This is a genomic window from Gemella sp. 27098_8_149, assembly GCF_041433745.1.
Lineage (GTDB): Bacteria > Bacillota > Bacilli > Staphylococcales > Gemellaceae > Gemella.
The window spans coordinates 1-57,671 of the sequence record NZ_JAPWCB010000008.1 but is presented as its reverse complement, the minus strand read 5'-3'; the positions used below and the strand labels follow the sequence as shown (position 1 = coordinate 57,671).

At 31.0% G+C, this 57,671-nt stretch carries 43 protein-coding genes and 1 pseudogene (1 of these 44 running past the window's edge); 7 read left to right on the top strand and 37 right to left on the bottom strand.

What is annotated here, in order from left to right:
• The 7 genes from O3801_RS05065 to O3801_RS05035 all read right to left on the bottom strand — a co-directional run.
• Positions 1-1,489 carry the 5' portion of a LicD family protein gene (locus tag O3801_RS05065; RefSeq protein ID WP_371454284.1) on the bottom strand. 629 nt of this gene lie to the left of the window's left edge, so the window shows 1,489 of its 2,118 coding nt (coding positions 1-1,489); the start codon lies at positions 1,487-1,489; its stop codon lies beyond the left edge, outside the window.
• A gap of 46 nt (positions 1,490-1,535) precedes the next feature.
• Entirely contained in the window at positions 1,536-2,498 is a 963-nt protein-coding gene (locus O3801_RS05060; RefSeq protein ID WP_371454283.1) for a glycosyltransferase family 2 protein, read from the bottom strand.
• Positions 2,482-3,327, bottom strand: a complete 846-nt coding sequence (locus O3801_RS05055) for a LicD family protein (protein WP_371454282.1) — start codon at positions 3,325-3,327, stop codon at positions 2,482-2,484. The genes O3801_RS05060 and O3801_RS05055 overlap by 17 nt, the downstream gene beginning before the upstream one ends.
• A complete protein-coding gene (locus tag O3801_RS05050) occupies positions 3,320-4,537 on the bottom strand; it encodes a DegT/DnrJ/EryC1/StrS family aminotransferase (RefSeq protein ID WP_371454281.1) in 1,218 nt (405 codons plus the stop codon). The genes O3801_RS05055 and O3801_RS05050 overlap by 8 nt, the downstream gene beginning before the upstream one ends.
• Positions 4,538-4,570: 33 nt before the next feature.
• Positions 4,571-5,251 (bottom strand): sugar transferase, encoded by a 681-nt coding sequence (locus O3801_RS05045; protein ID WP_294683697.1) that lies wholly within the window; start codon positions 5,249-5,251, stop codon positions 4,571-4,573.
• Positions 5,252-5,372: 121 nt separating this feature from the next.
• On the bottom strand, positions 5,373-6,383 hold the full coding sequence (locus O3801_RS05040; RefSeq protein WP_294681690.1) for an acyltransferase family protein: 1,011 nt from the start codon (positions 6,381-6,383) through the stop codon (positions 5,373-5,375).
• A complete protein-coding gene (locus O3801_RS05035) occupies positions 6,383-7,981 on the bottom strand; it encodes a hypothetical protein (RefSeq protein ID WP_294681691.1) in 1,599 nt (532 codons plus the stop codon). The genes O3801_RS05040 and O3801_RS05035 overlap by 1 nt, the downstream gene beginning before the upstream one ends.
• A gap of 420 nt (positions 7,982-8,401) precedes the next feature.
• Here O3801_RS05035 and O3801_RS05030 point away from each other — a divergent pair, with 420 nt between their 5' ends.
• From O3801_RS05030 to O3801_RS05020, 3 genes and pseudogenes are all read left to right on the top strand, one after another.
• Positions 8,402-8,644, top strand: coding sequence for a helix-turn-helix domain-containing protein (locus O3801_RS05030; RefSeq protein ID WP_367249601.1), 243 nt, complete (start codon positions 8,402-8,404; stop codon positions 8,642-8,644).
• Positions 8,645-9,033: 389 nt separating this feature from the next.
• On the top strand, positions 9,034-9,744 hold the full coding sequence (locus tag O3801_RS05025) for a hypothetical protein (RefSeq protein ID WP_371454280.1): 711 nt from the start codon (positions 9,034-9,036) through the stop codon (positions 9,742-9,744).
• Between the two features lie 181 nt (positions 9,745-9,925).
• Positions 9,926-10,147: pseudogene (locus O3801_RS05020) on the top strand (IS481 family transposase); the annotation flags it as partial.
• A 653-nt stretch (positions 10,148-10,800) separates the two neighbouring features.
• Here O3801_RS05020 and O3801_RS05015 read toward each other — a convergent pair.
• Positions 10,801-12,855, bottom strand: coding sequence for a heavy metal translocating P-type ATPase (locus O3801_RS05015; RefSeq protein WP_371454279.1), 2,055 nt, complete (start codon positions 12,853-12,855; stop codon positions 10,801-10,803).
• A 1-nt stretch (position 12,856) separates the two neighbouring features.
• Complete coding sequence (locus tag O3801_RS05010; protein WP_294681694.1) at positions 12,857-13,138, bottom strand: DUF6110 family protein; 282 nt, start codon at positions 13,136-13,138, stop codon at positions 12,857-12,859.
• Between the two features lie 588 nt (positions 13,139-13,726).
• On the opposite strand from O3801_RS05010, the gene O3801_RS05005 reads away from it, so the two are divergent.
• From O3801_RS05005 to O3801_RS04995, 3 genes are read left to right on the top strand one after another with little or no spacing between them, the layout of a single operon-like run.
• Positions 13,727-14,656 carry an SAM-dependent methyltransferase gene (locus tag O3801_RS05005; RefSeq protein ID WP_371454278.1) on the top strand — a complete coding sequence of 310 codons (930 nt, stop codon included), beginning with the start codon at positions 13,727-13,729 and terminating at the stop codon, positions 14,654-14,656.
• Positions 14,657-14,677: 21 nt separating this feature from the next.
• Positions 14,678-15,247 carry a tRNA 5-(aminomethyl)-2-thiouridylate-methyltransferase MnmM gene (gene mnmM / locus O3801_RS05000; RefSeq protein ID WP_371454277.1) on the top strand — a complete coding sequence of 190 codons (570 nt, stop codon included), beginning with the start codon at positions 14,678-14,680 and terminating at the stop codon, positions 15,245-15,247.
• On the top strand, positions 15,235-15,807 hold the full coding sequence (locus O3801_RS04995; protein WP_371454276.1) for a CYTH domain-containing protein: 573 nt from the start codon (positions 15,235-15,237) through the stop codon (positions 15,805-15,807). Before mnmM ends, O3801_RS04995 begins: the two co-directional genes overlap by 13 nt.
• A 772-nt stretch (positions 15,808-16,579) precedes the next feature.
• Here the strand turns inward: O3801_RS04995 and O3801_RS04990 are convergent.
• From O3801_RS04990 to O3801_RS04860, 27 genes are all read right to left on the bottom strand, one after another.
• Positions 16,580-17,611, bottom strand: a complete 1,032-nt coding sequence (locus tag O3801_RS04990; RefSeq protein ID WP_371454275.1) for a hypothetical protein — start codon at positions 17,609-17,611, stop codon at positions 16,580-16,582.
• The gene (locus O3801_RS04985) at positions 17,605-18,756 is read right to left on the bottom strand and encodes a hypothetical protein (protein ID WP_371454274.1); all 1,152 of its coding nucleotides are present in this window, start codon (positions 18,754-18,756) and stop codon (positions 17,605-17,607) included. The genes O3801_RS04990 and O3801_RS04985 overlap by 7 nt, the downstream gene beginning before the upstream one ends.
• 1,229 nt (positions 18,757-19,985) lie before the next feature.
• Complete coding sequence (gene rfbB, locus O3801_RS04980; protein WP_371454273.1) at positions 19,986-21,014, bottom strand: dTDP-glucose 4,6-dehydratase; 1,029 nt, start codon at positions 21,012-21,014, stop codon at positions 19,986-19,988.
• Positions 21,015-21,082: 68 nt separating this feature from the next.
• Positions 21,083-21,655: a dTDP-4-dehydrorhamnose 3,5-epimerase gene (gene rfbC, locus O3801_RS04975; RefSeq protein WP_371454272.1), complete on the bottom strand. Its 573-nt coding sequence runs from the start codon at positions 21,653-21,655 to the stop codon at positions 21,083-21,085.
• Positions 21,656-21,836: 181 nt separating this feature from the next.
• Complete coding sequence (locus O3801_RS04970; RefSeq protein ID WP_371454271.1) at positions 21,837-23,246, bottom strand: oligosaccharide flippase family protein; 1,410 nt, start codon at positions 23,244-23,246, stop codon at positions 21,837-21,839.
• Positions 23,247-23,366: 120 nt separating this feature from the next.
• Positions 23,367-24,464, bottom strand: a complete 1,098-nt coding sequence (gene glf / locus O3801_RS04965; RefSeq protein ID WP_371452869.1) for a UDP-galactopyranose mutase — start codon at positions 24,462-24,464, stop codon at positions 23,367-23,369.
• A 17-nt stretch (positions 24,465-24,481) separates the two neighbouring features.
• Entirely contained in the window at positions 24,482-25,708 is a 1,227-nt protein-coding gene (locus tag O3801_RS04960) for a cytidylyltransferase domain-containing protein (protein WP_371454270.1), read from the bottom strand.
• Between the two features lie 33 nt (positions 25,709-25,741).
• Positions 25,742-27,139, bottom strand: a complete 1,398-nt coding sequence (locus tag O3801_RS04955) for a lipopolysaccharide biosynthesis protein (RefSeq protein WP_371454269.1) — start codon at positions 27,137-27,139, stop codon at positions 25,742-25,744.
• Positions 27,139-28,149 (bottom strand): glycosyltransferase family 52, encoded by a 1,011-nt coding sequence (locus O3801_RS04950; RefSeq protein WP_371454268.1) that lies wholly within the window; start codon positions 28,147-28,149, stop codon positions 27,139-27,141. Before O3801_RS04950 ends, O3801_RS04955 begins: the two co-directional genes overlap by 1 nt.
• 36 nt (positions 28,150-28,185) lie before the next feature.
• Positions 28,186-29,304: a glycosyltransferase gene (locus O3801_RS04945; RefSeq protein WP_371454267.1), complete on the bottom strand. Its 1,119-nt coding sequence runs from the start codon at positions 29,302-29,304 to the stop codon at positions 28,186-28,188.
• 24 nt (positions 29,305-29,328) lie between these two features.
• On the bottom strand, positions 29,329-30,267 hold the full coding sequence (locus O3801_RS04940; RefSeq protein WP_371454266.1) for a beta-1,6-N-acetylglucosaminyltransferase: 939 nt from the start codon (positions 30,265-30,267) through the stop codon (positions 29,329-29,331).
• 10 nt (positions 30,268-30,277) lie between these two features.
• A complete protein-coding gene (locus tag O3801_RS04935; protein ID WP_371454265.1) occupies positions 30,278-31,507 on the bottom strand; it encodes an EpsG family protein in 1,230 nt (409 codons plus the stop codon).
• 1 nt (position 31,508) lies between these two features.
• Positions 31,509-32,498: a glycosyltransferase family 2 protein gene (locus O3801_RS04930; protein WP_371454264.1), complete on the bottom strand. Its 990-nt coding sequence runs from the start codon at positions 32,496-32,498 to the stop codon at positions 31,509-31,511.
• A complete protein-coding gene (locus O3801_RS04925; RefSeq protein ID WP_371454263.1) occupies positions 32,488-33,492 on the bottom strand; it encodes a glycosyltransferase in 1,005 nt (334 codons plus the stop codon). Before O3801_RS04925 ends, O3801_RS04930 begins: the two co-directional genes overlap by 11 nt.
• A 17-nt stretch (positions 33,493-33,509) precedes the next feature.
• Positions 33,510-34,541: a glycosyltransferase family 4 protein gene (locus O3801_RS04920; RefSeq protein ID WP_371454262.1), complete on the bottom strand. Its 1,032-nt coding sequence runs from the start codon at positions 34,539-34,541 to the stop codon at positions 33,510-33,512.
• A gap of 3 nt (positions 34,542-34,544) precedes the next feature.
• Entirely contained in the window at positions 34,545-35,330 is a 786-nt protein-coding gene (locus O3801_RS04915) for a DUF4422 domain-containing protein (RefSeq protein ID WP_371454261.1), read from the bottom strand.
• Positions 35,331-35,460: 130 nt separating this feature from the next.
• On the bottom strand, positions 35,461-36,123 hold the full coding sequence (locus O3801_RS04910; RefSeq protein WP_371454260.1) for a sugar transferase: 663 nt from the start codon (positions 36,121-36,123) through the stop codon (positions 35,461-35,463).
• Positions 36,124-36,144: 21 nt separating this feature from the next.
• On the bottom strand, positions 36,145-36,843 hold the full coding sequence (locus O3801_RS04905; RefSeq protein ID WP_371454259.1) for a polysaccharide biosynthesis tyrosine autokinase: 699 nt from the start codon (positions 36,841-36,843) through the stop codon (positions 36,145-36,147).
• An 11-nt stretch (positions 36,844-36,854) separates the two neighbouring features.
• Complete coding sequence (locus O3801_RS04900; RefSeq protein ID WP_371454258.1) at positions 36,855-37,553, bottom strand: YveK family protein; 699 nt, start codon at positions 37,551-37,553, stop codon at positions 36,855-36,857.
• A gap of 20 nt (positions 37,554-37,573) precedes the next feature.
• Positions 37,574-38,317, bottom strand: coding sequence for a CpsB/CapC family capsule biosynthesis tyrosine phosphatase (locus tag O3801_RS04895; RefSeq protein WP_371454257.1), 744 nt, complete (start codon positions 38,315-38,317; stop codon positions 37,574-37,576).
• On the bottom strand, positions 38,318-39,787 hold the full coding sequence (gene cpsA, locus O3801_RS04890; protein ID WP_371454256.1) for an LCP family glycopolymer transferase CpsA: 1,470 nt from the start codon (positions 39,785-39,787) through the stop codon (positions 38,318-38,320).
• Positions 39,780-40,643 (bottom strand): diacylglycerol/lipid kinase family protein, encoded by an 864-nt coding sequence (locus tag O3801_RS04885; RefSeq protein WP_371454255.1) that lies wholly within the window; start codon positions 40,641-40,643, stop codon positions 39,780-39,782. Before O3801_RS04885 ends, cpsA begins: the two co-directional genes overlap by 8 nt.
• Before the next feature lie 583 nt (positions 40,644-41,226).
• A complete protein-coding gene (locus O3801_RS04880) occupies positions 41,227-41,730 on the bottom strand; it encodes a DUF4064 domain-containing protein (RefSeq protein ID WP_371454254.1) in 504 nt (167 codons plus the stop codon).
• Positions 41,731-41,792: 62 nt separating this feature from the next.
• Complete coding sequence (locus tag O3801_RS04875) at positions 41,793-42,209, bottom strand: hypothetical protein (RefSeq protein ID WP_371454253.1); 417 nt, start codon at positions 42,207-42,209, stop codon at positions 41,793-41,795.
• A gap of 571 nt (positions 42,210-42,780) precedes the next feature.
• Entirely contained in the window at positions 42,781-43,461 is a 681-nt protein-coding gene (locus O3801_RS04870; protein WP_371454252.1) for a hypothetical protein, read from the bottom strand.
• A gap of 447 nt (positions 43,462-43,908) precedes the next feature.
• A complete protein-coding gene (locus O3801_RS04865; RefSeq protein ID WP_371454251.1) occupies positions 43,909-44,187 on the bottom strand; it encodes a hypothetical protein in 279 nt (92 codons plus the stop codon).
• Positions 44,188-45,099: 912 nt separating this feature from the next.
• Positions 45,100-53,817: a YSIRK-type signal peptide-containing protein gene (locus tag O3801_RS04860; protein ID WP_371454250.1), complete on the bottom strand. Its 8,718-nt coding sequence runs from the start codon at positions 53,815-53,817 to the stop codon at positions 45,100-45,102.
• A gap of 1,662 nt (positions 53,818-55,479) precedes the next feature.
• Here O3801_RS04860 and O3801_RS04855 point away from each other — a divergent pair.
• Entirely contained in the window at positions 55,480-56,007 is a 528-nt protein-coding gene (locus O3801_RS04855; protein ID WP_371454249.1) for a sigma-70 RNA polymerase sigma factor region 4 domain-containing protein, read from the top strand.
• A 412-nt stretch (positions 56,008-56,419) separates the two neighbouring features.
• Here O3801_RS04855 and O3801_RS04850 read toward each other — a convergent pair.
• The coding region (locus O3801_RS04850; protein ID WP_371454248.1) for a MiiA motif-containing surface protein at positions 56,420-57,671 on the bottom strand (1,252 nt) is incomplete at its 5' end.

The following is a 57,671-nucleotide window of genomic DNA, read 5'->3' as shown; positions in this document are numbered from 1 at the left end:
AAGCAATATCCAAATCATCATCCCATGGAATAAATCCTCTATGTCTTACTGCACCTAACAAGCTTCCATAAGCTAATGAATAATTAATACCTTTTTCTCTACAAATATTATGAATATAATCCATAACTCCTAATTCTACTTCTTTAATTTCATCAATATCTAATTTTTTAAAATTACTTTTGTCTGTACTCACTATAGAATAGAAATAACCTGCCATTAAGAATAAGATGATACCTAACAATGAAATTCCATAAAATGTAGAACTTAAGAATAGATTAGACACTAGAATTACCATTAATATCATAATCATTGATAATAAATCTTTATTTACTAAATCTTCTTTTTTATCTCTAAATATTCGTTTTACCATTGATATAAAGAATGATAAGACAAAGATTCCCATTGAAATAAATCCTACCAATCCATTATAGAATAAAATTTCTAAATATCCATTATGAGTAAGATAATGTTCTTTTATTATATACTCATCTGGATTCATCTTTTTACCTATCTCATACCAGTTTCCACCTGAATACCCAAAAATAGGTTTTTTAGGTACGAAAGATGCTGTAGATTTCCAAATTGCAAATCTATTATTGGAAATATTTTCTTCACTTGTATCTGTTCTTTCAAGAGAAAGATTATTATCTTTATTTTCTAATTTTTTATCTTGAACTTCTAATCTCTCTTTGTTATATTTTAAATACTGCTCACTAGTGAAATTAACAGCTTTATAACTGAATAACACAACAACAATTGCCAGTGCTACTTTTAATAGCGATTTAACATTCCCTTTTTGATAAAACATCACTATTGAATATATAACAGCCGCTATCATCATACAGATAAACGCAGTTCTTGAACCTGATAACACTATATAAATAAAATTCAATACAATAGCGACTATACTAATATATCTATATACTTTCTCAAAACTACATACTTTAAGAACTAAAAATATAATCACTATTAACGAAATTAAAGAAAGATAGTTAGGACTTGCTAAAATACCAAATAGTCTAGACTCTACAAATCCTTGTCTAATATATAATCCTTTATAGTCATGTACTCTATAACCTTTCAATAATACGAATTGAATTAATGACACTAATACTCCAAAAGTATTAAGTACAGTAACTGTATAGAAAAAGTAATCATATATTTTTTTACCTTCTTCTCTAGTAATTCCTGTGAATATAGGGAATACAGTTAAGAAATAAATATAAAATATTAATGCATTTTTTATATTTGTAGAATAACCATAAGATATCACTAGCATACTAGTAATAATATTAAAAGCAAAAAATAGTAATAGGTATTCTATTGTTTTTATTTTTAGATAGACCTTCTTAATAACTAAGTTGTACGTTGCTAAAAGAATTCCAAATAATGTCATTCCCCCTGCAACAATCTTGTTAGCTGAAATAAATTGTAGTGGCACTATTAGACCACACATACAATAAACAGCAACTATTAAAATAAATGCCATATTTATTTTAAAATAATTTTTTTCTATTAGTTTTAACATACTCTAATTAATATCCTCTCTTCTCTATTATTTTTCTATATAGATTTCTATTCAATAATAAGGCAACAAATCCAATTTTTCTACCTTTTGTAAATAATGAATCTGTTAAAATATCCTTACTATGATCTTTTAAATACGATATTAACTTATTTTCTAATTTTTTATCATTATATTCTTTATCTAACAATAACCTATCTAGTACATAAAAGTACGCCCAATTCATTCTCATCTGAGCTACCTCTTTTAGTTCAGGGTATTTTTCTAAAATAATCTCTTTATTCTGTTCATAAGCTTCTATAACATTTAAAAACTTAAGAGAAAATTTTTGGGTAGTAATACTATTTTCTCTATGTACATAGTAATATTTTTTCTCATTGGTTGCTACTATTTTATTACACTTATCTAATAACTTTATCATAATAAATGCATCTTCAGCGATTTTCCCGATTTCAAATTTGAACTCTGAAAATAAACTCTTTTTATATAATTTATTAACCGCTGTAACAGATAGTATCTTAGCTTCCATTACCATCTTAATAGCTTCTCGAGGACTAAGTTCCCATGTTTTCTTTTCAGTTACTTGCGCCTCAGGAACATCATTATAGACATCATAGTGCCCACACATAGATAAATCTGCGTTTGCTCTTTTTAAATTAGTTATCAGCACTTCATACATATCTTCATCTATATAATCATCACTATCTATAAATCCAATTAACTCAGCTTCCGCTTCATTTATCCCAACATTCCTCGCATCAGATAATCCACCATTCTCCTTATGAATCACCCTTATTCTATTATCTTTCTTAGCCAGTTCATCACAAAGATGTCCACTATTATCAGTAGATCCATCATTGACTAGAATAATTTCTAGATTTTTATAGGTTTGATTGATTATTGAATCAACACAACGCTCTAAATATTGTTCTACATTGTATACCGGTACTATTACACTAATTTTTTCGTCCATAATATTCCCCTTTATACTTAAGATAACTATTTTCCATATCCGTTATAACTGCATCATGATGCGGAACCTGTTTTTCTTTTGGTGGAGGTGTCATATAATCACCAAATGCTGTTTTCAAATAGATATCATATCCTACGGGTATCGGCATTTTAGTATTTTCAAAATCTATAAAAATGTTATCCGCAAATGCTTCGATCGGATATTTCTTCTTCATATATCCAGGACCTGTACAAAGTTCTGTTATTCCATCGCTTTCTTCAAGCTTATATTTCGTCATTTCTTTTTCAGCTTTTTTCCAGATTTTATAACGTAATTTACTCGGTGTTAAACTTAACAGAATAGTACTACCCCATTTCATTATAGCTCCATGTTTTTCAGGGATAGTTTGAGCACAGAATAGTGAATAAATCAATGCCCAACGAACTTGTTTTTTTCTATCCGCTTCATTTTTAGGATAATAATCCAAAGGAATAACATCTAAAGCTAAACCATGCGGCATATCTAAATCTTGTTGATATGGTTTTATACAAGTTGTTTCTTTATCACGAATTGTGATAAATAAGTTTCTATCAACGAAATTGCTATCACTTTTTGATAAGAAATATTGTTCTTTGGCGTATTTTCTCCAAAGTTCTGGAAGCTTTTCATAATCTTTTCTAGGCATGAAAAAATCTAAATCATCATCCCAAGGGATAAAGCCTTTATTACGAAGTCCACCAATAGCTCCACCACCACAAAGATAACAAAGTAAGTTATGTTCTTTACAAAATTCTACAAAATATTCAGCCATTTCTAAACTTTTATTTTGTATTTCTTTTAAACTACTCACCTACTACCTCCTCAACTATTTCCTTGAAGTTTTCAATAATTATAGCTACATCTTCATCACTAAGTCTAGTGTGTAAAGGTAATGTTATTTCTTTTACATAATAATTATACGCATTAGGATAGTTTTCAATATCAAATCCTAAATTCTTATACGCAGTTAGTAATGGTAGTGGTTTATAGTGAACATTACAGCTAATTCCACGCTCTGCCATTTTTACAATTATTTCACCACGTTGTTCAAATGTAGTACCTTCAACATGAGTTATATAAAGGTGTCCACAAGATTTATAATCTTCTGAACTATGACTTAGAGCTTTAATTCTTGTTCCTTCAAATCCTTTATTATACTGACTAATAATATCATCACGTCGTTCTAAAAGTTTCGGATAACGGTCTAATTGAACTAATCCTATAGATGCTGCAATATCAGTTAAGTTACATTTATATCCAGGAATAACAATATCATATTCCCATGATCCTGCTTTAGTTTTAGCTAAAGCATCTTTTGTCTGACCATGAAGAGAATATATTTGGTATTCTCTATATAACTCTTCGTTATCAAAGTTTTTATTTTCTTTCCAAGTTACACTTCCACCTTCAGCTGTAGTGAAGTTCTTCACAGCGTGGAATGAGAATGTCGTAAAATCAGCTACAGAACCAATTTTATTACCTTTATAAGTACTTCCTAAAGCATGCGCTCCATCTGCTACTACAGCTACTCTACCAAGTTTCTCTTGATATTCACTATTAGCTTTGAATAAGTGTTTTTTACTTTCGACTACTTCGAAAATTCTGTCATAATCACATGGAATACCTGCCAAATCAACAGGAATAACAGCTTTAGTATTCTCAGTAATCGCATTAGCTAAAGCAACATAATCCATCTCATGACTATCTTCAGATATATCAACGATGACAGCTTTCGCTCCAACGTGATAAATCACACTACAAGAAGCCGTGTATGTCATCGCAGGAACGATAACCTCATCACCTTCACCAATACCTAAAACACGTAATGTTAACTCTAACGCTGCTGTTGCAGAATTAAGACAAACAGTTTTAGGTGTATTCGTAAATTCAGATAATCTTCTTTCTAATTCTTTTGTCTTCGGTCCAGTTGTAATCCAACCAGATTTTAAAGTGTCTATTACTTCGTTAATTTCTCCATCACTAATGTCTGGTGGAGAGAATGGTATATTATATTTTTTCATCTCAAACTCCTAATTATTAAAAATCTTCTAACTTTATTTAACAACCGCAATAGCAGTTCTTATCATTATTTTAATATCATTTATAACACCGAATTCTTCAATGTACTTTAAGTTATATTTCATCTTATCTGGAAGAATTTCCTCCACATAGATTTCATCTACACTACGTCCACTGTCTTTGAATTTCTCAATAACTTCGTCTTCATCTTTGTACTCAATACTCGCTGGAGAAGTTATCCCAGCAGGAAGAAGTAATGTCGCATTCATTTCATCAGTGTATTTATCTACATATTTAGCTACTTCAGGTCTTACTCCAACAAAACTCATATCACCTACAAGTACGTTGATAAGCTGAGGTAGTTCATCAAGGCGAAGTTTACGCAGCTTATGACCTACCTTACTTATTCGAGGATCATTTTGCTGAGTAACAGCTGTTCCAAGCTTATCAGCATCTTTAACCATAGTTCTAAACTTAAAGATTCTAAATGTTCGACCATAGGTTGTAATGCGCTCTTGCCTATAGAACACAGGCCCCTCACTATCAAGTTTTATCCAGATAGCTATTCCTAAAATTATCGGCGATAAAGGAATAAGCAAAATCAATGCAAGTACCTTATCAAAAAGCAACTTCAGAAATAACGATATCTTCTTCTTTTCAATCGAAGCTCTATACTTTTTTACCGCTTCTGTGTCAAATCTATTATCAATGTTCATCTTTCACCTTACTTAATTTAACTGAATATTTATAAACAGTTTCTCAAATTTATTCCATCCCTTTATTATAACATATTTCTAGTTATAACAGAAGAAACGGAAGTAAAAAAAGACAACCAAATTAGGTTGTCTTAAATGATTTTCCAATAATAAATGGGAAAGTATTATTAATTATCTTAGCAATCAATTCACACAATATTATCGCTAAAAATAGTTCTACAATGGCTATTATATAATTACTAACGAATATTCCCGTATACTTACCAGCAAGTTGCTCCATAATAATATCTAAAATGTATAGGACTATTGGTGAATGATATGCATAATATATCAGCGTGTTACCACCAATTCTCTCTAGTATTGGTATATTTGGTATATTTTTGAATAATATAAAGCTTGCCCAGATACCAAAGAAAGCAGCAATAAAATACAAGGAAATTGAATTAATCTGTTGATAATATAGATCTACTCTCGTGTTATAAACTCCACATATGATACTTACTACCGTAACCGGTAAAAAATATACTTTTCTGAAATATCTTTGTAGCGTAGCTAGATTCTTTCTCAATACATATCCAGACAAAATAAATATTGATGCATATGGTACAAGATCAAAACTCCAAATTAACCAAAATTCCATCTCATATAGTTTTTTTCCTAAACTACCAGATAATATAAGTACAATATATACAATTATATATTTATATAATGTATCACTATATTTTATCGCAAAATAACAAACCAGTTCTGCTAAGAATAACACATTTAAAAACCACAATTGATAATAAATATGCATTCTATCAGCCACTATCATAGCTTTTATAAAATGTATAATATCTATTTTCAATATAAATTGCGGTTGTAAGATAAATGATTTAATAGAAAATATAGAAATATTCATTAAAAAACAAGGTATAACTATAGTTTTAAACTTTCTAACAAAGAATTCAAAGAACGATGTATACTTAGCTACGTTTAAAGTCATCCCGGATAAAAAGAAAAATAAAGGTATATGGAATATATATAATAATAATTTCACTTTGGCTGGAGTATATCCCATATGACCAGCTATTACTAAGATTATACAAAAAGCCTTTAACATATCAATATATTTAATTCTCTTACTGCTCACTACTTATCACTCCTTAATTTATATATATTCATATCATTTGAAATATCACTTTCTTTTACAAAGTAAACATCTTTATCATAATTTTCTTTAAACAGTACTCTGATTTTATCGAAAACACTAGAGTCTTTAGGCAAAATAAATTTAATATTATCACTATTTACCGCACTAGAAAGTATATTATTCGTATCTTTCACTCCAAATCCTTTTAATTTACTATGATATTCAGGCGAAAATGTTTGCCATGTTCCAAAAGTTATTATATTTTTTGTTAATTTATCTTTTTCAACAAAAACCTTACTTACATTCGGTTGAGAGCTAACTAAGTTTCCGTATCCTGAGATAATATATAAATTATCTTTATTATTGATTAGTACATTGTTATAATCCTTATTAATATCATGAGAATGATAATTAAACCAATACAATTCATTTTTTCCATAGCTCCATATATTATCCATTAATAGTATGCATAAAATTGTAAAGATAACACCTTCTAGATTATTCACTAATTTATAGTTTCTTTTTATAAACAACTCATTACCATATACAATAAAAATAAATAAAGCTAGAATAATGATAGGTATATAGACTCTCTCTACTACTCTTTGTCTAACTATTAGGGCTGCTAGCAGAGCTAAAGGACTCAAAAATAGCAGATATCCATAATAACTTTTAGATTTGTAAAATATAAAAACAAGAATTACAAAAAATGTAAACAACTTATAAAATTCATTAGAAAAGTACTCAAGTATTATCTTTTTAATCGAAAAATTATATTTTTCTGATACTGATCGTACTTTATCAAGATTATCTAATAGTTCATTACTAAAGATTTGTTTTTCTGAGAGTATCCAAGAATTATGACTTACTAATGTATTTTCAGTAATACCAATCTTATCTAGACTTTCTTTTTTTTCAGAATAATCAATAGCAGGATAGTCTCTAATCAAAGTACTCTTTTCATTCCATTCTATATAAGATTTTTCTACATCGTTACTTTGTATAAATAACCAATTGGTTAAACTTACAACAAAAATTGTACTAATTAATATAGCTGTTCGTTTTACCTTTTTATTCCTAATTAGTTCAAATATGATTATCGCCAAACATAATGCCAAAAGACTTGATATTATTTGAACTCTAAGAGAGATACCGATAAATATAAGCATAATAGGAAAAACTATGTTTTCTTCTTTATAAAGTAAAAATATTCCCGAGATAGACAACAAATAAGCAACCACGGAGTATGTAAAATATTTTAATAAAGCAAACTCTATTACTAAAACTATTATCCATAGAACCATTTTATATTTTCTATCTCTCAGCAGATAAAGCAAACATGAAAAACTTATACTATACGCTGATACTAAAAAAACGAAGAAGATATTAATATTTGAAAATAAACTCTGTAATATTACTAATATCTTGGTTAATATTATTCCCATGTAGGGAAGTAACATATATTCTTTATTTAAAATCGAATAATTAATTGTAACATCATCAACAGCATGATAAATATATCCATATAAATATCTATACAATACTACAATAAACAATGGTATAGCAATTGAAATTATTATCGATGTGTTTCTCTTCACTACTTACTCCCCCCTTTCCTTAAAATATAATATTCAAAATTCAATAACACTAGTATAATACTATAATTAAGCATTTATTTCAACTTCAACTAATATAAGTTCTTCAACTTACTACTACAAAAAAGTTTTAGCTTCCCTGTTTTACTTTGGATGTCTTGACAACTACTAACAAGGGATAACAGTCATTAATTTAAGGTTTTGTAAAATCTTTCTTCCTGTATTTTACTGTAGAATTTTAAAAAACATTGTCAAAAATATATTCAATTATCTATCATATATAAAAGAGATTAAATAATGTAAAATAAAAGAACTAGTTTAATTTTAAGCTAGCTCAATATTTTAATTTTTTTCATTAAAAGGTTTATTCTTTTAAAAAGTCTTTATTTTTTTATAAAGAGTAGTTTATAATTAAATTATAATATTTTTAATGAGCTAGTAGCTCAGAGAAAATTAAAAATAACTAGAATTTCTAATAATATTGGTATAAGTAGATCTACATTAAATTCATTAACAAGAAATGATAGAAAAGGAATTCAATATGATACTTTAAATAAATTATGTAACTATTTTAATGTAACTCTTTCTGAATTTTTCAGTTACATTCCTTATGATATTAGTTTTAACTTTGAAATAATGGATGAAAAAGGAGAAGTTATAAACTAAGTTGATAAGATAGAGTATACTGAAAAAAAGCGAGCATTACTTTTATTAATGTATTTGACAATAAAGGAGTAAAAAACATGCTTTCGAGATATTATATTGTATTCTAACAACGTTTAATACAACTGGTTATGTATATGAAGGGGGGAGTTTTTTAGGAAGTAAAAGGTAATTTTTCAAATGTTCTATTAGATTGAGAAAAATTTAAAAATGTGAAAAACAAATTTATAGCATTTTTGAAACAACTTGAGGTTCAATGGTAAACAAAAATAATTGAGGATATAATGTATTATCTTTCTAATAATATAAATGAGAAAGTTTATAAAAATTTTATCTCTTTTTTAGAATCAGACATTAATAGATATATATAATAGTAAGTAAGGAGATTTTAAATGGAAAACTTAGATTTTGATTATATGTATAATGAAGCAACTAAAATTTTCACTTTTATATTTATGTTGATTATATCAATTTCTTTAGTGGTAATTATTGCTTTTTTAATATATTCATTTTGTAAAATACTAAAATTCATGTGGGATGAAAATAATTATAAAAATGGAAAATTAGACAAAGTGGATCGTATAAAAAGCTGTATTATGTTTATGGGTGTCAATATGCCAGTTCGACTTTCAGTAGATGAAATGGTAAATTTAGCTAGTCAAGTAGATCCTATTAAAATAGTTAATATTTTAAAGAATCAGGAGATTAGTAGATTAAAAAAAGTACATAATGCATTAAAGAACGAGAAAAAAGAATCTAGTGAAAAAGTGAAGTTTAGTGAAGTGGTAAAAAATTTTTATTCATATTTAGGTGGAGTAATCACTACATATTTCATCGGAAAAGATGAAATAAAGAAAATACTTGATGGAACTATATTTAACTTGAAAGATAATTTGGAAACCAACAAGAAAATAATTATTATAAGTATATTAGTGATATTGTTTATTATTATGATTATATTTGTTTCTATATTTATTATAATTTATTTCAAAAGAAAACTTGGATGGGTAAAAAACGATTATGATTTTTTAATAAATATGATCGATGATGAGATAAAGTCAAGAGAAAAAGCACTGGTGAAAAATACTAGTGCTGAAAAATAATAAACAAGTTTGATATTATTGTAACTCTATTATGTCATATAAATGTTGTAATAACAATGTTTATATGCTTACTGATATAGTAAAATTGCAGTGTTATAATTGATGTGAGACAAAGATAAAAAAAGAAGAGCAAATCCTGTATAATGAAATTACGACTAATCAAAAAAAGGAATTTACTCTTATGAAAACTATTATAACAGAAAACTTACAAAATACACAACGATATATACCTCATCCTTTAGAAACAAGACTAGCCGCTGTAAAAATATATCGAAATAATAACTCTATTAACTTTATCTGTAGCCGTTACAAAGTTTCTAAAGCATCTTTAATACGTTGGAATAGAAAATATAATGGAGCCAAAGAATCACTTATGGATAAGTCTCAAAAACCACATTCTCCCTAACTGGTGGTGGTACTATAGGCCACTCATATACTATATGATTGGAGTAGCTTTCTCTTACAATAAAAATGTCCTGAAAGATTTGATCTATAACTCAAAAATTTTATTTTTGATAACTCTTATAATTAGTACACTGTCATATAATTTTTTTGATATACATTTAGAATCTATGCTACATGTTAATATCTTCATTGTAGTTATCACAACATGCATCTTTTCATGGTTGCTTAATCTAGATATTAATGTGAATTCAAAACTTAGACCTGCCATCATTTTCGTATCAAATAACACTTTATTAGCCTACCTACTTTCATATATTATAGATAATATTACATATCCTTTTGTAAATCAGATTACTAATATGAATATGAGGTTCAGTCTGTTTCCAGTCGTCGTAGTCCTGAACTTCATACTGACTATAATCCTTGTTATAATTGTAAGAATTATCTTATCAACCCTTTCGAAATCTATAAAACTTGTAAAAAGATAGTTTCACATTATTGTGAGACTATCTTTTTACTATTTCTTCCAATATTAAAACAAAAACTCGAATCTAGATTTCCCTAGATCCGAGTTTTATTATTTAGTTTACATATTCAAAAGAAGAGTCACCTTCTTCCTAACATAATCAGCTCATCACCTTTTGATCTTTTCTACTTAATATTAAAATTCTTAAGTACGATACTAAATGTTGTTAGATTGTGCAGTAATGCTAGTAAGTTCGATGGTAATACATTTATTAATCCTAAGAATATCAGTGAACTATTAATCGATACGGTACTCTTAACATTGTTGCTCATTTGTGCACGTAGTGTTTTTGAAACATCTGATAATAGTAATAATGAGTTTAGTGAATCTGATTTTAGGACAACATCACTAATTTGTTTTGAAAGATCAGCACTTTCACTCATAACAATACTTACGTCACTTTCTGATAATGCTGCTGAGTCATTCAGACCATCACCTATCATTAGGACGCGTCTTCCTTGTTCTTTTTCACTCTTAATATATTCAAATTTCGTAACTGGTGTCATACTTGTATGTACTTCATCAAAAGTTACATCTTTTAAAATTTTCTTAGTTCTAATTTCATTATCTCCTGTTAGAAGAACTACCTTTTTACCTCTATTTCTAAGTTCAGTTAATACTGCACTAGCTTCATCTCTTAATGGGATATCTACACAGAAAATTGAGATTAATTTTCCTTTATACCCTAAGAATAATAGATTATATTGTTCTTGTTTTTCGGCTATAATTTGTTCTTGCTCAGCAGTAACAACTACATCTTCGTCTTTTAGCAATTGTCTACTTCCGATAACTACTTTCTCTCCGTCGATATGAGATACTATCCCTTTTGAAGCAATGTGATATAGCTCTGTATGCATCTCTTCATGCTCGATTCCATCTTCTTCCGCCTTACTTACAACGGCACTGGCAATCGGATGATAGATATGTTCCTCTAAACACGCTCCAATTCTAAGAACTTCTTCATAAGAATATTCATAAAATGGTAGCACTTCCTGAATATACGGTTTAGATACTGTGATTGTTCCTGTTTTATCAAAAACAAATGTATCTATATCCTCATATTTATCAAGGGTTACTGAATTTTTCACCACAATTTTTTGATCAATTAGGTTTTTTATAGTAGTTAGATATGCTACAGGCGTTGATAATTTCAATGCACATGAGTAATCTACTAGTAAGAACGACATCGCCTTCGCGAATGATCTTGTAAATAAATATGTTAGTCCCATCGCTAGGAAATTATATTTTACTATACTGTCAGCTAATTTGATATATTTGTAATGATATGTATCCTCTCTACTTTCAGAATCTTTCATCAGTTGAATTAAATGTTGGATACGACCATTAACTTGTGGATTTTCTACTTTTAGCTTAATCTCACCGTTAACAACTATCGTGTTAGAATAAACTTCATCTCCAATATTCTTCACAATTGGGAAACTCTCTCCTGTCAATGAACTTTCATCAACACTAGCTCCCCCACTCATCACAATACCATCAAATAAGATTTCATTTCCTTCTGAAACTAGAATTATATCGCCTTTTTTCACCTCTGCACAAGTTATTTTTCTATTACCTTCTTCTTCAACAAGCCAGATTTCTCTATCCATAGAAGTTAGACTTTGTTCTAGTACTTTTACAGATTTTTTCTCAGACCAATTGTTTAAAGCTTCTCCTAATTCCAGGATGAACATAATAGAACTTGCCGTTTCACGAGCACCTGTTGCTAATGAAACTAAGATTGCTGCAGAGTCCAGAGTTTCCATAGTAATTTGCTTGCGTCCTAATAATTTCAACGTATCTTTTAAATATCCTGATGCTTTCCACCATGTATGAATAGCTCTTAGTGGTAACGGCACAAATAATTTAGACATTGCACGCCAAAACATGGCATCTACAATTATTGAATAAGGACTTTCTTCAGCTACTACTACTGGATTTTCATAACAGTCTCTTACTTTTTCTTTATCTACTAACTTAAAGAATTCTTGTAAACAACTACCATGTCCCTCTTTAAATATAACAACAAAAGTGTACTCATCTTGATAAAAGTTCACTTTTTGTATATTCTCGATTTTTGATGCCTGTTCTTTAAAATATACTTTTACATCTGGTGTTAAGCGAAAATTAGCTCTAACTCTCGCTCTTGCACTTGAAAGATGTAGTATTTTAAAATCCATTTTATTTTTCCTCTAATTCTTGAAGATTGCTTTCTCTTTTTTCTTTTTCGTATAAGTCTTTAGCATCCGCTACAACATCATCAGCATGTTGCTTGATGTTTGATACTGTTCCTTCTACTCCATCTTTTGCTTTATATAATTTTGATAAAACAACTGAGTAACCTTTCTTCGCATCCTTACTTGCTAAAAGTTTAAGACCTAAAGTTCCGAATGCTACTCCTCCTGCGAATACTCCTGGTGTTTTAAGTGCAGCTTTTGCTACTTTTAATGCTTTGATTGACATATTTAATTCCTCCTTATATACTTTGTATTTATATTATTATATCACTTTAGAAATTATATGTAAATCCTAATATATCAAGCTTTATCTAATATTCTTTGGTATTCTAAAGACTTCATATTCTGAAAATATTTTTACTTCATAAATCGTTTGTATAGACAAAAATTTAATATTTTATTCTAACTAAACTATTTTTTAAAATCGTATTATCTTAAAGTTTTAACAATATATTTCACCTATATTTCATAATAATTTAACTCTAAAAACACCATATCTCATAAATCTTCACAAGGGAAACATAAATTTCCAAGGAAATATTTCTTCTCTTTACTGTAGTGAACAATCTTGTTTATTAATATAAGATTTATCATTATTTTTTACACAATCGGCAGTTATACTAGATTGAATATTTGAACAATGAATTAATAATATTGAAATAAGTATTTTTATCAACTCACAACTTAATTTATGTTATAATAGCTATGTTATAGAAAGAGGTTGACTCGACAAAATTAGTTTCCCTCGAAATCACAATTTTTGAGTCACGATATTTAAGATTAAATAGACTAAGTACACAATAAGGAGAACCCCATGATTTATATTATTGGACTTGGACCGAATGATAGTTCAAACATTAAAGAAAATATTAAACAACTTTTATTAGATAACACTAATGCTAAGGTTATTGCGCGTACTAAGGAGCATCCTGCGATTTCTTTCTTGGAAGAGAATAATATCACATTTGAAACTTGTGATAGATTTTATACAGAAAGTGAAAATTTCGAAAATACATATAACGGTATTGCGAATTATATTCTTAAAGTTGCTGAGAATAACGATGTAATGTATCTTGTTCCTGGGCATCCTATGGTCGCTGAGTTGACTACTCAACTGCTTATAAACAGTGATAAAGACGTGAAAATCGTTGGTGGAGAGAGCTTTTTAGATTCTTGTTTTAACACGGCTAAGTTCGATCCTGTGGAAGGATTCTCTCTTGTTGATGCTACTGCACTTGAGACGTTAAGACAGGTTAATCCGTTGCAACACCTACTTATTACTCAATGTTATGATGATTTAACTGCGGCTAATGTCTCTGACGAACTTATGTCATTCTATCCTTATGATCATGAGGTTACAGTTATTGAGCAAGCTGGTGCAGAAGACGAGAAAATTTATACAGCACCTCTACATGAACTATCAGCTGCGGTTGGTGAGGATGTAAATAATCTACGCGCTTTATATATCGCACCATTAAAAGATGGACTTAGCTTTAATATCAAAGACTACACTAAAGAATTCGATGAAAATGATGAAACTACAGAGGCTGATTTAGTAGAAAAATTAGAAAAACTTGTCGCAGGTCTTAAAGCAAACCTAAACCATAAAGAAGACTATACAAGTGGTAATTCGAAATTACTAGCTGAGATTATTAATACATCACTTGACTTTACAATAGCTAGCGACAACTACTACGAACTTAGCGATATTCTTTCTGAAATGAAAGCAGACAGACAAAAATAATTTTATAATAAGGACAATAATATGGATAAGGTATTAGCTTTTAGCAAAAAATTATTAAAAGAAGTTATTGATAAAAATTCAGTCGTTGTTGATGCTACTGCTGGAAATGGGAATGATACATTGTTTCTAGCGAAGACTTCAGCTAAAAAAGTCTATGCGTTTGATATCCAACAATTGGCAATAGAAAACACTAAAAAACTAATCGAAGAAACTGAGCTGACGGATAAATGCGAGATTGTTCTTGATTCACACTTTGATTTTGATAAGTATATAGATGAAAAAATCCGTGCGGTTGTCTTTAATCTGGGATACCTACCAAATGCAGATCATGAGATAACTACTCTAGCCGAGACAACACTTGCAACGATTAAAAAATTCTTATTCCACCTAGAAATTGGTGGGAGAATTGTAATAGTTGTCTATTGGGGACATGAGAACGGTAAGGTAGAAAAAGAAGCATTGTTAAATGAACTTCAAAATCTTGATCAAAAAGAAGCCGAAGTATTGGTTTATCAATTTATTAATCAGAAAAACAACGCGCCATTTATTATTGCGATTGAAAAAAGAAAGGAAATTTCATGCGAGAAATAGAAATAGAATTTAAAAATTTACTAACAAAAGATCAATATGATATACTATTTGAAAAATATGACTTAAAAAATTCTGAAGAAATAATAAACAAAAATTTCTACTATGATGATGCAGATGAAAGTTTCAAGAAAATCGGGGCTGCGCTGAGAATTCGCTATACAAATAAAAAAACAGAGATGACTCTAAAGGTAAAAGGTGAAACTCAGAATATTGAGATAAACGTGCCTCTTGATGAAAGGTATCCAAAAGAGCCAACGATACTGCCAATTTTACCGAACGAAATTATCGCTGAACTAGAGCGAATGAATGTGAAGATCAAAACTCCTATGCTGATTCAAAAAATCGAGACATTAAGACACGAAGTTGCTTTAAAAGAGGGCTTATTGGTACTTGATGAGACAACATTTATCAACGATATCATCGATTATGAATTAGAATTCGAGACAAAAGATTATAAAACAGGATTAGTCGCATTTGAGAAATTATTAGAAGAAAACAATATCGACAAGAACCCTGCAAAACCAAAAATAGCAAGAGCTGTAGAGTATTCAAAAAGATAAAACTAAATAGAAATTTAAAAGCCTCCCATATACAGGTTGGGCATGATTCGACAAAATCTTGTTTCTCTGAAATCACGATTTCGAATCACTTCCAGCAATATGGGAGATTTTTTGTTATAACTTATTACGGGTGTGAGGGAGCACTTCCCCCTGATTCCAAAATGGAAATTTTGACCTTTTTTTCCATTTTGAACTTACTTTTTCTTTCCAAAATGGAAATTTTGACCCTTTTTTCCAGTTTGAACTATTTTTCCAATCTCAAATTGGAAATTTTGACACTTTTTTCCATTTTGAACTCTCTTTTTCTTCCCAAATTGGAAATTTTGATTCTTTTTTCCATTTTGATTAATAAAAAAATCTGGGAAACTACGAGTCGGGGCTGACAAAAAGGTCCTAAACTTAAACAAAGTGTATATGAAAGTTCATAGACGCAGTGGTTTATTGATATCTAAATTCACTTTATAAAAGCTTTTTAGATATCTAATAAACTGTGCGGGGGTGACTCGACAAAACCGATTTCTACGAAATCATGATTTTTGAGTCACTCCCACTCCTTCTTCCCAGATCTTTATTTTTTGTATATACAAATATCCCGAATATTGAACCACAGCTTCTTTTTATCTGTATATACAAAAATACACCACATACCCTTTTTCCGGTTATTTGTATAGACAAATTCTCGCGTATTGATTTTATATATACTACCAAGTTAGACAACTACGTTTCCTATGCTATATTTGTATATACATATCCCTCGAAAGATAAATCTATCCTATTCTTCTTTGAACTTAACGCCATTATCTTTTAGTTTCTTGATAATGCCTATTCCGATACCATCTAGTTTTTTCAGTTCTTTTTCTGTATAACATTCGATAATTTCTTTATTATACAATTCTACATCGATGAATTTGTTCAATTGTTTTTCCATACCTTTAAAAACAGGATCTTCTTTCATATCTTCTTTAGACACAGACTTACGTCCTTCAACAATCAGTCTTTGTTTTTTCTCTATATCTTCTCTATAGAATTTCTCTAACAATTCATAATGATATTTATTAGTTAAATATTCTTTAGCGATATCAGCTGCAAAGTGCATTTCAAAAGCTTTTTCCTTATTATCATCTTTCGCATTACCAGAAGCTCCTACTATATAATCTAAAACTTTATTGAATCCACCTTTAAATATATTACCTACATACTTATTAAGTTTTTTAAGTTTGGTCATATAATAATGTGCTTCATCAAATCTTTCTTGATTTATACCAAAGATACTTAACAATAGCAATGTAGCTTCTGATTCTTCATAATCGAAACAATCGATATGATCCACTAATGAATTCTCTCTATCTAGTCGAACATACATAAGCGTCAAGAGATCAATAACCTCATGGAAATCACTTGGATTCGCCATCAGCATAAGTTCATAGAGTTTCGCAGCTTCTTCATTCATTCCAGCCTTACTATAATATTCAGCCAAAACATCCGCTATTATCATCTGTTCAGAATCTTCATCATTATCTGAATACATGATATCCTCTTCTAACTCTACAGCTCTCTCAATAGCGTCTTTATTTTCCTCGTGAAGTTCACGTAAGGCACTAATTTTATCAACAACACTCATGTCCCCTTCGTCAATCGCATCAACATAATCACTAAGAGAAGCATCTATCTCATAACCTTCTCCGACTAAATTGTAAATACGCTCAAATACCTCGGTAGCCTCTTCCTTACTAGAAAAATGCTTCCCTTCAGTTTTCAAAAACTCTTTAAGCAATATTTCGAATTCTCTATCATGTTTTACCATAAGTCATCCTCCATAAGATCCATCTGGATATCAAACTCACTATCATCGGCGAACATTACACCGTTTAAATGTAGGTTCCTGATAGTCCCCTTACCTAAACCTTTTATTTTAAGAAATTCTGACTTCGTGATTTTCAAGAAATCCTCTTTCGTTAATAAAAAGTTCTCGTGCATAATTTTTAATTCCGTATCTCTAATTGCCATAAACGATTTATCACGTTTCATATCAGCAACTGTTATTTCTTTACGATCTGCATACTTATCCAGCTCGTCTCCAATTACATATTCACTTTCTCTTACATGCATAAGGAAGTCGAAATAATACTCTTTATTTATGAAATAATCAAATTTTATAACCGTATTAAGCGCATCTAGATATTTACAATCATCATCCGTACTGAACTCTATCAGTTTAGGATTAGCAATTCTATCTAACACATCCGAAATGTATTTATTATTTTTTATCAATTTTTTGTAAAATGCGACAGCCTCTTTCTCCTCACCTTGCATCAAGTGATAGAAGACTTTCGATAATAAAACTACATCATCATTTTTACCGCGCTTGTTCATAAGTTTATAGTAATGGTTAAGCATTGTAAAATCATTTAATATCAGGCTAGCTACGATAAAATTATGATACATCGGCACTAAAATTTCATCAGCCATATCTAAAGCCATATAAAAAGGTTTATATGCATCCCAAACTTTGCTATATAGCTTATTCCCTAAATAAAATTCCGCAAGATGGTGGCAAACTATTAAATGAAGATAGTTAATCGGAAATAGTTTACCCTCGACATAACCTTCTTCAAAGGTGTATACTTCATCTTTTAGGCGTAGTAATGCTAATTCTATTTCATATTCTGTACAGTCTTTACTAACAATTTTCCAGACTCTAGCATCCACATTATACTTACATAAAGCTATTGCATCTTCAATATACATCGCATAATTAGGATCATCAATATTCTCAATAAATTCAGTAAAAAGTCTCATCGATTCCTTAAAATCAGATTCAATCTCTTCAGATGAGAATTTAATCCTACTATAGCCATGATTAAGCTCGAAGTCTCTATACGTTTTGTTCCTAATTCCTGTATATCCTTTTTTATTGACAGGAAATTCTATAATTTTTTTATTATTCATGTCTGCCCCCCCTTTTTTTCTTGAGTAAATCTATAAAAATTACAGAGATTTTATCAATCAACTTTTGTATGAAAATTTTTATAAAATTCACCCTTCCTTCAACTTTATTCTACACTATATTTTAATATAATACAAACTTAACAACTAGTAAAACATCAAATATGAAGAATAAAAAATAATTTATAGTTGTTAACAGAAATAAAAAAACTTATCTCGTACTTAACAAGATAAGTTTCCCTATAACTTCACGTAATGACCTATAATGATAAAACAAGGGAAATAGATAGTCGTTCTAGCTCACGACGCACATATTTCACTTGTGTGTGAATATTAAATATTAATATAAAAAGCCAATTGAAATAGCAGTTCAATTGGCTTTCGTGATGAAATTTGATAGACATCATTCACTTCTTATAGTCTATCCCATGTCTTAGCTATTAACTCAGCGTAAATCATCTTCACTTATGTCTAATATAAATTGATACCTTGCCTGAAATGAGGTGGTTATATGAATACTAGTATTTTGCAAATTCTTGTTAATATATTATCAGGAATACTAATCCTAATATATAATATTATCCTCTTAATTTATATCAACTTACTTTTAGACACAGCTCATAAATTCCACTCTATACGTGATTTTCACCACTAATCTGATTAAAATCAAAATTAAGGCTTATATTAAAAAGTATTATTACTTCCTATTCACTTGTCTATACTTTATCACATATTTCTAGATCATGTCAAACAATTTTCATTTAAAATCACTGTTCTTTTTTCTTGACAACCACCTTTTTTATTTTCTGTTTACATAATCTTAAAAATGCAATTTTAATCTCAATATCAATAAGAAAACCTTTTCCAACATGACTTCTAGTGCTATAATAAAGATAGGCTACTAGCTCCAAAAGGAGGTGATGAAATGAAGATAGACATTACCCAAATCCTTGTGAATTTGTTATCAGGAGTTATACTTCTTTTAATAGAATACTATCTGCTAAAAGATAATCACGGGAAGAAGTAGCCATTTTAGCTCACGACGCACATACTTCACTTGTGTGTGAATATTAAATATTAATATAAAAAGCCAATTGAACTAGACCTTCAATTGGCTTTCGTGATGAAATTTGATAGACATTTCCCATTCACTTTCCTATATTTTAACACATACCTTTTCTTATTGTCAATTAATTCGAAGATCTCCTCCATCATCACTCTGCCGACTCTTATTACTGTCCATTTTTAGCGTAATTAGCTTCTACTGCTTCTTTTTGCTCTTTCCACCAAGATTCATTTTCTTCATACCAACGGATAGTATCAGCTAATCCTTGACGGAAGTTTGTGAATTGTGGGTTCCATCCTAATTCATCGCGTAATTTGGATGCATCTATTGCATAACGTAGGTCATGTCCTGCACGGTCATTTACATGTTCATAAGCATTCTTATCTTTCCCCATTAACTCAAGAATTAACTCAATAACAGTCTTGTTGTCCTCTTCTCCATCTGCACCGATTAAGTAAGTTTCTCCTATTCTACCTTTTGTCAGGATAGTCCATACTGCTGATGAATGATCTTCTGTGTGAATCCAGTCTCTTACATTCTTACCTTCACCATATAGCTTAGGTGTGATTCCAGATAGTATATTAGTTATTTGTCTTGGAATGAATTTCTCGATATGTTGATATGGGCCGTAGTTATTTGAACAATTAGAAATAGTCGCCTTAAGCCCAAAAGAGCGCACCCACGCTTTTACAAGTAGGTCTGATCCTGCTTTTGTTGATGAATATGGGCTTGATGGATTATAAGGTGTTTCAGCTGTAAATTTCTCTCCTACTCCTTCACCTTTTCCTGGTAAATCTTCACGTAAAGGAAGGTCCCCATATACTTCATCTGTAGATACGTGGTGATATCTAACATCATACTTGCGACAAGCTTCTATTAGAGTATATGTCCCAATAATATTCGTATGTAAGAATGGATAAGGATCTTTTAGTGAGTTATCATTATGAGATTCAGCTGCATAATGAACTACTGCATCAGTCTTACTGACAAGTTTGTCGACTAATTCAGCATCCGCAATATCACCAACAACTAGTTCAAATCTATCCTCTGGAAGACCAGTAAGATTTGCTCTATTTCCCGCATAAGTCAATTTATCCAGAACAGTCACATGAATATCTGGATGATTATTTATAACATAATGTACAAAGTTAGAACCGATAAATCCAGCCCCACCTGTTACTATAATATTCTTCATCTTTTTTACCTTTTTAAAAATATTTAACACAAGATTACTGATAATTTCTAAAGCAATCTACTCTTCTTTTACACTTCCCCATACACAAAATCATTGCTCTTCTCAAATTCTTCGAATGTAGGAAGGTTTCTATCTTTATCTGAAATAATCGCTTTTGATAAATCAATCTGCCAGTCAATTCCAAGCTCTTTATCATCGAATGCAATACCTGCATCAGCTTCTGCATTATAATAATTATCACACTTATACATGAAGTTAACATTAGGTGTTAATGTCGCAAAACCATGAGCAAAACCTCTAGGAACTAAAAGTTGCCTTCCGTTATGTTCTGAAAGTATAAAACTCTCCCGCTGACCGTATGTTGGGCTGCCTTTTCTAAGATCCACGACCACATCTAATACTTCCCCAGTCACTACACGAATAAGCTTTGTTTGTGCAGCATCTCCTCTTTGGAAATGTAAACCACGAACGATACCTGCTTCAGCTGATAATGAGTGATTGTCTTGAACAAAGTTAAAATCTATACCTAGTTTTTTATACTTCTCTACAGAATAACTCTCCATAAAGAAACCACGCTTATCTTCAAAAACATCAGGCTCTATTATTTTCACATCTTTTAATTTTGCATCAAAAACCTTCATCCCAAACTACTCCTATTTCATGATTAGACAAATTCTTTTCATTCTTAATTATACTGTATTTAGTGGTTTTTTTCTAATGGAAATTTCTTTAGATTTCAACAAATAAATAATAAAAAACCAACCGAGATTAAACTCAATTGGTTTTCTATAAAATATATAATTATCTTCCTGAATTAAGCCTCTACTTAAGCATTGCTTTCATCTCTCTGATATTAACAGTTTTTAGTAAGAATATCATTCCTAGATAGCTGATACCTCCAACTGCAAGGTAAATTACTAATCCAATAATTCCGTCTAATCCTAATGTCATTTTACACAACATCACGGCCCCAAACATTACAAGAGATGACAATATGATTTTTGCTAAATCTTTATTAAACAATAATTTCTTGTTAATAATATTACGGCTATAATACCACTGAATAGCGAATACTAGTATTTCAACAACTACAGATGTTATACTCGCTCCAATATATCCGAAAAACGGAATAACAGCAATATTAACAGCCACACTGATAAATGCAGGAATCGTGGTTGATAACATGTACTCCTTGTTTTTATTTCTAACTACCAATACTTGGAAACCTAGAATATTCGTCCACCCTACAAGCATAATGTTAAATGCAATAATGTACAGCATATACTTTACATCTTGGAAGTTCTCCCCTAAGAATAATTTAACGAATACCTCATTTACCGCAATAAGTCCAAAAATCATTGGAAAAATTATAAGATTATACAAAATAAATGAGAATTTCACCATATTTTGTGCTTCTTTCTCTTTTCTTTCTGAAAGAAGATTCGCAACTCTCGGTAACATAACAGCTCCCAATGAGTTAACTACTGTAAGAAGTATACTTATTAACTTTTGCCCTTGTTCATAAATCCCAACATCTGAGTATGATCCTAAAAATCCAAGTAAAGTTCTATCTAATACAACATAAAGTGATATCGCCACTTGCGGTAGAAATAACAGTATGGTAGGACGTAAGTTTTCCTTTATGCTCTCTAAATTAAAAATTGGTCGCCTTAAAAACTGCTTTGCAGGTATCCACATTACAAATTGCCCTAAAAAATCAAAGACTACAATTAAAAACACATAGAGATATAGATCTTCACTACTTTTTATAAAAGTAAAGATACTTATTACTCCTGTCACTTTAACAACAGTATTTCTCAGTGTAATTTTTTTAAAATCTTCTTTCCCTGAAAATAACCATGATATATCTAGCATCTTCGTAAGTAGCACAACTCCTAAAATTAATGAAATTGTTGTACTCATTTGTGAAATACTGAATACCGCTATTAAGTAGACAGACAGCGCTAATAAACTTGCGACAAACTGAATTGCATAGATATTCCAAAATGTACTATTCACATCACTTGCAGCAGCTATTTGCTTCGTACCATATATACCAATCCCTAACATCGCAAATAATGAAAAATAACTCACAATAGAATTATAAAATCCATAGTTCCCTAGATCCTCACTCGTAAAAATTCTAGTTACATATGGAACTGTTATTATTGGTAAAATAATAGTTAATATTTGATACGAAAGATTATATAAATAATTTTTTATTATTTTCATTATATTTCCTCAGCATATGTAATAAACTCTAAAAATATAGAGTAACCACACTTCATAAAATACCAACTACTATACACTAAACTATAACAGTTGGTATTAGAATAGAGTACTTATTCCCTCTTATTTATTTAATTCCTCTCTTACTACGTTAAGAGCTCTTTCGATTACTACATGCATATCATAATATTTATAGTCTGCAAGACGACCACAGAAGATAACATCTTTACCTTTTGCTTCTTCTAAATATTTTTGATACATTTCATTATTTTTAGCGTCGTTGATTGGATAATATGGTTCATCTCCACGTTTCCAATCTACTGAGTACTCACGTGTAATAACTGTTTTTTCTTGAGTACCTTTTTCAAAGTGTTTGTGCTCGATAATACGAGTATAAGGAACTTCACGCTCTGTGTAGTTCACCACAGCGTTACCTTGGTAGTTTTCTTCATCAAGTACTTCGTGTTCAAAACGAAGACTTCTGTATTCTAATTCTCCGTGTTTGTAATCGAAGTATTGATCGATCATTCCTGTAAATACTACTTTCTTCGCACTTGCTTCTAACTCTTCGCGGTTTTCGAAGAAGTCTACATTTAATTCTACTTCAATACCTTTTAGCATGTTTTCGATAATAACATTGTATCCACCGATTGGGATACCTTGGTATCTATCGTTGAAGTAGTTGTTATCGAATGTAAAACGTACTGGAAGACGTTTAATGATAAATGGTGGCAGTTCAGTTGCACTACGTCCCCATTGTTTTTCTGTATAACCTTTAATTAAAGTTTCATATACGTCTGTTCCAATAAGTTTGATAGCTTGTTCTTCTAAGTTCTTAGGTTCACTATCCTGCAGATGAGCTGTTTGTTCAGCGATTTTAGCTTTTACTTCTGCAGGAGTCTTAGTTCCCCATAAACCGTAGAAAGTATTCATATTGAAAGGTAGATTGTATAATTTACCTTTGTAGTTTGCTACTGGTGAGTTAATGTAGTTGTTAAACTCAGCAAACTGATTCACATAATCCCAAACTTCTTTATTAGAAGTATGGAAAATATGCGCACCATATTTGTGAACGTTGATTCCTTCAACGTTCTCACAATAGATGTTCCCACCAATGTGGTCACGTTTATCTATTACTTTTACTTTTTTCCCTTGTTTTGTTGCTTCATGAGCAAAGATTGCACCTGACAATCCTGCTCCTACTATTAAATAATCGTACATAAGTTCCTCCTGATATTCTATTTTAAATTATTAAATAATATATTTTCACCCTTACAATTATAATGTAAACCATCATTTGTATATTCATACTTCAAATGATAATCTTCTGAAAGTTCTTTGTTTATATCGATTAACTTTATTTTGTTCTCTCTTGTAAAGTTTTCTAACCATTCATTTAACTCTCTTACTATTTCATTATCTACACTGTCTCTAAATAGTGCATATCCGATTGTTGTTAAAGTTAATTCTATATTCCTTTTATTTGTTTCTAAAAGTAATTTCTTATAATTTTCTTTTATTATCTCTTTATTATAATTTGATATTATATCATTAACACCTAACGATACTAACATCTTCTTAATTGATACATCATTATACTGCTCTAGGTTTTCTAATAGAGTAGCTAATGTTACACCTCCTAAACTTAAGTTGCTGTATCCTTCTAGCTCTATATTAACTAATCTCGAATCACCAAAAATTATATTTTCTTTTAATTCAGTATTTTTGAATTCTTTATATTTTTCCTTATAAAAATTCTTGTTTCTTTGTTCTCTTAGTTCATAGTTAAAGTATCTACTCCCTATTGCTCCTATAAAATCACTTCTATCGTCAATATCATATGAACTTTCTTTATCCATTATATAAGCTTTTGTTTTAGGTGTTAAATAGCTTATATTTTTTTCGTAAAAATATTTAGTAGTTATATATATGGCTCCATTGGTTCTGTATAATTTCTTCTCATCTTGTCTTCTATACCCTCTATCTGCGGCGAAGCTTTCTTGGATATAATTATTATCATCTAAGCTTGTAAATAGCCTTGGAGATTTATCTAATTCTACATAACTTACTACATTCTCCACACCTTCTTCTCTTGACTCTTCAAATAGTTTCATCGCTTCTTGAATCTGTTTTGCACTTCTAAGTGGTGATGTTAGTTGTAGTAGTACGTACACTACATCTTCATCAAATCTACTTAGAAAATCTAGTCCTACTGAGTTTGAAGGTGTTGTATCTTTTGATAGCTCTGGATCTCTTAATATTGTACTTATTCCTCTTGTTTTACATATATCTAAGTATAGTTGTGAATCTGAACTTACATATATGTCTTCTTTGGCAAAACACCCTGATTCTATTGCAGCATCTATTGTATGAAATATTAATGGTTTTCCATCAAAAAATAACATATTTTTATTTTTTAATCCTTTTGATCCACTTCGTGCTGGTATTAAACATACTGGCCTCATTACTATTCTCCTTTTAAATTTTTACAAAAATTTCTACTTTTTAATTTTTCTTAATATCTCTACTATATCCTTCCTATAGTATAAAATTAATACTATAAATACAACTAAACATCCACCCCATCTTATTAATAGATTATCTATAAATATATTTGCAAATATACCATAAATACTTACTACTCCTGTAAGTATTATATATTGGATAAAACTTATTTCATTATATTTGTATTTTATCCTAGCTATTAGATGATGAAATACCAATAATAATACGTATGATGCTACTGTAGCTATCGCAGCTCCATATATACCACTTTTGGGAATTAATATATAGTTTAATACATAGTTTATACCAGCAGCTAGAAGAGTACCTATTGGTATAAACTTCGTGTTCTCATAATAAAATTGAATATTTACTGGGAATGTATATAAAAATACTATAAAACAACTTACCACTATCAATACCACAAAATCTCTACTACTCTTATAATCCGCACTACCCATTATTGAAACTAATTCCGGAAAGACAGATAGGAATCCTATTGTTAAAAATACCCCTATTAACAGATATCTTTCCTTATATTTACTAATCAAATCAATATTTCCTTTTTTCTTTTCTTCAAAAAACCATGGAATCCAGGCAGTATTCATACTCATTAACGCTATCGACACTATGCTCCCAAGTGAATACCCGAAACTATATATCGCAACTTCTTTGGCCGACATATAGCTTCCTATCATTATTCTATCTAATTGACTTAGTAAGTTATGCCCTAGAATATGAAATACTAAAGGAATTGAGGTTATCAATATAAATCTAACATATTTCCTATCTAGTATCACACTACTATTCTTATAAATGAATATTAAGAAAATTATACCTACTATTATCCCAGGTATTATTCCTCCTAGTATTCTAGCTAGGAAATCATTTTTTAATGTGAATAAAAATAATAATGATAGTACAACATTACCAAATGACATAAAGAATGATAATATAAGTTGTTTTTTTGTTTCTTGTGTTTGAATATAATATTGTGATAAACTCCCTTGTAAATGACTGAAGTATCCTTGGATTAAGATAAATAGTAATATTCCTGTTGAAAATCCTAATATTTTTTCTAAATATGTACTAAATATTAAACAAACTGTTGAAAATAATATGAAAAATATTGTCGCTACACTTGTACTTGTGGCTATATACTCCTTAAATCTATTTTCATATTTTATCTTTGCTATACTAAAACTTCCTGTTATTTGAAGTCCAATGAATATAGAAAATATTCCAACCCATGATCCATATAAATTATAATTACCATAGTCTTCTTGAGTCATTACTCTCGTATATATTGGAAGTGTTATAAAACTTAATCCTTGTATTAATAAATTACCTATTGTATAGGCCAAACTAGAGCTTAATAGTTTGTTTTTCTTCATTATAGATCATCCTTATTTATATTGTATTTTTCTAATAATTTTTCATTATACTCTCTCGTATTAAAATCATAAAATACTTCTTTTTCTTCACCACATGTTAGAAAGTTTATCGCAGTTGATGAGTGTGTTATTATTCGTTCAAATTTAACATCACTCACCATCTCAATTAATTCCATTGGAACAGTCTGTGCAATTAGTTTCACTCCATTCATTTCCTCATAAGTAATAGTATCTCTTGGATGTGGTTTTAAGTACACTTCATATCCTTTATATAAATATTTATCACAAATTCTCTTATAAAATCCATATTGTTTATCATCACCGTTCAAAAGACCATCTATACTAAGTGGTTGTGTTAAAATTAATATAGATTTGTCTTGTACTCCAGAAAGTTCTTCTACTCCAAAGACTCGCAATATTAATTGTTTTCTTTGTTCACTTACATTCTCAAACAATTCTTTTCTTGGTACTTCTTTAAACTTATGATATCTTTCATCTTTCGGAACTACTGACATGTCATTTACTTCTATTGATTGGCAATATTTACTAAAACCAGGACCCTTTGTTCTTCTAAGAATAAACATATGTTTTATAAGATTCTTGTAGTCTGATAATTTTACTCTTTTTGAGAATATATCATCCCTAAAATCCTTATATTCATAGGAGAAGAAATTATATCCATCTTCTATTACATGATAAGGTATCTTTTTCTTATGCAATACCCAAGATATAGGAATATGATCATTGTAAATATATATATTTTCTACATCATTTAACTCTAATAGTAATCTATCCGTTTCTTTTCTTATAGTGTTTCGATTTTTGCTATTATATATAAAAAAATCTAATCTTACTATCCTATTAAAAATTTTTTCTTTTTTCAGATTCGTGGTAATCACATCAAATTCGCTCGAGTTAGGTACAAATAAATTTACTTTACTTTTAAAATCTATTTTTAGTAGAGTTATCAAAATATGATAGTTTGTTGCACATATATATGTTGTATTCATCATGTTCTCCTAACATTAAATAAAATTATAAAGATTTTATTTTTTCATTAAAATATTCTCTAAAATTTTTGCTTCTTGGTTTATTTCAAATCCTCTTTCAAAAAAATTTTTCTCAATAACTTCTCTATCTACTCTCGATCCATTTTCTATAATATTTTCCAATTTTTTTGCCCAAAAACTAGCCTTTAGTGTTAACGAATACATTTCTAAGTTATTATTAATGATAACCTGTTTACTAATTTCACTTGAGGTTAAAATTGGTATACCATTAGCTTGTGCTTCTAACAAAGTAACTGGTAAACCCTCATAATTTGAAGGGAAAAAGAATACATCAAAGACACTATAATAATCTTTTACATTATTCTTCAATCCTAAAAATCTTATATTATCTTTTATTCCATAATCACTAGCAAGTTTCTTTAATTCTGAATCATCTCCACCACCAATTAATAGTAATTTATCATTAGAACGTCTTTTTAACAATTCTCTAAAGACTAATAATATAAACTTTTGATTTTTTTGATAACTAATTCTACCAATATGCCCAATAACACATTCTTCATTAGAAATCCCTAATTCTTCCCTCAATAACTCTCTCTTTTTAAAATCAAAGAAATACTCTTTAACATCGATTGCGTTTTTAATCATCTTTACTCTGTTGCTAACTTTGTTTGGAAACATCCACTTTTCAGCTTCATCGCTACATGCCCAAAAATCTGTAGCGAATTTGTCTATTTTATTTTTATTAATACAATGTAATATCTTCTTGAGTCCCTTACTATCATCATTTCCATTATGCGAATGAATAATTCTTTTTTTTATTCCATATTTTTTGGCTTTTTTTAAATACTCAATATTTGAAAGTTGACAAAGATTAACCCATACTGCATCGTACTCTTTAGCATGTTCCTTAAAAAATAAATCTAATTTTTTTTTAAATAAAATTGGATTCCTTCCTGGTTTAGGTAAAGTATAATAATTTATGGGCCTAACAGTTATTTCTTCAAACTTTTCATAAAATCCTACTTTCTTATCATCTAAACAAAGGAAATCTACACCAAATTTTTTTCTATCCATCGAATTATAATAATTCAATACTACTTTTTCTATGCCTCCTAGATTTGAGGTTAATCCACAAACTAATATTTTATACATAGCTCCTCCTAACAATATACAGTTTTATTCATAATTTATTATTTCAATTATCTTATTTTTTGTATCTGGATACTTATCAAAATCAAATTTTCTAGAAAACAAATGCCCTTCTCTTTTGGCATATATCAACTGTTCTATGTCATTTTCAGAAGTAGTCCAAGTATACGGCTCACCATCCCACCAATTAATATAACGTAGATTCCCCTGAAAATCCGTTGGTTGATCATTTGTAGGTTTTAATGAATATACACTCTTCAATAAATTATTTTTTTCCAATATTGTTGGAATAAACAATTCATCATTAACTATTGTTTGTTTAAAAACTTTTTCTATAAATTTTCGTTCTTCTACTAATACTTGAACTGCTTTATTATTTAACGAACACCAGTTTGAAGCATATTTTAAATCTAGATTGAATTTTCTAAAAACGTCAACTTTCAGTCTCCTCTGAATACCAATTTCAAATTTTCTATAAATACTTACTATCTTTCTAAGGATTTTATTATTAACACTTCTACTAGATAAGTAAGGTACTAGATATTTAAAAGCTACTCGCTCATATACCTTATTATTCTTATACAATTCTTCAGATACCATTGTTAAAAAATTATACTCTTTTCTTTCATCAAAAAATTTATAGATATTTTCTGCAGTATCTAGTGGTAAATCTACACCTGATAACAAATGATACATACTATAGGCATTATTCTTCATAGCAGATGTAATTAATTCTAATTCAGCTTCTACTAATGAATAATCTCCCCAGTATATAGGTATCTCTTTTGTAAAATATATAGTAGATTTCTTTACAACACTCTCTATTTGACTTTTCTCATCTTCAGTAACTCTAGATTTCTTATCAAATAAAATATAAATATCATGTTTTTCATAATCTAATAAAGATACTAAAAATTTTAATTGTTCTATTTTGTTGTGTGCAATAATTAAATATGCTTGTTTCATAGAATACCTCCTATCTATATACCGGCAAATCGCTAAAATATTCAATAAAATTATTAGTGAAAATTCTAGTATATGTATAATCTGTAAGTTCTACTAATTCTAAAAAGTTCTTATTATAAAATATTCCCGTAATAACAAGTCCTATTAAAATCACAATGATTATAACATATACACCAGTATCTTTTGCATACTTAATATCAGTAATTAAAAACATTAAGAATGATATTAGTATCATAGGTAATAGTAAAAATATATGTCTATCTATTATGTTTTGATACGTAGCCATACTTATACTTAATAAAGACATATAAAATGTCAAGATATGAAATCCGTAAAATCTATCATCTTTTCTTTTAGCGCTAAATAAAAGATACAATAATATATAAACCAATGATACAAAAATACCTACATATATTCTTGCAGTTAATGTTGTCTGAAAGAACTCCGCATAAGCATCATTCTCTTTATATACTGCCAATTTATTTACAATCATATCTCCATATCCACCTATATTCCCTAAAAGCAAGGGTAAAACGTATAGTAAAAATGGATAAATGCTGACTGTTATTAATAATTTCAATAAAGTCACTTTTTTTAAAATAAATATTAATAGTCTTAGAACGATATAGATAGCAATAGCAGGATGTATCATCACTGGTATTAAATATAAAAATAAATATTTACCATATTTAAAATCATGTTTACTCTCAAGATAAAATAAATATGTCATAATACCAACAGCCAAACAGTATCTCATTCCGCTAGTTGTATATCTGTAATTATTTAATAACAAAATTCCTAAAAAGCCTAATAAAAATAATCCTTTTGTTAATCTATATCTTTTGTCAATATCTAAGATTATAGTTCCATACAAATAAAATGTAATAAAACAAACTGTAAAACTTATTAATGAATAGGTATGTGTACCACTAAAAATATACAATAACAATGCATAAATAGGAAAATTTTGATAATCATATGTAGAATTTAATTCACCATTCATTAGATCTATAAACCATGTAAATACATTTGTATATGTAGAAAAATGATATGCAGCCCCATAATGATAAGCACCATCATCTGTTGGGAAAGGTATATATCTTAGCGAAATTATTGATATTCCAATAATAAAAATAATATAATATATATTCCTATATCTTGCCCTACGAACGATAGGGACGAGTAAAAATGGTGTGGTCAAAACAGGGAATAGTAAAAATGAAATTATAAATAACAACATATTATTTTCTCCCCTTTATAAGTAAGTTCTTAGTTCCATAAAAAATTCTTGGTGAAAATAGCAACATACAGTACTTCACTTTAAATATCAAACTTATATTTTTATTTTTTAGTATATCAAGGAAATTTTTTGATATTATTTTTCTAATAATATTTACATCCTCTTTACTTGATTGATGAGCATTAGACAGTATATTGAATACACCCATTTTCTCTTTTGCATTTATAGCACTAACCAAACTTTTATTATTATCAAAATACATACTTATGATCTTTTTATTATTATCAATTGCTTCAAAAAAATCATATTGTTTTTTCGAAAATTTAGAATTTACTATACTACCTTGCCTTTGATAATAATTATATGTTTCAAGAGGTGTTATCACGATTTTACTCATGTCTTTCAGTAATTCTGCTATCATATACAAGTCTTCATATATTTTACCTTTAGGGAAGGGATTAGCCAGTAAAAACTCTTTCTTTACCAATTTAGCACAGGCTGATACTGTTGCAGTTTGATTATAATACATCAATTCTAATGCCTTTATATTGTCATATATATATATATCAGCATCATCTATAGTATAATATTTCTTTATTCTACTTTCCTTTTTATAATCCTCATAATCATAAACATCTCTCATTTTTGTACAAACTGCGTCTGCACTATATTTTTTTTGTAAAGTATACATTAGTTCTAATGCATATTCATCTAAAAAATCATCTGGATCTAAAAATGTAATAAAATCTCCACTACTTTTTTGTACTCCAAAATTTCTAGCATCTGAAAGTCCACCATTCGATTTATGATAAACTTTGATATTATCGTATTCCTCTGAATATTTGTCACATAATTTTCCTGAACCGTCAGTGCTCCCATCGTTTACTAAGATAACTTCAAAATTCTTATATGTCTGTCTATTTAAACTTTCTATCGCATAATGTAAGTATTCTTCAACATTATAAATAGGTATAACCACACTAATTAACATAGCTTTCACCTAATTCTTTTTGTTTTCTATTAACTATAGGATTAACAATAAAATTAAATAGATTATTAGATTTATAGTTTAAATACATTAAAGTTGTTATTTTCTTATCCATATCTATTTCCCATCTATAGTTTTGTTTTTCACACATTTCAAATATACTGTTTATATCTTTTTTATTATTTTTAGCTAATAACAATAATACTTGTGTATTTAGCAAATATTTTAATGTATTTTTTACAATATGTTCTAATTTCTTATCTCCCCTTATTTCATTATATAATTCTAAAATCTTCGATAACACTCTTAAATGATGATCAGATTTTTCCTTCATTATATTAACATTCATACTTTGATCTGGTCTACCTAAGAAATACTGATATATATTTAAATTTAAATAAATATAATTGTTAACATACTTTAAAGGTAATAAAGTGTATTCCATATCTACATAAAATGTTTTCTCACTTATATTTATATTATTTGATTTCAATATATTTGTTCTATAAGTTAACGCATGCATCGGGATTCTCTCATTCGGAATACTCTCGATTATTACGTTTTCTTGATATTTACCAGAAAAATCTATAGTTTTTGTAGTTTCATTGTAGATATGTTGTTCAGTATAATTTGTAATCACCATATCTACATCAATTTCTTTTAATTTTGATAAAAATGTTTCAAAATTATGTACATCTATCCAATCGTCTCCGTCTACAACCTTCAGATATTTACCTTTAGCTTCTCTAATACCTGTATTTATAGTTGATCCATGCCCACCATTTTCTTTATTAATAATTATAATGTCTAAATCACTATCTTTGGCTAATGACTCAACTAATTGCAATGAATTATCTGTACTTCCATCGTTTACAACAATCAACTCAAAATCTTTGTAAAATTGTGAACTTACATTTTTGAAAGAGTTTATACATGTTCCAATATATTTATCTATATTATATGTTGGTATCACAACTGTTAATAATTTACTTTCCATTCAAAATATCCTTTCTTTTAGATTAATTTCTTTATAACTTCAAAAATCTCAGCTTGTATTTTTTCATTAGAGTATTTTCTCTTTAATTCTTCTATTTTAAACTCTAATTCTCCTAATTTGTTAGACGTATCTAGAATTTCATTTTTAATTAACATAGGTGTATTATTATTTATTTCTGACAATAATTTTGTAGTATTTTTATTAATAACTTCAGAAATAACACCCACATCACTAACTATTATATATGCACCGTTAGCCATTGCTTCCAACATACTAATCGGTAAAGCCTCATCTTTGGAAGGTAAGATAAAATAATGCATTTTTTCTAATAAAGTTTTTTTCTCATCACAATATACTCCGTCTATATAAGTAACATTATGTAAGTTTTTAATTTTTTTCTTGAATTCATCTTCTAGTGATATATCAAAAAATTTTCCCGAGAAATAAAATTTATACCTATCATCTAACTTCATTTTTTCTGCAACATCTAGAACTATCTTATAACCTTTTTCTTCCAACATATTACTAAAATAAACAATATTAATGTCCGGACTTAAAAATTTTTCCTTAAGCTTATCTTTTTCTATAAATAAATAATTATCTATACCATTTCTAATAACAACAAATCTATTCTCCGGTATATTTAGTGAAGTAAACATAGCTTTTGATTTTTCTCCTAAAACTATGATTTTATCCACTTTAGAATATAAATATTTATTGACTATTTTTATAAATACATTACTATTTATCACTTTTCCAAAAGCACTATTGTGGAAATGAGTTACAATTTTTTTTCGTTTTGTAATCATAAAAAACAAATAAATAGAATCTCTAATATTACCCCCAAATGAACCTGATGGGGTAAAATAAAAAACGTCTGTATCACTAGTAATAATTTTTTTTATTACATTGAAAAATAATTTATTATTTGTAATATCTATTTCTGTAATTTTACTATTTTTCTCAATAATATATTTTATAACATCATTAATCGCTTTTCCAAGCCCTGTTTTCTTATTTTTTATTTGACCTATTACAGTAACTTTCATACTCTAAAAACTCTCTTTATATTTCTTTTTTAAAAATTTTGCTTTTAAGAACGCTCCACCTTTTTTAATCCAATCCACTTCAAAGGCATCAAAAAATGGGATTTCCTTAACTTTATATTTTTTCTGTTCTAACCAAACATTAAATAGCAGTTCACTTACCCTACCAAATAATCTTGCTTCAAAAGCTGTAAGATTAGAAACATCTATTCTATTTTGCAGTTCAAATAAAATCGGGAATAACCATGAACAGTATTCATCGAGTAATTCTTTTTTCATTATGAACATATTAAACATATGTCCACTAGATTGTTTCATCACTTTATCAAAGGCCTCAATATACTCAGGTGTCATCTCCAAAATAATATCTCTTGTTTTATCAAGATGACTACCATCTAGTGTATTTGCATAATGATTATAAAGTGTTTCAATATAATATTTTCTTAATTTCGGAACTAATATGTCCGCTTCTTTTAAGTATTGTTCTGTACTTTTCTTATCTAAAACTACTTCACTTATGTCCATACCATCTTTATATTTTACTTTTTTAGTACTAAAATATCTACGATAGTGATCTAATCCAATATACTCCGCATCTAAATTTTTCCATGCCCAATATACACCTGTTAATTCACAAAAGTACGGATTTAAACACGATATGTTTTCACCAATATTATCTTTTTGATAACCAAGTTCTCCTTTACCTTCAGCACCAACATGAATTGGTAGATAAATCTCATCTTTAGGAGGAGTAAACTCTCTATGTGTTGCTATTAATATTCTAATTTTCATCGTTAAATTTAATCCTCTCACTTCCATTTTTTCTATTTTTATGTTAATATGTCTATATTCACTTATATAAGTCTGTGTTTTAGTTTGGCGACGAAACACAGTCTTTTTTTATTTAACTACTTAATCAACGTTAATACGCAGCATCCCTTGTTATTATTCTTTTTAATTCCAAGAAAAATATTTTTACATCTAATTTCAATGAACAATTATCCACATAATACAATTCTACATCACATCTTTCTGGATAACCTACTTCACTTCTTCCACTAACTTGCCACCACCCTGTTGCTCCAGGTTTAACAGATAAAAATTTTGTTGCTCTTTCTCCATATTGAAGTAACTCTTCTGCTATAACAGGCCTAGGTCCTATAAAACTCATGTCTCCTTTTAGGATATTAATAAATTGTGGAATTTCATCAATACTATGTTTTCTTATAAATCTACCTAATCTAGTCATCCTTGGATCTTCTTCTGGTAAAAGTTTATAACTATTTTCTATATATTTTTTATAAAGTTTCGGATCTCTTTTCAAAATTTCTTGAGCATTTTCTACCATTGATCTATATTTATAAATTTTAAATCTTTTACCATTCAAACCTATTCTTTCCTGAGAAAAAAATATTTTCCCTTTATTTTTTCCAAAACTGTAAAAGATAGCTAGGATGATAGTAACTATTACTAACACTATCATCCCTACCAATGCTATAGATATATCAAATAATCTCTTGAAAAATAAATAACTGGTTTTACTTCTTACTCCCTCGAACTGACTATTAACTAAGTTCTTTTCCATTTTATTTATTTTCCTTCCTTACTACTTTTTTTTCCCTTTTATTCCATAACTACCATAATGACCGTAATAACCACCATAACCTAGTTCATTTGAGTTAACTTTGTTTAAGATTACGCCTAAGAACTCAGCTCCACCTTTTTCTAGTTGTTCCTTGGCTTTTTCTATACTTTTCTTCTTAACGCGGTTTGCTTCTACTAGAAGTATTATCCCATCAGTCTTTGGAGCTACGATAGCCGCATCTATTACCTGTCCAATCGGCGGCGTATCGATAATTACATAATCATAATACTCTCTAAATACTTCAATCATAATGTTGAAATTTTTATTTTGTAATAATCCTGTTGGGTTTGGTGGTACTTGACCAGCTGGAATAACATTAAGATGCTCTACGTCAGTCTCATAAATAACATCTTCAATAGGTGAAACTCCTGATAGATAGTTTGATAACCCACTAATCTTGTGTTTAAACTTGAAACGACCTGCCATTACAGATTTACGTGTATCAGCATCAACTAGAATAGTTTTAAGACCTAGTTTCGCTAATGAAATAGCTAGGTTAATCGATACTGTACTTTTCCCTTCGTTTTCAGAAGCCGATGTAATTGCGATTACTTTTTTATCTTTCCCTAAAAATTGGATATTCGTACGTAAGGCGTTGTAATATTCATCATTTTTAGGATCAACTATTTTTTGATTTGTTAGTAAATTAATTTGTGCCATGTTTTCTTATCCTATCTCTTTCCTGTTTTTGTATCTGGAACTACACCTAAAAGTACTAATCCCATTGTTTCTTCAATATCTTCTGCCCTCTTAACTCTATCATCAAGTAGCTCGAATAATACTACTCCCGCTACAGCTAAGATAAATCCTAATGCTGTTGCTAGAATACCATTTCTAGGAATATTTGGAGAACTTGGAGCAGTAGCTGCTTTTGCTTCTTCTAGTGTTGTTACATCATCAATTTTTGTTACTTCTTTGATTTGATCTGCTGAGATTTCTTTTACAGTATTTGCTAAGTCACTAGCTACTTGTGGATCTTTATCTTGAACAGTGATTGAGATAATACGTGTATCTTTCGGTGCATCTACACTAACTTTCCCTGCTAATTGCTTAGCTGTGATTCCTGTTCCACTTTTCTCTGCCGCGTCTTCCATAACCTTGTTAGAAAGAATTATCTCTTTATAGTCTTTTACTAATAGCGAACCTAATTGAACATCTTGTGTTGTGATTGCTTTATCATCTTTCTTTTGGTTAACTACGTATACTTTCGTAGTAGATGAGTATTGCGGTGTAGCTAGAAAAATACTATAAGCAAGTGATGCTGCAGTGAATAGTAATGTTACTAATACTATTAATACCTTCTTCTCCCAAATTCTTCTTAACAGTAGCATAATATCTAACTGTATTAAATCTTTTTCTTGATTATCCATTATAATTATTTATCCTCTCTTTATATTATTTTATTCATTAATAATTTTTCTTGATTTTTTTCGAATAGTTCATAGGCAATCGTCGGCCCGTATTTCTTCTCAATAATGTCATATGCTTCTTTCATATACGTTCTTCGAGAATCCATATTGTGCATGTCACTCGCGATAAAGTGAACTAACTCTTCATCTAAGTACTTTTTAGCACGTTTTTTGTAGTGTTTGTGTTTATCACCGATAAGCTTCGGTTTTAGAACACTAGCTGCATTAACCTGGATGTATGCACCCATGTTAATTAATTCTTGAACACCTTTTTCATCTACATCGTTATATCTTTCAACATGCGCTACGACTGGAGTTAGTCCAAGCAATATAACTTTATTCAGTGCTCTGTGGATTTCTTTATAACGCATTTCATATGGAAACTCTACAAGTACGTAGTCCGTTTCCGCTAATCTTGGATATACTCCACTTTCGATTTTTTCGATTTCTCCTTCTTTGTAGTAGACTTCACTACCTAAGTATACTCTTAGGTCTTCTGCTACTTCAGTGGCGATTTCTTCTACTCGTTTGAAGTTTTCTCTAATTATTTCTATATCTGTTTCGAACATCCCGCGTCTTCTGTGAGGTGTTGCGATAACAGTTCTAACACCTTGTCTATAACTTTCTTCTAGTAAATCACGAGTATCTTTTTCAGTTTTTGCACCGTCATCTACTCCGAAGACTACATGGGAATGTATGTCTATCATTCTAATTCCGTCTTTCATCTACTTACCTTCTAATACTTCTTTAATATTTTCTGTAACTTCTGTTAAACTTTGTTCACTTATTTGTGTCATATATAATGTAGCTCCAGGCATTGCATACGAAGGTAACCCCATACTTCCTGTTCCAGTTAATGCTTGTGATGTTACATTATAATCTTTGCCTGCGCTAAGCTGCTCATTCGCAAGTCCCATAGCTGTCTCAAGCGGCATATTTGTTTGAATTGATTCACTTAGTTCTTTAATAACACTTTGGTAATTTGATAATCCTTGTTTTGAAGTAATTTTCTTAATTATCGCAGTAATAACTTTTTCTTGGTTTTTACCACGGTCGTTGTCTCCACCAGTTAAACCATATCTTTCTCGTACAAATGAAAGAGCAGTATCTGAGTCCATGTGTAGTAGTCCCGGTTGAAAATTTTTCCCTCCAATATGAGATACAAACGCCTGATCATTATACACATCTACCCCTCCAACTACATCAATTAGTTTTAGGAATGATGTAAAGTTAAGTCTAGCGTAGTAATCTATTTTAATACCATAAAGATTTTCTAGCGTATGAATTGAAGAATCTACACCGTACAGTCCTGCGTGTGTAAGTTTGTCATATTGGTTATTTCCACCATCGGCGATTTTCACATAAGAGTCACGTGGGGTTGTCGTTAATAAGATTTTTCCAGTTTTTTTGTTAACTGTCATAATAATATTAACATCTGAACGACTGACACTAGATACTGGTCCATATGTATCGATACCACTTATATAGACATTGAAAGCATCACCCGCGTTTTGTTTTGCTTTCGCATTTACTGATTTTGTTATTTTGTATTCATAGATTTTTTTCGTTTTATCTCTGAAATCTGCATGTTGACTAGTAATAAGATCTTCGAATGAACTATTAAGAATCATCGCTCTGCTAGTTCCTGCGGCTAATTCCTCATAAGCTGAGATGTAGTTTTTAGATTCTGTAAGATTTAGACTTTGTTTTTCTTTATCGCGAATCTCTTTCATCAGCTTATTAATGTTTTCACCGTCTGCAGATACTGGAGCTGCCACTGCCTCTCCTTTTAAGTCTGCAAGTTTTTCAGCTACATCGTTTTTCATAACAACGACGCTCATAGTATACTCACTTACTGCTGCATTACTGTTTAAGTTATCGAATAAGCTGATTGCTGTTCTAAACTGCATGTAAGAAAAGACCAAGGCAATATTCATAACGATTAACATTATCGCATTGAATATTCTCGCTTTTTTCTTAATTACAAGGAATATTGCTAGTATTATCGCTAAGATTATTACTCCGATTATTCCGTAGTTAATCCCTCTAAAATTTAGAAAGTCATACTTCAGCATCGTCCAGCTAACTAGACCTCCGAGTATAATTAGTAAAACTGTCAATACTCCATTGACGATTTCAAAAGCTCCTATACCAGATTCGGCCCTAGAGTTACGGTTATTTGAATTTCTACTCATTTTTTTCCATCCTTTTTAATTTATAAAATTTACTAATACAGCTAAGTTTCAAGATTTCTTCGCTGTTTACTAATTCTCCATCAATCTGGAAGTATTCTTGGTTTGTTTTTATTGTTAGTTTATCTGTTTTTATGCATCGTACCTTCTTTAACCTGTTGTGTTGTTTTAAAAGTAGGCATAAATAATTATAAATAAAGGTTATTAAAGACATATTTTCCATAATCATTATGTGAAGTTTTCCATCTTGACCTGTCGCATTCGGGGCGAATTTTATCCCGCCACCTTCATAAGGTTGAATCATCGCATTAAGCAAATACAGCTTGTCGGTCGTGATTTCTCCATCATCCCATGAAATTTTCGCTTTATATTTTTTCAGCATTAAAATACCTATTACTCCTTGAAGAAGATAGATATACTTGCCTATATATTTCTTTAACTTTGAGCCATTAGCTCTTTTTATGATGTCAGCATTAAAACCGATATCAAATCCCGAACAGAATTTTCTATCGTTAACAACACCTACATCATATTCAATAAACCTTTTCGATTCTAATAATCGACTTATTTCAACATCTTTTTTGAACTCTATAGACCGCGCAAGATCATTACCCGAACCGTATGCAAGATAGATAATTTCTTTACCGTGATAATTATTTATCACTTCGTTAATAGTTCCATCGCCACCGATCACTATCAACTCACCCCCGTGAATCTCGTTCATAAGGTCTCCTGCATTCTTGTTTTTAGAGGTTTTTAGCACTCTATAAGGTAACTTCTTTTCGTTTAAAACTCGCTCTATTTTTTCTAGTTCAATAAGACTTTTTTTACTCCTAGAATTTACAATTATTTCAATCATATTACGAACCTATATAAAAATACTTCATCCTAATAATTATACTATAAAACCTACTATTTATCAAAGATTTATCTATTTTAAATCCATTAAAACAATAGATTTTTACGCTTTTTTAAGACGTATTCTATTATTACAATTTGTCAGTAAAATATGTCTATAAAAAATTATTTTTTATATTTAGATAATCTCAATATTAAATTTTATTTTCTAAGTAAAAGGGCTTTTGGGAATCACTTATTTAGCAACATGTGCAGCCATTACAAAAAACTATTTTATCAGAGTTGGCCTGAAGATGATTTTAATCTTAAATAAAGCTACTAAAAAAACAATTCTATCGATGTCAGCCTGAAAATGATTTTAACCTTATGTAAAGCTAATACAAAAACAAAAAACTATTTTATCAATGTCGACTCGAAAAGGAGATTTCGAGAATCGCTTACTAATCAGCAAAGAAAACTATTATTAAAACAAAAAAACTATTTTATCTATATCGAGCTGAAGATGATTTTAATCTTCGATAATGCTCAATCGATAAAATAGTTTATAAATTTCTCAAATACTTTTACTAATTAGCGGTACTTTCTTACATGTACTCTACTCTGTCGATTTCCACTTTGTCAGAAGTTGCTTGTGTAAAGTCTGAGTTGTCAGTGTTTTTAGGTGGTCTTCTTACAAATAGCATAACTGCCACTATGAAGTATAGTAGGTATACAGGAAGTAGTATCCCGACTGTCATTACTCCGATAACTATCGCTGAAAGTAGGAATAAGATTCCTGATACGATTCTCGCTTTCATAGTAACTGACGCAATTAGCGCTAATACTAAAGCTACAATCGCAACTACTGCATAAATTTTCACCAATAATACAAGTAATGATACGATGTCTAGATCAGTGCTTTTTAACAATGATGCTACTCCAGGATCTTGTAATAAGTTATAAAGAATCGGTTCAAATTCTTGTTGTTTGAATGCTGTTACTAACTGACTAGAAAATGCTCCAAGAGATAGCAATCCTGTAACAAGTATCATAATAACATTCGCGATCCACGCTAAGATTTTTTCTATTTTTCTGCTAAATGGTTTCATAATATTCTCCTTTTTTAATATATTATTATATTATATCACAAAACACCTCAAACTAGTATTATTTAGCCTTTTTTAGCAAATAACATGATTGCGACAATAAAATACAATAAGTAAACAGGCACTGCAACTCCTGACGTTATTCCAGCAAGCATAATAGCCAAGAATAAAAATAGTACACCCGAAAAAATTCTATGTTTCATCGTGAAAGTCGCTAATAACGCTAAAAGCGCTATTAGTAAGGCTGATAATTTAATAATTATTATAAAAAATTCAATCAGACTATAGCTATCAATTTTTGTGTAAAGAAAAAAAGTATCTGCAAAACTAGAAAGCGAAAATCTTACAAATTCAGGAGTTAAAAATATTGCTTCCAGCTGCCTCTTGAAAAATCCTGTGTACATTAAAATCACCACTGAAATTAAAATTATATTCGCTATCCAAGCTAAAGTTTTTTCTATTTTTCTGTTGGTTGATTTCATAAACTCTCCCTCTTTTTCAATTATTAACTAAATTATATCATAAACCACTAAGAATTTATCTCGATTTAACTGCTTTTACAGGAAAATTAACAGGCGGCTTGTATTAATTATACGAGAGAAGTTTCAGCTACGTTTCCCACTTCTTTAAATTTTTTATTATAGATATCCAGCTCAATATTCTTTCTTGTTTCGAATTTACTTAGTTGATACACTGCTTAAATTTATTAATACCGTGAACAATTCCATATAAAAAAAACTAAGTAGCAAATTACGATATGCAATCTCCTACTACTCTGTCTAGTAGGGACCCTATATCTCTGCTACTTAGGTTTTATTAATATTTCACTCGTGCCCCGGAATTGGCTGTGAGCCTGGTAAATTGCACTCCCATTTGGCAGCTGCAATATAATCTGTCTGTAAGCTAGGTTAATGTGAGCCTAGTTGACTTAGCGCTAATTTTATACGCGCCATGTTATATGTAAACTAGTTTAGCCACAAGATAATTTCGTTACGTGTTGATTTAACTTTAAACTAACCTAGCTACTTTCCTAAAATTTTTAACCTTTAAATACTATCTTCCACGACGTTTCGCTTGTGGAGCAGCTTTTCTTACAGGTTTGTGGTTTTGTTGAACAACAGGTCTGTGTACTACTGGTTTTTGAGCTACTGCTGTTGGTCTTTGAGCAGCTGGTTTGTGTGCCACTGGTCTGTGTGCTACTGCAGTAGGTCTTTGAGCTGGTTTATGTGTAGTTACTACTGTAGGTTTGTGGTTTGTCACTACTGTGTGGTTTGTAGTAGAAGAGTGACTTACAGAACCTGAAGCAACTAGTTGTTTATGAACTTGAGTTGTAGCTACTACGTGTGCTTGTGTTTGAGTAGTTACGTAAGTGTAAGTTTGAGTGTATGGTCTACTAATTTGGCTCTCAGGCTTTTTAGTGAAGTACACTTGGTATACTAATTCTTGATCATAGATCTTGTTAGCTGCGATTTGACCTTTACTTTCATTAGAAAAATCACGTTTTGAAATATTGTATTCATTAGCTAAGTTTTGAGGGAGAGAGATTGTCGCAAATACATTCTCGTCTCCTGATAATTTTGCACTTTCTGCTAATTTTTTGTTAGTTCCTTCTTCTAGGTAATCAACTCTTACGTTGATTTTTTTGTTTGCAGCTTCTACTTTTGCATCATTTACGTTAGCAAATGAGAAAAGGAATAAAGCTGGTAATGCTGCTTTTAATAGTTTTTTAAACATAGTTTCTCCTTAATGTATATTTTTCTTGGATTGATATCTTAATATAATTACGTATCTTTACCGGAATTAATAATATCACAAATGAAAATTTACGTCAATCATTTTCCGAAGAAATTTTATTATTTTACAAAAATTTATTCAGTTGAGATACAACCCAATACCTACAGCCTTAATTGAACTTAAAATATACTTAAAACTCAATTAAAATAGTGCTAATTATTAGCGAAAGAAGATCTTGATTTTTAATTTATATAGCAACTATATACTACTTTTAACTATCTCTAAAATAAAATAAATGATATATTTTTAATATAAATATGTTGATCAGATTTTAATTTATTCTCAAAATAATTCTACTAAATTTCCACCCTTATTCTACCCAAATACAAAACATAGAGAAAACCCCTGAAATCAGATTTTCTCCCGATTTCAGAGGTGAATTATTTTCTATAGATGTTTTTCTAATTCTTGAACAGACACTCCTAATTCCTCACATGCTTCCTCTTTTGTTATGATTCCTTTTTTAATTAAGTTTACTACTGTTCCTAATCTTCCTTGTTCAATTCCTTCTTCTCGCCCTTGTTGAAGTCCTTGTTGAAGTCCTCGTTGAAGTCCTTCTTCTCTTCCTTGTTGGAGTCCTTCCGCTATTGCCTGTTCCTTTTCTTCTTTAACATAGGCTAGGTGAGCATAATATCCATCAAAGTCTCTTCTTCTCTCATCAAACATACTCTTCTCCTCCTTAGTTCATTGTTATCAACTCAACAATTTCATTTATCTCCCTCAATATCTCGATATATAATCAGATTTATCAAAAACAAATAATTAGTATACTATATCAAAACCTTTGATTTCTTTCTTCATATATGATAGAATATAAATATGAAAAAGAGAGCCGTTTTAAAGACGGTAGCTCTGATAATATTAGTTAAAAATAACTATCTTACCCTGTGCTAAAGTGTAAAGATGGTTATTTTTTATTGTCTTTTTTTAACGCTACAATACATGCACTAACCACAGAAACAATCAATAGATTTATTCCAATAATCGTCTGTACAATTTCGTAAGCTGACAACCTGCTACTCCTTTCATCCAGATTTTAGTGTATGCGAGCATAGCACCATCCCCTTTCATATTGAAGTAGCCACAGCAGTGAGAACTAGAAAAAGAAGATGCTGATTTCCATCAACTTCTTTTTAAGTTCCTGTTGCATACGCTATTCGTAATATTTTTCTTCAATCTTCGATTTTGAAAAATAAACGACTATCCCAATCTTTATCGGAAGTTTTATACCCCCTAACTTCTCTCTCCATTTTTGATTATATCAAATTAAATTATGATAATCAACTATTTATAAACACTAATATTTCAAGCTTTTCAGTAAACAGTTATACTTTTTTTATTTTACTATTTTTCCATCCTTCATACTATTACCGAATATAATACCCTCCCCTAAATACAGACTTCTTCTAAATAATGAGCGAACCTATCTAAGTAAATCTTTATCCATATCATACTATACAAAACCGAAAATACATAATATTGCATCTTCATCTGTCCTAGAAATCTTCTATTCAACTAAAAAAATCACCCTCGAAATATATCGAGGGTGATTCTGTATTTTAGACTTCCGATTAAATCTTAGTCTTCTTTTCTACGTTTTCTGATTGCTGCTGCAATTCCTGCAAGTAATACACCGAATCCTGCTGCCGCTGTGTTAGATGTTTCGCTACCTGTGTTAGCTAGACGTTTAACTTGTGCTTTAGGAGTAGCTGCAGTTACTTTTCTGAAGATGTGACGGATGTTTCCATTTTCGTCTACTACAGTTCTTACGAACTCGTATCCTTCAAATGTTCCTTCACCTTTAGCTCCTTTTTCAGATGGTCTTAATGGGTTTCCATTTTCATCTGTCCATGTTGTAGTTTTTTCTACTACTGGAGTTGGTGTTGGCGGTGTTACTTTCTTGAAGATGTGACGTACATTTCCTTTTTCATCTTTTTCTGTTTTTACGAACTCATATCCTGGAACTTTTCCTGGGTCTTTAGTTCCTTTTTCTGTTGATTTGATTTCTTTTCCGTTTTCGTCTATCCATGAAGTAGTTTTTTCTACTACTGGAGTTGGTGTTGGAGCTGGCGGAGTCACTTTTTCATAGACATGCTCTACATCTCCATTTGGAAGAGTCTTAGTTTCTACGAATCTGTATCCTGGAATATCTTTCTTAGGTGTTGTTCCTTCCTCAGCTGGATTTCCTGGGATTACATTTCCGTCTTTATCTTTGAATACTGTCGTTACTTTTTCGTAAACATATTCTGTATCTCCATTTGGAAGTTTCTTAGTATCTACTAGTTTGTATCCTGGAACTTCTTTTGAAGTTTTAGCTGGAGTTGTTCCTTCTTCTGTTTCTGTTCCTGGAATTGGGTTACCGTTTTTATCTAAGTGTTTTGTAGTTACTGGTTCGTAAACGTGTTCTGTATCTCCGTTTTCTAGAGTCTTAGTTTCTACGAATTTGTATCCTGGGATATCTTTCTTAGGTGTTGTACCTTCTTCTCTTGAAGTTCCTGGGATTGTACGTCCTTGTGAATCTACGAATGATGTAGTTACTTTTTCGTAAACATATTCTGTATCTCCATTTGGAAGTTTCTTAGTTTCTACTACTTTGTATCCTGGAATGTTCTTAGGATCTTTTGTTCCTTCTTCTGTTGTTGTTCCTGGGATTGGGTTACCGTTTCTATCTACGTGTTTAGTTGTTACTGGTTCGTAGATGTGTTTAGTATTACCTTTTTCATCAGTTTCAGTCTTAACAAGTTTGTATCCAGAAATAGTTTCTGATGGGTTCTTACCATCTTTAGATGGAAGTAATTCAGTTTCTTTACCGTCTTTTCCTACTACTACAAATTTAGTGTCAGGACGAACTGTTGGAGTGTAAGAAGCTTTGATTGTCTTACCATTCTTATCTTTACGTACAACTTCTACTGGAGTTGCTGTTCCTACGAAGTCTTTTTCTGGAGTGAATGTTACTTTACCATCTTTATCGATTGTGTAAGTTCCTTCTCCTGGTACTTTCTTCTCAGTTGTTCCATCAGAGAATGTTGGAGCTACTGTAGTGTCTACATCACCTTTGAATACTGGAGTATTAGATTGAGGTTGGTTCTTAGCACCTTCAGATACTACGTTTTCTGTAGATGTTTTACCTAATACAGTTGGTGTGTATTTAGCTGTTACTGGTGTTCCGTTTTCGTCAACACGTTTAACTGTTACACCTTTAGCTTCTCCTACGAAGTTTGGTTCTGGAGTGAATGTTACTTTACCGTTCTTATCGATTGTGTAAGTTCCTTCTCCTGGTACTTCTTTAGTAGTTGTTCCATCTTCGAATGTTGGAGCTACTGTTTCATCGATTGGTACTGTTACAGTTTTACCGTTTACTTTAGTAGTTCCTGGTGTGAATACTGGAGTTTCTGATTGAGGTTGTCCTTTTTCACCGATTGATGTTACGTCTTTACCTGTTGGAGTTACTGGTAATACTACTGGAGTGTATTTAGCTGTTACTGGTGTTCCGTTTTTGTCAACACGTTTAACTGTTACACCTTTACCTTGACCTGTGAAGTCTTTTTCTGGAGTGAATGTTACAGTTCCGTCTGGAGCTACTGTATAAGTTCCTTCTCCTGGTACTTCTTTCGTAGTTGAACCATCTTCGAATGTAGCTGGTTTAGTATCATCAAGTTCTACAGTTTTATCTACACCGTTAACTGTTGTTTTACCTGCTTCAAAGACTGGAGTTCCTTTTTGAGTTGCACCTTGAACATCAGTTGTAGTTACACCTTCTGCAGTTGGTGTTACTGGTTTAACTGTTGGTGTGTATTTAGCAGTTACTTCTGTACCGTTTTTGTCAACACGTTTAACTGTTACACCACTAGCTTTACCAGTGAATTGTGGTTCTGGAGTGAATGTTACTACACCATTTTCATCAATTGTGTAAGTTCCTTCTCCTGGTACTACCACTTTACCTTCTTCATCAGCACCTTCTAATGTTGGTTTAACTGTTTCATCGATTTCTACAGTTACTTCTTTACCGTTAACTGTTGTTTTACCTGCTGTGAATACTGGAGTTCCAGTTTGTTTAGCACCTTGAATATCTTCAGATACTACGTCATCTGATGTTGGAGTAACTGGTTTAACTGTTGGTGTGTATTTAGCTGTTGCTGGAGTTCCGTTTGTATCTTTACGTTGAACTTCAACACCTTGTGCTTTACCTGTGAAGTTTGGTTCTGGTTTGAATGTTACTTCACCAGTTCCTGGGTTGATTGTGTAAGTTCCTTCTCCTGGTACTGTTACTGAAGTTTCATCAGTTGGTTCACCAGTTTCTGGATCGATTAATTTAGCTGGTACTGTTGGGTCGATTGGAGCTTTTTCGTGTCCTTCAGTGAATGTTGGAGTTCCGCTTTGCTCTTGACCTTGTGCACCTTCAGAAGTTGTTCCTTTAGCAGTTGGTGTTACAGGCGTGATATTTGGAGTGTAAGTTGTTGTTACAGCTGTTCCGTTTGTATCTTTCGCTTGAACTGTTACTGGTTTAACTTCTCCTGTGTAAGTTTTGTCTGTTGGAGTGAATACTGCAACTGGATCTTTACCAGGTTCTTTAACAAGAGTGTATTCACCGATTACATTACCTTTTGGATCTTTAGCTGGTACTTTATCAGCTGGTTGTCCATTTTCATTTAATAATGTATAAGTATCTGGATCGATTGCTACTACTTCTTCAGTTTTAGCTTTTGTAATTGGGTCTTCAACTTCAACTACCCCACCTTTGAATTTAACTGGTTGGCTTTGAGTTTGACCTTGAATGTCTGAAGTTACTGATGGTTCTGCAGTTGGTTTAACACCGATTACTACCGCTGAGTATTTACCAAGTGCTGGAGTACCGTTCTTATCAACACGTTTAACTGTTAATCCAGTACCTTTACCTTTGAATTGTGGGTCTGGAGTGAATGTTACAGTTCCATTTTCTGAAACTTCATATGTTCCTTCTCCTGGAATTGTTACAGTTGTTGTCTCTTGACCTGTCTTAGGATCAATTAGTTTCGCTGGTACAGCTTCGTCGATATCTACAGTTTTTTCAACTCCGCCAATCGTTACTTTACCACCGATGAAGTTTGGTTTACCAGTTTGTACTTTACCTTGAACACCTGCAGTTTCAACTTCTGTTCCTTCTGGAGATGCTGGGTGTACAACCGCTGTGTATTCTGCAGTTACTGGAGTTCCGTTTTGGTCTTTACGAACAACTGTCATTGTTGTTCCTTTACCTTTGAATTGTGGGTCTGGAGTGAAGTGTACAGTTCCGTCTGGATCTACTGTGTAAGTTCCCTCTCCTGGGATTGTCTTAGTAGTTGTTCCATCTTCGAATGTTGCTGGTACTTTATCGTCCATTGGTACTTCTACTTCTTTACCGTTGATTGTAGTTTTACCAGGTTTGAATTCTGGTTTACCGCTTTGTGGTGCACCTTGAATATCTTCAGTGAATGTATTAACACCTACTGGAGTAACTGGTTTAACTGTTGGTGTGTAAGTAGCCGTTGTTGGAGTTCCATTCGCATCTTTAGCTTGAACTGTTGCTGGTACTGGAGTACCTACGAAGTCTTTGTTTGGTGTGAATGTTACTTTACCTGTTGTTGGATCGATTGTGTATGTACCAACTTCTTTTCCGTTAGCGTCTTTCGCTGGGATTGTTGTTTCATCAGTTGGGTTTCCAGTGTTTGGATCGATTAATTTAGCTGGTTGAGTAGCATCGATCTTCATAGGAACTTTATCGTCACCTTGAGTGAATGTTGGAGTTCCTTCTTGAGGTTGTCCTTGAGCACCTTCAGATGTTACAGGTTTACCTGTTGGTTCTACTGGAGTGATGTTTGGAGTGTAAGTTGTAGTTACTGGAGTTCCATTTGTATCTTTAGCTTGGATAGTAACTGGAGCAACTTCACCTGCATATGTTTTATCAGTTGGTGTAAATACCGCAGTTGCTTTACCGTCTACAACTTTAAGTGTGTATGTACCGATAACATCTCCTGCTGGGTTTTTAGCTGGTACTGATTCTACTGGTTGTCCATTTTCATCTAATAATTTGTATGAAGTAGTGTCGATTGGCACTTCTTTTTCAACACCGTTGATTGTTGCTTTACCAGGCTTGAATGTCACTTCTTTAGATTGTTCAACACCTTGTACGTCTGTTGTTTCAGCTGGTGAAGCAGTTGGTGTTACACCTACGATTGTTGGAGTGTAAGTTGTTTTAACTTTAGTTCCGTTTTCGTCTTCTGCTTGAACGTTAGCTGGTTGTACTTTACCTTTGTAAGCTTTGTTAGTTGGTGTGAATGTTACTTTGTTAGTAGCTGGGTCAATTGTGTATTCCCCTACTTTGTTTCCTTCTGGATCTAAAGCGTCTACTGGAGTACCTGCCGCTACTGGGTTACCTGAAGCATCAAGTAGAACCGCTGAGTCAGCTTTGATTGGTACTGATTTTTTAACACCTTCAATTGTAGTTTCACCTTGAGTGAATGTTACAGTTCCATCTTGTACTTCACCTTGGATTCCTGAAGATTCTGCTGGTGTCGCTGTTGGTGTTACACCTACGATGTGTGGAGTGTAAGTAGTGTTTACTTTAGTTCCGTTTTTGTCTTCTGCTTGAACTTTAGCTGGTGTTACTTTACCAGTGTAAGTTTTGTCAGTCGGTGTGAATGTTACTTCACCTGTCGCTGGATCGATTGAGTAAGTACCTACTTGAGTTACTCCATCTTCAGCGTATGCTGGAGTTGTTTGTCCAGGTTGAACTTCATTTCCTTCTTTATCTAGAAGTTTGTGAGAGTTTTCTTTAATTGGTACTTCTGCATTTCCTGCTGTGAATGTAGGAGTTCCTTTTTGAGTTTCACCTTGTACTCCTGCTGAGTCTGTTGGTTTAGCTGTTGGTTCTACAGCTGTTACTGTTGGAGTGTATTTTGTAGTAGCCGTAGCTGTTACATCTCTTCCATCTTTATCTCGACCTACTGGTGCTGTTAATGTTACATCAACACCTGTTGCAGTCCCCTTGAATGTTGGAAGTGGTTGGAATGTTACTTCCCCTGTTGTTGGATTGATTGTGTAAGTTCCTTCTCCATCTACAGTTACAGAGTCGACTTTAGCTCCTGTTTTTGGATCTACTAATTTAGCTGGGTATTGTGCACTTGGTGTTACTGGGTCTGGCGTTGTACCATTACCATCTTTATCTACATCAATTGTGAAGTTAGGTGTTTTCTTCTGTTCTTTACCTTGAATATCTGTTGATGTTTCTGGTGTACCAACGATTTCTTTTGGAGTTACGTTTGGTACGTAAACTGCATCCATAGTTTTTGTTGTAGTAGTGTGTGTACCATCATTAACATTAGCAAGTTGGTTTTGATCTGTTAGTGCAGTCCATCCAGTTGATTGACCATTAGCATCTACCGCACGAAGTACGATACCATCAGCTTTTCCTACGAAGTTAGCTTCTGGAGTAAATGTTACACCTGTATCAGTTACTTCATAAGTACCTTGTCCTGCTTTAGTATATGATTTAACTAGATTTCCATTAGGATCTACGATCATAACACCTTCAGTTTGAACTTTTTTAGTAGTTGCTACACTAATTGAGTTACGTTGTTCAGTGTAATTAATTTTACCATAAGCGTTGAATGTAGTCTTACCATTGTTAGAACCTAATTCAGATGCATCAGCTTCTACACGGTTAATGAACTCGATACCAATGTTTTGTTTTTCACCTTGTTTACCAGTAGTTTCTTCATAGTCTCCACGTGGTGGATGAGAAACTTGGATTTGGTTATCTTCAACTTCCCCAGAGTATGCAATACCATTTGGTCTTTCTACTTGAGATTGATCTTTTGCGATACGAACACGGAAGTTTACAACATCTTTACTAGTATCGATTACTTGAGTATTTGTAAATGTAAGTTCTACTTCTTGACCATTTCCAGTTACTGTAGCGATATTAGATTCTTCACCTTTATCAAATTTACCGTTCCCGTTGAAATCAATAAATCCACGCACATAAGCTGGTGCAACAGGATCTGTGTATTTTTCATTACCATTTGCCGAAGCAATAACCTTAACTTTATAAGTATTGTCCGGAGCTTTAATTAATTGTACCTCTGGAAGACCAGTATCTTTATTTGGTTTAAAGTTACCTGGAGCAATAAGCTGATCTACACCTTCATCGGCATTGTCTTTAGCATCATCTGAATCTACCCCAACTACACGAGTACCTGGTGCAGAGTCGATATCCGCTTTTACTTTACCTAAGTATGGTTGTTGAATTTGTTTAATTGCTTTTGTATCATAATCTATAGATTGTGTTCTTAAGTAGTGTTCAGCCATTCCATAAGATTCTGGAAGATCTCCAAAGTCAGAGAACTTAATACCAATCATAGAAGACTGTTGTCCAGAAGACATGATATAAAATCCTACTTCAGTTACGTTTGCTGTAGATAAGACTGGAGTTCCTGCACCACTGTTATTACGGTATCCACCAAATACTTGAGAACCAAGACCTGCAGTAGCAGTATCAGGTGTAGCAAATTTTCCACCACTTAAGGCATTATAGAATTTTTCATCTTGCCATTTAAGGATAGCCGTTCTACCACCATTCATATCTTTAAATTTATCAAGTGGTACATAAGCATTAGTGTTAGGTTGACCTAAAGGTCTACCGTTAGGTTGTATAGTATACCCAACAATTGCAGCTAAGTCCCATGGAGTACCATCTGTTGTATAAATTTCAGACTCTAAAGTTCCAATATCTTCCCCAGAAGTCATAACGATACCAGGTTTAACAGCTTTACCGTTATACGTTGCTGTTACTTCAAATTTAACCCCAGCTGCTTGACCGTTTTTAGGTTGTCCTTGAGGGTTAGTTCCTGCGATTGTTGTTTTAGCTTTACCAGTTGTTATACCAGAATTGGCAACGTGAGTATATCCATTTTGAGGATTAGCTCCAAGTCCTGTTCCACCATTTTCTGGGTTGAATTTATTTTCTTTATCAGGTTCATAAGAACTTGCTAGATCAGTTCCTGCAACACGGTTTTTGAATATTTCAGTTGATTCGAACGGTTTTAGTTCTTTAACCTTCATAGTAACGATATAACCAGGGATCAATTCTTTTTTATATGTAGAACCGATTTGAAGTTGGTTATTTGCGTTTAACCCTGTCCATGCATCTTTATCTCCAAAGTCTAACCATTGAATTTGATCATTTAAGTCTTTAATTTCTTTTAGATTTTCTTCTTTAGTTTTTACTTTAATATCTGATAATGAAGAATATCCATGATCTTCTAACCATTTTTTACCTGTTTCAGTACTTGCATCTTTAAGAGCTGTTGTAGTTGCTTCCGCTAATACTACGTCGAATTTACCGTTACGTTTAGCTCCAGCGTTCTCTAACTCTGTGTAAACAGCTTTGATAGAGTTGCTTAATTCTACTAAACTTTTAGCGATTTGTTCTTTAGTCGCTTTGTCATTTCCTAGTAATTCTTTAGCAAGTTTTAAAGCTTCTTCATTTTTCACTACTGCAGCTTGTACTGCTGGTTTTGCTTCTACTTTTAAGTCTTTTTTGCTTAATTCAGTTTTAGCAAGTGTGTTAGTTACTTCTGCTTCTGAAGCTACTTGTGTTAATTCTTTTTTAGCTGCCGCTACTTCTTTTTCTTCTTTTGTAGCTTTTGCTTCTTTAGCTTTTTGTTCAGCTTCTTTTTTCTCTTCTAATTTTTTGTCGAAAGCTTGAGCCTTAGCTTCTGTTACTACTTGGCTTAAAGCTTGCACTGCTTGTGCTTGTGCATCTACTTCTGCTTGTGTAGCTGCTTCGTTAGCTAATACTGCTTTAGCTGCTGCTAATGCTTCTTTTGCTGCTTCTACAGCTGCTTTGTCAGCATCTTGAGCTGATTTTAATTTTTCTTCTAATGTTGCGATACTTGCTTTTAAGATTTCTTTTTTAGCAGTTGCTGCTTTTGGAGTTTCCTCTTTTGCAACTTCTGCTTTTGGTGTAGCTTCAGTTTTTGGTGCTTCTGCCCCTACTTTTTCTGCTACTGCTGCTGCAACATTTTCTTTTGTAGTTTCTACAACAGGTTTTGCTTCTGCTTTTGGTGCAGTTTCTGCTTTTTCACCTGCGTTTGTTGTATTATCTACAGTTGTATTGTTTGATACTTCTTCAGCAGCTTGTACTGCTCCAGCACCAAAAAAGATACTCGCACCAATTACTACAGATGCAGTACCAACTTTAAACTTCTTGATAGAATATGATTCTACTTTTGTACCTTGTTTGGTATCTTTTAAATAGTGGTTATTTTTTCCTACCATTATTTTCCTCCTTAAATTTTTTACCTTGAACAGCCGATCATCGAACGATTCATCCTTATATACCTAAAAAAACTTTTTTCGGTTATATCTTTACTTAAGTTGTTTTGTCGATATTAAGACAAATAACTTTATGACTTTTTAATATATTTCCCCGATTACTATATTCAATTTTCTACTATTCTGTACATTTTCTTTATTATTAGTAAATTAACGATGAGATATCCATTTGATATCTTATGATTATTTTACCTAATTTCTATTTTTTTGTCCATAAAAAACCCTTATAAAATCTCAAAATATTTTCTAATATCCGATATTATTGTTTTTTTAATTTATTTTAGTGTTATTCTACACTCTTTTTCGCTTTGTAAATACTGTTGTATAGTCATTTTAGCAAATTTTTACATTATTTACGAAAGCTGTAAACTTTTATAGACATGAGATATACTATAAACAATTTATTCCCTTTTGTAAAATGTTTTGCTCTGTATTATATGTCTACTTTTGTAGGCATTCATTCGATTCTTATACTGGGAAATGCTTTCGAAATATTTCACTATATTACCTCTATTAATATAGCCATATTTTCTTATTAATTAATCATATATTTTATTTTAGAGAGTTTAAAAATCGTTAATAACTTCATTAGAACCCACCTCATTACTTACTATTTTTCTATAAATATGGTATAATCATTACCCCAAATACTCCCTTACATCACTCAATTTAAAAGGAGAGAAGTATTATGAAAATGTACAAAATAAATAATAAAGAGAAAATATAGATTTCACACGAACTTTATTCAGCTATTCACTACATAAGCTACATGGTTAGACGGCGAAAGTAAAACATAAGCAGCTCAATATATTTTTTATATATGCATACAATATAGAAAATAGTGACGGGGGAAATCTAATCAAAGATAACTCCCCAAAACAATAATTACTAATGATATTTATGGGAGTGACTCAAAAATCGTGATTTCGTAGAAATCGATTTTGTCGAGTCACTCCCGCACAGTTTATTAGATATCTAAAAAGCTTTCATAAAGCGAATTTAGATATCAATAAACCACTTGCGTTGTACGTTAGAATTTTTAGTGCCAAAGACACGTTAAAATTCTTACGTATAACGTATGCAAGGACACACCAAGAAGTGAGTCGTAAAACGAAACTGATTGGATTGTGTCTACTGCTGAGGCTATGAGTTCTCATATACACTTTGTTTAAAAATTTAGGACCTTTTTGTCAGTACCAGCAACTTTATCTATTGAAGATCAACTTTCTCTTTGAGTTGTCCGTGAGCAAGAAGTTTCTATGTAGTATCGCAGATAGTAAACATTGCGGCCCTATAATTATCTACCGATATCGAGATAAGATTTTCAAGAAATTCTCTACCTTACTAAAAAATTATAAAGATAATATAATCATAAATAAAATGTAGTTTGTGAACTTTTTGTGAACTTTTAGATGAATTTTATAAAATACAGCTAAAAATTTCTATATATATAATGAGAAGGCTTTGTCATAAAAAGAGTACTTTTATTTGCATTTAATAATATAAATATTTACTTCATTATTTTTTCATTATAGATTTCTTTTCATCGTTGTCTTTATAAAGAAGATATTTGTATAGCGAGTGGTATAAAGGAGTAGATATATTATGAGTAAAAAAACTTATTTATTAAATGATAGGGACACTGAATCTTTTTATGAATTACTTGAAGCTAAAAAAAATTTAATTCCTATAGCACTTCGTAAGGTTAAAATACCTAACAATCTTCATGAAGAATTTTACAGTTATGCTTTGGAAGGCTTATTGATCAGTTTCTTAACCCTTAATGAGGGTAAAATTGAGGAAAAAGACTTCGATCGTTATGCATTTACCGTAATCAAGAGAAAATTAATCGATGAAATTCGCTATAGAAATAAAGATAAAAGTATACCTTTAGATATTTTTGACAATAACAGATTAGATGCTACGGATGATAATTGTTCACTAGTATATATACAGTTATTAGAGTATTTAAAGAACACTCTTTCTGAAAAAGAAATGGAATTTTTCAACGAATTTGTGAAAACTGTAAACATAAAACAAGTAGCGAAATATATGAATATTTCATTGGCAACAGCTTATAGATTATACAAGCGAGTTAAAGAAATATGTGAAGAATTCTTATTAGATAAATAAAAAATTATTAACCACTCTCTATGCGAATATCTTAAAAATATCTACAACTCCTATCAAAACATCACTTAAACTGACTTTACCTCGTCAGTTTTTTGTTTAACTCGACGCCACAAGCAACTATCTAATACTGATTAAATAGAAACATTGAAGCCTTTTGTTAAAAACATTTATAGGAATAATAAATAATCTACATTAATTAAATTCAAAGTGATGGAACCAAAGACAACCCACTCTTATTCACTAAACACAAAAAAGGTAGAGCCGAAGTAATCCACTATAAAACTCAAAAAGACATCCCCGAAAATCTCGAGGATGTCTTCATTTATTATAAAGGGGGATGTACTAAATTTCGATATGAGATTTACTCATTCAATAAATTTACTATTTTACCTTTAAAATATTTTATTTTAAATTAGTTTTTGTCGTTTTTACGACGTTTAATTGCTAGTAATCCACCTAGGATTGCCATTCCTAATCCTGCTAAACCAGTATTAGTTTCAGTTGTACCTGTATTTGCTAGGCGTTGTCCTAGTTTAGAGTTTGATGTATTATTAGAAGCTTTAGCTACTACTAATTTTTCCGCTGGGATTACTACTACTCTTCCATCTGGATATACGATTGTTGTTTCTCCAGTTGATGAGATTGTAATCTTAGCTTCTTTTAGTTCTGGATTTGCTTTAATTAACGCTTGTTTTACAGTTTCTTTTTCTTCATCTGTTAAGTTCATTAGATCTCCTACTTGAACTCTTTCAGGGAAGTTGATTTCTGGTGAAGCATTTACTGATGGGGCTTGTTCTTCTGCTTTTTTGAAGATATCTTTAGCTAAGATTGTGTAAGATTTTCCATCTTTAAGGATTACAGTCGCATTTCCTTTCGCATCGAAGATAATTTCTGCTACGTTTGGATTTGCTACTAAGATTTTATCTTTAGCTCCTGCTTTATCCGCATCTGTTAAATTATCTAAGTCTGCTACAACTTGTTTTTCGAAATCAAGGTTGATGTTTTCACCATTATTTTTAGCTGCTACATCTTTTGCATCTTTAACTAATTGTTCAGCTGAGATTGTTGCTGTTACACCATCTTTAGTTGTTACAGTCGCATTTCCTTTTGCATCTACTACTACGATTGCTCCTGGATTTACTTCTTCTACCGCTGCTTTAATTTTAGCGATTTCTTCTGGTGTTAAGCTGTCTTTGTTAGCTACTAGTGTTCTTGCTGCTGGTGTGTTGATTCCACTTTGTGCAGCCGCATCAGTTACTTTATCAGCTGGAATTACTAGTTTAGATGCTGGAATTACTGCTGTTTTTCCATCTTTAGTCGTTACCGTTGCATTTCCTTTATCATCAACTACTACAGTTGCACCTGGGTTTACTCCTTCTACAGCTTTCTTAACTGCTTCTTTTTCTGCATCTGTTAGAGCGTCTTTATTAGCTACAGCTGTTCTTGCAGTTGGTGTATTGATGTCATTTCCTGCGTTTTCTTTTCCTAGGTCAGCTTCTGTCTTAACTAAGTCTTTTCCTGGTATTACCGCTGTTTTTCCTTCTGGTGTTGTTACTATTGCGTTTCCTTTGTCGTCAACTACTACAGTCGCACCTGGATTTACTTCTTTTACTTTCGCTGCGATTGCTGCTTTTTCTTCATCTGTTAGTGCGCTTGGATCTTTT

Coding starts and splice junctions, on each gene's coding strand:
- O3801_RS05060 (WP_371454283.1), bottom strand. CDS start 2,498: ATGGACGAAAAAATTAGTGTAATAGTACCGGTATACAATGTAGAACAA.
- O3801_RS05050 (WP_371454281.1), bottom strand. CDS start 4,537: ATGAAAAAATATAATATACCATTCTCTCCACCAGACATTAGTGATGGA.
- O3801_RS05045 (WP_294683697.1), bottom strand. CDS start 5,251: ATGAACATTGATAATAGATTTGACACAGAAGCGGTAAAAAAGTATAGA.
- O3801_RS05025 (WP_371454280.1), top strand. CDS start 9,034: ATGGAAAACTTAGATTTTGATTATATGTATAATGAAGCAACTAAAATT.
- O3801_RS05015 (WP_371454279.1), bottom strand. CDS start 12,855: ATGGATTTTAAAATACTACATCTTTCAAGTGCAAGAGCGAGAGTTAGA.
- O3801_RS05010 (WP_294681694.1), bottom strand. CDS start 13,138: ATGTCAATCAAAGCATTAAAAGTAGCAAAAGCTGCACTTAAAACACCA.
- O3801_RS05005 (WP_371454278.1), top strand. CDS start 13,727: ATGATTTATATTATTGGACTTGGACCGAATGATAGTTCAAACATTAAA.
- mnmM (WP_371454277.1), top strand. CDS start 14,678: ATGGATAAGGTATTAGCTTTTAGCAAAAAATTATTAAAAGAAGTTATT.
- O3801_RS04995 (WP_371454276.1), top strand. CDS start 15,235: ATGCGAGAAATAGAAATAGAATTTAAAAATTTACTAACAAAAGATCAA.
- O3801_RS04990 (WP_371454275.1), bottom strand. CDS start 17,611: ATGGTAAAACATGATAGAGAATTCGAAATATTGCTTAAAGAGTTTTTG.
- O3801_RS04985 (WP_371454274.1), bottom strand. CDS start 18,756: ATGAATAATAAAAAAATTATAGAATTTCCTGTCAATAAAAAAGGATAT.
- rfbB (WP_371454273.1), bottom strand. CDS start 21,014: ATGAAGAATATTATAGTAACAGGTGGGGCTGGATTTATCGGTTCTAAC.
- rfbC (WP_371454272.1), bottom strand. CDS start 21,655: ATGAAGGTTTTTGATGCAAAATTAAAAGATGTGAAAATAATAGAGCCT.
- O3801_RS04970 (WP_371454271.1), bottom strand. CDS start 23,246: ATGAAAATAATAAAAAATTATTTATATAATCTTTCGTATCAAATATTA.
- glf (WP_371452869.1), bottom strand. CDS start 24,464: ATGTACGATTATTTAATAGTAGGAGCAGGATTGTCAGGTGCAATCTTT.
- O3801_RS04960 (WP_371454270.1), bottom strand. CDS start 25,708: ATGAGGCCAGTATGTTTAATACCAGCACGAAGTGGATCAAAAGGATTA.
- O3801_RS04955 (WP_371454269.1), bottom strand. CDS start 27,139: ATGAAGAAAAACAAACTATTAAGCTCTAGTTTGGCCTATACAATAGGT.
- O3801_RS04950 (WP_371454268.1), bottom strand. CDS start 28,149: ATGAATACAACATATATATGTGCAACAAACTATCATATTTTGATAACT.
- O3801_RS04945 (WP_371454267.1), bottom strand. CDS start 29,304: ATGTATAAAATATTAGTTTGTGGATTAACCTCAAATCTAGGAGGCATA.
- O3801_RS04940 (WP_371454266.1), bottom strand. CDS start 30,267: ATGAAACAAGCATATTTAATTATTGCACACAACAAAATAGAACAATTA.
- O3801_RS04935 (WP_371454265.1), bottom strand. CDS start 31,507: ATGTTGTTATTTATAATTTCATTTTTACTATTCCCTGTTTTGACCACA.
- O3801_RS04930 (WP_371454264.1), bottom strand. CDS start 32,498: ATGTTAATTAGTGTGGTTATACCTATTTATAATGTTGAAGAATACTTA.
- O3801_RS04925 (WP_371454263.1), bottom strand. CDS start 33,492: ATGGAAAGTAAATTATTAACAGTTGTGATACCAACATATAATATAGAT.
- O3801_RS04920 (WP_371454262.1), bottom strand. CDS start 34,541: ATGAAAGTTACTGTAATAGGTCAAATAAAAAATAAGAAAACAGGGCTT.
- O3801_RS04915 (WP_371454261.1), bottom strand. CDS start 35,330: ATGAAAATTAGAATATTAATAGCAACACATAGAGAGTTTACTCCTCCT.
- O3801_RS04910 (WP_371454260.1), bottom strand. CDS start 36,123: ATGGAAAAGAACTTAGTTAATAGTCAGTTCGAGGGAGTAAGAAGTAAA.
- O3801_RS04905 (WP_371454259.1), bottom strand. CDS start 36,843: ATGGCACAAATTAATTTACTAACAAATCAAAAAATAGTTGATCCTAAA.
- O3801_RS04900 (WP_371454258.1), bottom strand. CDS start 37,553: ATGGATAATCAAGAAAAAGATTTAATACAGTTAGATATTATGCTACTG.
- O3801_RS04895 (WP_371454257.1), bottom strand. CDS start 38,317: ATGAAAGACGGAATTAGAATGATAGACATACATTCCCATGTAGTCTTC.
- cpsA (WP_371454256.1), bottom strand. CDS start 39,787: ATGAGTAGAAATTCAAATAACCGTAACTCTAGGGCCGAATCTGGTATA.
- O3801_RS04885 (WP_371454255.1), bottom strand. CDS start 40,643: ATGATTGAAATAATTGTAAATTCTAGGAGTAAAAAAAGTCTTATTGAA.
- O3801_RS04880 (WP_371454254.1), bottom strand. CDS start 41,730: ATGAAACCATTTAGCAGAAAAATAGAAAAAATCTTAGCGTGGATCGCG.
- O3801_RS04875 (WP_371454253.1), bottom strand. CDS start 42,209: ATGAAATCAACCAACAGAAAAATAGAAAAAACTTTAGCTTGGATAGCG.
- O3801_RS04870 (WP_371454252.1), bottom strand. CDS start 43,461: ATGTTTAAAAAACTATTAAAAGCAGCATTACCAGCTTTATTCCTTTTC.
- O3801_RS04865 (WP_371454251.1), bottom strand. CDS start 44,187: ATGTTTGATGAGAGAAGAAGAGACTTTGATGGATATTATGCTCACCTA.
- O3801_RS04860 (WP_371454250.1), bottom strand. CDS start 53,817: ATGGTAGGAAAAAATAACCACTATTTAAAAGATACCAAACAAGGTACA.
- O3801_RS04855 (WP_371454249.1), top strand. CDS start 55,480: ATGAGTAAAAAAACTTATTTATTAAATGATAGGGACACTGAATCTTTT.